The organism is Micromonospora sp. BQ11, assembly GCF_052068135.1.
Taxonomy (GTDB): Bacteria; Actinomycetota; Actinomycetes; order Mycobacteriales; family Micromonosporaceae; genus Micromonospora.
Map to the genome: position 1 here is coordinate 456,095 of NZ_JBQHDB010000002.1, position 55,657 is coordinate 511,751.

The following is a 55,657-nucleotide window of genomic DNA, read 5'->3' on the forward strand; positions in this document are numbered from 1 at the left end:
CGGCGGGACGCGGTGGAGTGCGAGGAGCACAACCTCCTCAACCCGGGCAAGGAGCAGCGGGTGCCGTACATCCAGCAGAAGCTGGCCGACGCCGACGGGCCGAAGGTCGCGGTCAGCGACTGGATGCGCGCGGTACCGGACCTGATCGCCCGTTGGGTGCCCGGCGACTACACCTCGCTCGGCACGGACGGCTTCGGCATGTCCGACACCCGGCACGCGCTGCGCCGGCACTTCCACGTCGACGCCGAGTCGGTGGTGGTCGCGACGCTGCGGCAGCTCGCCCTCCGCGGGACGGTACCGGCGAACGTGCCGGCCGAGGCGGCCAAGAAGTACGCGATCGACGACGTCAACGCGGCCCCGGTCGGCGAGACCGGCGGCGACAGCTAGGCGTACGCACGACAGCAGGGCCCGGCGCGGTGTCACCGCGCCGGGCCCTTGTCGATGAAGCGTCGGTCCGCGACGTCGTGGCCTCCCCGCTCCTCGGATGCCCCGGCGTCATGGATCGAGCGCGATCGTGCGCACGCGGGCCGGCGGCGACCCGGAATGCCTCTGGCGGGGACATCCGGGCCGCCGCCGTCGCGCGGGTGACGCCAGGACGGATCCGGTCAGCCGACGGCGGCCAGGTCGGTCAGCCGGGCGAGCGAGTCCTCCAGGTCGGCGCCGACCCGACGTAGACCGAGCCGGAGCAGTGCGGCCTTGACCGGCCCGGCCGGCCAGCGTACGACGATGAGCCGCACGATCGTCCCGCCCTCCTCCTCCTCGTCGGCGGTGAGCTGGACGTAGATCTCGGTGCGCGCCTCCGCCCGGGCACCGGCGCCCTTGGCGCGTTCCCGCCAGCCGATCAGGGTCGGCTCCTGGTAGGCGATCACCTCGGCCTCGTGCGCCGCGCCGCGTCCGGCCTGGACCAGTTGCCGCCGACCGAAGCCCTCACCCGAGAGCACCTCGGCCGCGCGGACCCCTGCCAGCCAGGCCGGCAGCTGCTCGGCCCGCTGCACGACATCCCAGACCACTTCCACCGGCGCCATCACGTGCGCACTGCGTTCCACGAGGATCATTTCCGTCTTTCCTCCGGTGAGGACATCCCACGATATCGGCACTCTATGCGTCAAATCGGACTTAGTTGGACGGGTTCGGAAAAGACACGCCGAAACGCATTGCGCTGGCGGCACCTCAGGGCCTATGGCGTTCGGCGGGAGCGGGCCCTAGAGTCCCGAGCACGTCTCACGTACGACGGGAGGGCCCATGCCGACCGGACCGCTGCCCCGCTTCCCCGCCGGGTTCCGCTGGGGTGTGTCGACCTCCGCGTACCAGATCGAGGGAGCCGCCACAGAGGACGGACGGGGGCCGTCCATCTGGGACACCTTCGCCCACTCGCCCGGGAGGGTCGCCGACGGCAGCACCGGCGACGTGGCGTGCGACCACTACCACCGGTACGCCGAGGACGTGGCGCTGATGGCCGGGCTGGGCGTCTCGGCGTACCGCTTCTCCATCGCGTGGCCCCGGGTCGTGCCGACCGGCGCGGGCGCGGTCAACCCCGCCGGGCTGGACTTCTACGACCGGCTGGTGGACGACCTCCTGGCCCACGACATCGAGCCGGTGGCCACCCTGTTCCACTGGGACCTGCCGCAGCCGCTGGAGGACGCCGGCGGCTGGCTGAACCGGGACACCGCCCACCGCTTCGCCGAGTACGCCGACGCGGTCGCCGCCCGGCTCGGCGACCGGGTGAAGCTCTGGATCACCCTCAACGAGCCGTTCGTCCACCTGAGCCTCGGGCACGGCATGGGCGTGCACGCACCCGGGAAGATGCTGCTCTTCGACGCCTTCCCGGTCGCGCACCACCAACTGCTCGGGCACGGCCTCGCCGTCGCCGCGCTGCGCGCCCGCACCGCGAGCCCCGTCGCCATCGCCAACAACTACTCGCCGGTGCGCGTGCTCGGCGACACCGACGCCGATCGCGCCGCCGGAGCCGCGTACGACGCGCTGCACAACCGGCTCTTCACCGACCCGCTGCTGGGCCGGGGCTACCCCGACGGGGCCGGGCTCGACACCGCCGTCGTGCGCGACGGGGACCTGGCGACCATCGCCGCGCCGCTGGACGTCCTGGGTGTCAACTACTACAACCCCACCGGCGTACGCGCACCCGAGGAGGGTTCGCCCCTGCCGTTCGAGATCGTGCCGCTGGAGGGCTACCCGCGTACCGCCTTCGACTGGCCGGTGGTCCCCGAGGGCCTGCGCGAACTGCTCGGCTGGCTGCACCGCACGTACGGCGCCGACCTGCCGCCGATCCAGGTCACCGAGAGCGGCTGCGCGTACGACGACGCGCCGGACGCCGACGGGCGGGTGCACGACCCGGAGCGCATCGCGTACCTCGACGGACACCTGCGCGCGGTACGGGCCGCCCTCGACGACGGGGTGGACGTGACCGGGTACTTCGTCTGGTCGCTGCTGGACAACTGGGAGTGGGCCGAGGGCTTCACCAAGCGGTTCGGGCTGGTGCACGTCGACTTCGACACGCAGGTCCGTACGCCCAAGTCGTCGTACGCCTGGCTCCGCGACCTGATCCGCGCACGGTGACCACCGTCGACCCGACGCCGGCGTCGCTGCCGGCGGCCCTCGCCGAACCCACCGTGGCCGTCTCGCGGCGCTGGGTCGCCCTGCTCGTCACCGCCAACCTCGGTGTCTGGATGGCGTTCTTCACACCGATCCAGGTGCTGCTGCCCCAGCAGTTGGGCGTAATCGCGCCGGACGACAAGGAGACCATGCTCGCGGTGGTCACCGGCCTCGGTGCGCTCGCCGCCGTCCTGGCCAACCCGCTCGCCGGAGCGCTGTCCGACCGCACCTGCCTGCGGGTGGCCGGCCACGAGTTCGGCCGGCGGCACGTGTGGACCGCCGGCGGCGCGGTGCTCGGGGCGCTGGCCCTGGTCCTGCTGTCGCAGCAGCGGACGGTCGCCGGCGTGGCGCTGGGCTGGGTCGCCGCGCAGGTCTGCTTCAACGCGATGCTGGCCAGCCTGACCGCCGCCGTGCCGGACCGGGTACCGGTGGCCCAGCGCGGCGGGGTCTCCGGCTGGGTGGGCATCCCGCAGGCCCTCGGCCTGGTGCTGGGGGTGGTGCTGGTCACCGCCGTGGTGACCGGCAACGCCGCCGGGTACGTCGCGATCGCGGTGGCGGTGCTGCTGCTCGCCCTGCCCTTCACCCTGCGCACCGCCGACGACCCGCTGCCCCGGGCACACCGGCCACCGCTGCGCGGCCTGGTCGCCTCGATGTGGGTGTCGCCGCGCCGGTACCCGGACTTCGGCTGGGCGTGGATCACCCGGTTCCTGGTGCAGCTCGGCAACGCCCTCGGCACCCTCTACCTGCTCTACTTCCTCACCGACGAGGTGCGGGTCGCCGACCCGGAGGGCGGGCTGCTGGTGCTGATCCTGCTCTACACCACCGGCCTGGCGGCGACGGCCGTGGTGGCCGGACGGCTGTCCGACCGCTCCGGGCGGCGGAAGGTCTTCGTGATCACCGCCGGCGGGATCATGGCGGTGGCGGCGCTGCTGCTCGCGGCCGCGCCGGTCTGGCCGGTCGCGGTGGTGGCGGCGCTGCTGCTCGGCGCCGGGTACGGCGTCTACCTGTCGGTGGACGCCGCGCTGATCACGCAGGTGCTGCCCCGCGCCGCCGACCGGGCCAAGGACCTCGGCGTGATCAACATCGCGAATTCCGCGCCGCAGGTGCTCGGCCCGGCGATCTCGGCGCCGATCGTGGTCCATCTGGGCGGCTATCCCGTGCTCTACGCGGTGACGGCGGCGGTCACGGTGCTGGGCAGCGTCCTGGTGCTGAAGATCCGCTCGGTTCCGTGACGACCGTCCGCGCCGGTTGACGTGTTAGGAAGGGGCCCTTTTACAACGCCACGCGATAACAAGGGGCCCTTCCTTACTCGGTGGCGGGCGGCCGTAGGCTGGGGGACGTGACGGTACGTGTACGCTTCGCCCCCTCCCCGACCGGTATGTTCCACGTCGGCGGCGCCCGCTCGGCGCTGCAGAACTGGATCTACGCCAAGCAGCAGGGCGGGGTGTTCGTGCTCCGCATCGAGGACACCGACGCGGCCCGCAACAAGCCGGAATGGACCGAGGGCATCCTGTCGGCGCTGGAGTGGATCGGCATCGCGCGGGACAGCTACGAGGGGCCCCACTTCCAGTCGTCGTACGCCGCCGAGCACCGCGCCGCCGCGCAGCGCCTGCACGAGGGCGGCCGGGCGTACTACTGCGACTGCACCCGGGAGGCCGTCCAGGCCCGCACCGGCTCGCAGTACCAGGGCTACGACGGCTTCTGCCGGGACCGGGGCCTGGAGGCCGGCGAGGGCCGGGCGCTGCGCTTCCGTACGCCGGACGAGGGCGAGACCGTGGTGGTCGACCTGATCCGCGGCGAGCCGACCTTCGAGAACAAGCTGATCGAGGACTTCGTCATCGCCCGCGGTGACGGCTCCGCGGTGTTCCTGCTGGCCAACGTGGTCGACGACATGACCATGGGCATCACCCACGTGATCCGGGCCGAGGAGCACCTGCCCAACACGCCGAAGCAGCAGCTGCTCTGGGACGCCCTCGGGGTGAAGCCGCCGGTCTGGGCGCACGTGCCCGTCGTCGTCAACGAGAAGCGGCAGAAGCTCTCGAAGCGGCGGGACAAGGTCGCGCTGGAGGCGTACCGGGACGAGGGCTACCTCGCCGACGCGATGCGCAACTACCTGATGCTGCTCGGCTGGGCGCCGTCGAACGACCGGGAGATCGTGCCCTGGTCGGTGATCGAGGACGAGTTCCGGCTGGACGAGGTCAACCCCTCCCCCGCGTTCTTCGACGAGAAGAAGCTGCGCGCGTTCAACGGCGAGTACATCCGGGCGCTGCCGGTGGCGGAGTTCGTCGACGCCTGCCGGCCCTGGCTGACCGGCACCGACACGATCCCGCCGCCGCCGTGGCAGCCTGAGGAGTTCGACGCGGACGCCTTCGCGGCGGTCGCCCCGCTGGCCCAGACCCGGATCGCGGTGCTCAGCGAGATCGTGCCGAACGTCGACTTCCTCTTCGTCGCGAGCCCGCTGATCGACGAGGCGGCCTGGACGAAGGCGATGAAGGAGGGCGCGGCCGACCTGCTCGACGCGGCGATCACCGCGTACGAGGCACTGGAGTCGTGGAACGCCGAGTCGCTGAAGTCGACGCTGGAGGCGGTCGGCGCGGAGCGCGGGCTCAAGCTCGGCAAGGCGCAGGCCCCGGTACGGGTCGCGGTGACCGGCCGCACGGTCGGCCTGCCCCTGTTCGAGTCGCTGGAGGTGCTGGGCCGCGAACGCACCCTGACCCGCCTCCGCGCCGCCCGCCTCCGCCTGACCTGACCCCACCCCGCCCGTCCCCCGTCCCCGCCGCCCCTCGGCTCCGCGATCTTGCACTTTCGGTCGCGCTTTGGTCGTGAACTGTCCGCATTGCGGCGACAGTAAGTGCAAGATCGCGGGAGCCCGGGGGGGTGTGGGTCAGGGGTGGGGGGACTGGCGGCGGCGGAGGACCAGCGCGCCGGCGAGTGCGGCGAGCACGAGTGCGCCGCCGAGGACCCAGAGCCAGCCCCGGCCGTCCGATCCGCTCTCCCGGGCCGCCGGCACGGCCGCCGTCGGGCTCGCGGTCGGCGGGACGCTGACGGTCGGCGACGGTCCGGTCGGCGACGGCGCGGCCGGTGACGGTGCGGTCGGTGACGGCGCGGCCGACGACGGGACACCTGGAGCAGCGCCGGTGGGCGACGGTGCGCCGCCCGGGGTGGCGGACTCGGCGGGCGTACCGGTGGTGAGGGTGAAGCGGACCTCGCCGGTGACGGGGTGACCGTCGCTGGACGCCACCTGGTAGCCGACGATGTACAGGCCGGCCTTCCCGGGCCGGAAGGGGACCGTCACCCGGCTGCCCGCGAAGCGGGCGTCACCACCGACCGCGGACACGTTGTCCGGACCGGTTACCGTGACCTTCGTCGACGCCGGATCGAGCGAGGCGAGGAACCGAAGTTCGATCCGGGCCGGCGCCGACGCCAGCCGGGCGCCGTCGCGCGGGTCGCTGCCGGTCAGCGAGTTGTGTGCGGCTGCCGGCGACGCCGGCACCAGCAACGACACACCGAGCGCCACGCCGAGTACGACTGGCCAGGTACGAGCCACACGTGGGACCCTGCCCCCCATGAACCCCTCCGTAAAGGTACGATCCGCCCGCTGATCAACGGCTGCTGCTCATTAGTCGGGCCCGGATCGCAGATAGTTCCAATAACTGTTCCATGAGCTGCAACCGATCGACGTTCCGCGGAGTCTTTGTGGTGAACACCCGACCTGCTGGTCCGGTCACCACCGTCGGCCGACCAACGCGTGACCTGCAGCGAAGCCATCCATCGAACGGGGCGAGGAGGCGGCGATGGTCCGACGGATGAGGCGGCTGGCAGCCGTACTGGCAGGTGGTCTTGCGGCGGGTCTGTTCTCGCTGGCTCTGGCCGACCCGGTGAAGGCGGCACCGAAGCCGGCGCCCGCGGGCGTGGACATCACGGGTGCGGGGCTGGACGCACCGCTGCGGCTGCGCGCCGACACCCACGCGGCACACGTGGCCGCGGTCATCGACCAGGTGAACTTCCTCGGCCGCACCGGCCGGGCCACCGGCCCGAAGGCGGCCGAGCTCGGTCCGAAGTACACGGTGGTCGTGCTGTCCGGGGACAAGCCGAAACAGACGTACGACCTCTATCCGCAGGCCGTCGGCGGCCCCCGGGTCTACCGGCCGGCGAAGCAACCGGACGCCCGCAGGACCAGCGCCGGATGGTTCCTGGGCCGGCTGACCATGTCCGAGACGCTGCGTACGGCGGGTGTTCCGCTGGAGCGGCAGTTCGACACGGTCAGCGGTGGCGTCGGCGGCGGTGAACGGGTCATCCCCGAGGATTCGCTGAACCCGGCCAAGGGCATCGACGAGGCGCTCGGCGAGCTGCAACGCCTGCTGCTGCTCAACGTGGCCGTGATGCTCACGATCACCTTCGGGTTGGCCGGGATCGCCCTGCTGATCCGCCGGCGCACCCGCTGACGGCTCAGACCTCCAGCACGACCTTGCCGCGGACGTGTCCCGCCTCGACCAGGCGGTGCGCGTCCGCGGCCTGCGCCAGGGGAAACGTGCGCTCCACGTGCACGGTGAGCCGGCCCGCGTCGACCAGTCCGGCGAGGACGGTGAGGTCCGCCGTGGAGGGCTTGACGAACAGGTAACTGCCGCCGAGTCGCGCGACGTGCTCCGGGTCGGCGGTGGAGATCAGTCGGGCCGGCCGGGCGAGCAGTTCCACCGACGCGGCGAGAGCCTCTCCCCCGAACAGGTCCAACGCCACGTCCACCCCGTCCGGCGCGAGCGCCCGGACCCGGCGCGCCAGGCCCTCCCCGTACGGGACGGGCTCGGCGCCCAGCGAGCGGACGAAGTCGTGGTGCGGCGGGCTCGCGGTGCCGATCACCCGGTCCGCTCCGAGTGCCCGGGCGATCTGCACGGCGAGGTGGCCGACGCCGCCGGACGCGCCGTGCACCAGCACGGTGTCACCCCCGCCGGTCCGGGCCAGCTGCAGCGCCTGGTACGCGGTGAGCCCGGCCAGCGGCAGACCGGCCGCCTCCGCCCAGGACGCCTGGACCGGCTTGTCCGCCAGCGTGCGCTCCGGCGCGGGCACGAACTCGGCGTACGTGCCGTGCTGGATGTGGTCGCGCCGGCAGTAGCCGACGACCTCGTCGCCGACGGCGAAGTTCATGACCGCCGGCCCGGCCGCGACCACCTCACCGGCCACGTCCCATCCGGGCACCAGCGGGAAGTGGGACGGGAAGGCACCCGCGAGGTGGCCCTCGCGGACCTTCCAGTCGACCGGGTTGACGCCGGCGGCGCGAACCCGTACCAGCACCGTGTCCGGGCCGACCGGCGGATTGGGCAGCTCCCGCAGGGTGAGCAGGGCCGCCGGGCCGTACTCGTCGATGGCGATCGCCTTCACGACGGTCACGCTAGCCCGTTGGACGGCCCCCGCGTTTCAGCACCAGCGGCGTGGCGGCCGATCCCGGCGCGCGGCCCGGTGACGGGGCCGGACCGGACCGTGACGGTGCGCGCCCGCCCAGCCGGACAGCTCGCTGATGCAGCTCGGGGGGGCGTCGAAGGCGGGTTCGACGGGCACGGTCGGCTCGCCCGCCCGGGGCCGGGGCACCGGGCAGCAGTCGTCGTCCGTGCGCTCCGGAAGGCGGCCCGCGGCCGGATCGGCCGGGTGCCCACCGGCCAGCCGCCGCTGGTGCTTGGCACCGGCCGGCTGGTCGTGGTGGCCCGGCCGGCAGGACTCGCCCTGGGCGCAGCCGTGCTCGGCCTCCCCGTGCGCCATCCCCGCTCTCCTCACGCTCGCCGTGCCCGCCGGGGTCGGTCCGACGTGCCCTGCCACCGTACTGGCCGGGACCGACGAGCTGTGCAGCGCTACCCAGGTCCGCAACGGTCGGACGCCCACCGCGGGCCCGGACCGTTCATTCCCGCTGGGCGTCGAGGTCCGCGCGGGTGAGCAGCGCGGTCAGCCGGATGTCGTGGGCAGCCAGGGCCTCGGTGCCGCCCTCGGACCGGTCGATGACGCAGAGCGCGTGGTCGATCCGGGCACCCAGCTCCCGCAGTTGACCGGTGGAGATGACGACCTGTCCGCCGGAGGTGACGACGTCCTCCACCACCAGCACCTGTCGGCCCGCCACCTCGGCGCCCTCGGCGAGCCGCGCCGTCCCGTACGCCTTGGCGGTCTTGCGGACGAAGGCGCAGGGCAGGCCGGTGTGCCGGCCCAGCGCGGTGACCACCGGGATCCCGCCCATCTCCAGCCCGGCCAGCACCTCGGTGCCCGGCGGGACGAGGGTCGCCATCCGTGCGGCGACCCGGTCCAGCAGGCGGGGATCGGCCTCGAAGCGGTACTTGTCGAAGTACTCGCCGGCCACCCGCCCCGACCGGAGCGTGAACGTGCCGGTCAGCCGGCAGGTGGCGTCGATCTCGCGGGCCAGGGAGGTCAGGTCTGCGTCCGTCACGAGTGATCATTGTGGCAGGCGGGCGGCGTACCTCGATCGGCGCATCCCCGGCGGGGTCCGGGATGCAGATGCAGGTCAGGCCATGTCAGGCTGTGGCGGTGAGCGCGCCGGGCGGTACCGAGCTGTCGGCCACGCTGCGCCGGATCGAGCGGGCGGCGGGGGCACTGGCCACCGCCAGCGTCGCCCGGATGGACGAGACGTTGCCCTGGTTCCGGTCGCTCCCGGCCGACCAGCGTGCCTGGGTCATGCTGGTCGCGCAGGCGGGTGCCCGCTCGCTGGTGCAGTGGCTGCGCTCCGGCGGCGGAACGGCCGACAGCACCCAGGAGGTCTCGGACGAGGTCTTCGCGACCGCACCGCAGGCTCTCGCCCGGTCGATCACCCTCCAGCAGACCGTCGCGCTGATCAAGGTCACCATCGACGTCGTCGAGGAGCAGGTCCCACGGCTGGCCGCGCCCGGCGAGGAACTGGCCCTGCGCGAGGCGGTGCTGCGGTTCTCCCGCGAGATCGCGTTCGCCGCCGCCCGGGTGTACGCCCGCGCCGCCGAGTCCCGCAGTTCGTGGGACGCGCGGTTGCAGGCGCTGCTGGTGGACGCGCTGCTGCGCGGCGACTCCGCCGACGTGCTGGCCAGCCGGGCCGCGGCCCTGGGCTGGGCGGACGATCCCCCGGTCGCGGTGGCGGTCGGCCGCTCACCGGGCGGGGAGGTCTCCGCCGTGCTGCACACCGTCTACCGGCTGGCCCGGCGGATCGGCGCCGAGGTGATCGGCGGGGTGCACGGGGACCGCCTGGTGGTCGTGCTCGGCGGCGCCGCCGACCCGGTCGCGGCGACCGGGAAGCTGCTGGCGGCGTTCGGTGACGGCCCGGTGGTGGTGGGTCCGGCCGTACCCAGCCTCGACGAGGCGACCGAGTCGGCGCGGGCGGCCCTCGCCGGATTCCGCGCCGCGCCCGCGTGGCCGACCGCGCCCCGACCGGTGCCCGCCGCCGACCTGCTCCCCGAGCGGGCGCTGGCCGGTGACGCGGAGGCCCGCCGCCGCCTGCGCCATGACGTGTACGCGACGCTGGTCCGCGCCGGCGGCGAACTGCTGGAGACGCTGGACGCCTTCTTCGCCGCCGGGGGCACCCTGGAGAGCGCGGCACGGGCGCTGTTCGTGCACCCCAACACGGTGCGGTACCGGTTGCGCCGGATCGCCGAGGTGACCGGGTTCTCTCCGCTCGCCGCGCGGGACGCGTACGCCCTCCAGGTGGCGCTGACCGTCGGCCGGCTCGACCCGGTGGTCCCGGTGGTCCCAACCCAGACAATGCCCCCACCGGTCAGGAAAACATCACAGACAGGTGACGACTCACACCGATCTTTGTAGGATTCCCACAAAGGTTCTAGTGCGGTTTGGTCGAGGGCCGCACAGCGCTACCCACAGGTATCCGGGAGAGTCATAGACGTGCTCGCCGTACTCTCCCCCGGCCAGGGTTCCCAGAAACCCGGCTTCCTGACACCCTGGCTCGACCTTCCCGGCGCCGAGGCCCGCCTGCGCTGGTGGTCCGCGCTCGCCGGGGTCGACCTGGTGCACCTCGGCACGGTCGCCGACGCCGACGAGATCAAGGACACCGCCCGCACCCAGCCGCTGCTGGTCGCGGCGGCGCTGCTCGCCGCCGAACACCTGCCGATGTACGACGTACCGCTCACCGCCGGCCACAGCGTCGGCGAGCTGGGTGCGGCGGCGCTCGCCGGGGTCCTGCCGGCCGAGGCGGCGATCACCCTGGCCGGCGTACGCGGCCGGGAGATGGCCGCCGCCTGCGCGCTGGAGCCGACCGGGATGGCCGCCGTGCTCGGCGGCGAGCCGGACGAGGTGCTCGCCGCGATCGAGACGCACGGGCTGTACCCGGCCAACCGCAACGGCGCCGGCCAGATCGTCGCCGCCGGCACCCTCGACGGGCTCGACAAGCTCGCCGCCGAGCCGCCGGCCCGGGCGCGGATCACCCGGCTGAAGGTGGCCGGCGCGTTCCACACCCCGTATATGGCTCCGGCCGAGGCGGCCCTGGCCGGGGTGGCCGCCGGGATCACCCCGACCGACCCCACCCGCATCCTGCTGTCGAACCTGGACGGGTCGGCGGTCAACCACGGCCGGGAGATGGTGCAGCGGCTGGTCCGTCAGGTCACCGCACCGGTCCGCTGGGACCTGTGCATGAAGACGCTGGCCGACCTCGGCGTGACCGGGGTGATCGAGCTGCCCCCGGCGGGCACGCTCGCCGGCCTGGTCAAGCGGGAGCTGAAGAGCACCGGGGTCCCGGAGATCGTCACCCTCAACACCCCGGACGACCTGCCCGCCGCCCGTGACCTGATCGCCCGGCACAACGGCCTGCGCGGCCACGAGCCGGTGATCCAGTTCCGGGTGGTCGTCTCCCCCGCCGCCGGCACCTTCGAGCCCGCCGCCGACCTCGCCGAGGGCGCCGACCTGCGTACCGGCCAGGTGATCGGGCACGTCGCCACCCGGCAGGGGCCGGTCGAGGTGACCGCGCACGACAGCGGGCTGCTCACCGAGTGGCTCGCCCACCACGACGACCCGGTCGCGCCGGGCCAGCCGCTCGCCCGCATCGGCGGTCAGGTGTGACCCCGACGACCGGACCGCGCGTCTCGCGGTCGCACACGGAAGGACAGCGCCGATGACCGGCAGCCGGATCGTCTCCCTGGGGCACTACCAGCCCTCCCGGGTGGTGACCAACGACGAGCTCGCCCAGTTGGTGGAGACCAACGACGAGTGGATCCGCGACCGGGTGGGCATCGCCACCCGCCGGATCGCCGACGGCGAGACGGTGGCCGACATGGCGGCGGCCGCCGCCGGCAAGGCGCTGGCGAACTCCGGCCTGTCCGCCGCCGACATCGACCTCGTCGTGGTGGCCACCTGCACGTCGGTGGACCGCAGCCCGAACGTGGCCTGCCGGGTCGCCGCGAAGCTCGGCATCACCGCGCCGGCCGCGTTCGACGTCAACACCGCGTGCTCCGGCTTCGCGTACGCACTGGGCACCGTCGACCATGCGATCCGGGCCGGCGCGGCGCGCAACGCCCTGGTCATCGGCGCGGAGAAGCTCTCCGAGTTCGTCGACTGGACCGACCGCTCGACGTGCATCATCTTCGGCGACGGCGCGGGCGCCGCGGTCGTCACCGCGACCGGCGACGGCGAGCCGGCCGGCGTCGGCCCGGTGGTGTGGGGCTCGGTGCCCGAGAAGGGTGACGCGGTCCGCATCGAGGGTTGGCGCCCGTACATCCAGCAGGAGGGCCAGGCGGTCTTCCGCTGGGCCACCACCGCGCTCGCCCCGCTGGCCCTGCAGGCCTGCGAGCGGGCCGGCGTGGCGCCGTCCGAGCTGGCCGCGTTCGTGCCGCACCAAGCCAACGCCCGCATCATCGACGGCATCGCCAAGCGGCTCGGCATCCCGGACGCGATCATCGCCAAGGACATCGTCGAGTCCGGCAACACCTCCGCGGCGAGCGTGCCGCTGGCCCTGTCCAAGCTGGTCGAGCGGCGGGAGGTGCCCTCGGGCGCCCCGGTGCTGCTCTTCGGCTTCGGCGGCGGCCTGACCTACGCCGGTCAGGTCGTCCGCTGTCCCTGAACCCGGCACGGTTCCCACCGTGCCGCACCGCCATCCGGCGGAAGAACAACCCCGATGAGAGGAACCAACCGTAATGACCCGTGACGAGATCACCGCCGGCCTCGCCGAGATCCTCGAAGAGGTTGCCGGGGTGAACCCGGACGACGTGGCCGAGGGGAAGTCCTTCACCGACGACCTGGACGTCGACTCGCTCTCCATGGTCGAGGTCGTGGTGGCCGCCGAGGAGAAGTTCGGCGTCAAGATCCCCGACAACGAGGTCCAGAACCTGAAGACCGTCGGGGACGCCGTCAGCTACATCGCGGCGCAGTCCTGACCATGGCTCGCACCGACGTCGTCGTCACCGGGCTCGGCGCGACCACCCCGCTGGGCGGGGACGTCGCGTCGACCTGGGACGCCATGCTCAACGGCCGCTCCGGGGTGAGTGCGCTCACCCAGGAGTGGGCCGAACAGCTGCCGGTCCGGATCGCCGCCCAGCTCGCGGTCGATCCGGCCGGCCTGCTGGACCGGGTGAAGCTGCGCCGGCTGGACCGTTCCGAGGCGATCGCGATCATCGCCGCACAGCAGGCCTGGGCGGACGCCGGCCTGGCCGACTCCGGACTGGACCCGGAGCGGCTCGGAGTCAGCGTCGGCTCGGGCATCGGCGGGGCTCTGACCCTGCTGGCCCAGGACGACATCCTGGAGGCGTCCGGGCCGCGGCGGGTCTCGCCGCACACCATTCCGATGCTCATGCCCAACGGTCCCGCCGCCTGGGTCGGGCTGGAACTGGGCGCCCAGGCGGGCGTCCACTCGGTGGCCAGTGCCTGCGCGACCGGCGCGGAGGCCATCGCGCTCGGCATGGACATGATCCGCGCCGGCCGGGCCGACGTGGTCGTGGCCGGTGGCACCGAGGCGGTCATCCACGCACTGCCGATCGCCGGCTTCTCGTCGATGCGGGCCATGTCGACCCGCAACGACGATCCGGAGCGGGCCTCCCGTCCCTGGGACAAGGGCCGCGACGGCTTCGTGCTGGGCGAGGGCGCCGGCATCCTGGTGCTGGAGCGGGCCGAGCACGCCGCCGCGCGCGGTGCCCGGGTGTACGCCCGGCTGGCCGGTGCCGGCCTCACCTCCGACGGCTACGACATCGTCCAGCCGCACCCGGAGGGCGCCGGCGCGATCCGGGCCATCGCCCGGGCCATCGCCGACGCGGACGTGGCGAAGTCCGACATCGTCCACGTCAACGCGCACGCCACGTCGACCCCGGTCGGCGACATCGCGGAGATCAAGGCGCTGCACCAGGCGCTCGGCGACCACCCGGTGCTGACCGCCACGAAGTCGATGTCCGGGCACCTGCTCGGCGCGGCCGGCGCGCTGGAGTCGATCGCCACCATCCTGGCGATCCGCGACGGCGTGGTGCCGCCGACGATCAACCTCGACGACCCGGACGACGGCCTCGACCTGGAGGTGGCCGCCAACAAGGCGCGCCACATGGACATCCCCGCCGCACTGAACAACTCGTTCGGCTTCGGCGGCCACAACGTGGCTCTCGTCTTCACGCGGGCCTGAGACCACTGCCTTGGAGGCGCTCGTGACCACCACCGCCGTCGGCGCGGAGACATCCACCGTCGACCACCGAGATCCGGAGCTGCGGCTCCGGGCCCTGTTCGACGCCGGCTCGCTGCGCCTGCTCGCTCCCCGGGACACGTCCGGGGTGATGTGGGCGCGGGGCGAGATCGAGGGCACGCCCGCGATCGCGTACGTCACCGACGCGACGAAGATGGGCGGCGCGATGGGCACCGAGGGGTGCCGGCACATCGTCGACGCGATCGACACCGCCGTCCGGGAGCGGGTGCCGGTGCTGGGTCTCTGGCACTCCGGCGGGGCCCGGCTGGCCGAGGGCGTGGTCGCGCTCGACGCGGTCGGTCAGGTCTTCGCCGCGATGGTCCGGGCCTCCGGCCGGGTGCCGCAGATCTCCGTGGTGCTCGGCCCGGCGGCCGGCGGCGCCGCGTACGGGCCGGCGCTGACCGACATCGTGATCATGAGCGGGGCCGGCCGGATCTTCGTCACCGGCCCCGAGGTCGTCCGCAGCGTCACCGGCGAGCAGGTCGACATGGAGCGCCTGGGCGGCCCCGAGCCGCACGGACGGCGCTCCGGCGTGGTGCACGTGACGTGCAAGGACGACGAGGCGGCGATGGTCGAGGCGCGCAAGCTCGCCGCGCTGCTCGGTCACCAGGGCCGGCTCTCCCCGGACGACGTGCCGGTGGGCGACGAGAACCACGACCTGGTTGCGAAGATGCCGGCCGAGACCAACCGGGCGTACGACGTGAAGCCGGTGGTCAAGGCCCTGCTCGACGCCCCCGGCGTGGAACTGCACGCCAAGTGGGCGCCGAACGTCGTCACCACGCTGGGCCGGTTCGCCGGTCGGACCGTCGGCGTCATCGCCAACAACCCGCTGCGCCTCGGCGGCTGTCTCGACGCGTCCAGCGCCGAGAAGGCCGCCCGGTTCGTGCGGATGTGCGACTCGCTCGGCGTTCCGCTGATCGTGCTGGTCGACGTGCCCGGCTACCTGCCCGGCCTGGGCCAGGAGTGGGACGGTGTGGTCCGGCGCGGCGCGAAGCTGCTGCACGCCTTCGCCGAGGCGGTGGTGCCGCGGGTGACGCTGGTGACCCGCAAGGCGTACGGCGGCGCGTACATCGCGATGAACTCGCGCTCCCTGGGCGCGACCGCCGTGTTCGCCTGGCCGAACGCGGAGGTCGCGGTGATGGGTGCCAGCGCAGCGGTGAACATCCTGCACCGCAAGAAGCTCGCCGCCGCACCGGCGGAGGAGCGCGAGACGCTGCGGGCGCACCTCATCGAGGAGCAGATCCGGGTGGCCGGCGGGGTCAACCGGGCGCTGGAGATCGGCGTGGTGGACGACGTGATCAAGCCGGCGGAGACCCGGCGCCGGATCGCCCAGGCCCTCGCCGCCGCACCGGCCGCCCGCGGCGCCCACGGCAACATCCCGCTGTAGCGGTGTAAGGAAGGGCCCCCTCTTAACGCCTCGTGCAGAGGAGGGGGCCCTTCTTAACGCCACTTGACGGTGACCTCCCCGGCCGGTTTGCTGTACCGGCTGTAGATCCACAACGGGGAGTGACACACCATGGCACGTCGTACCCGCGCCGCCCTGACGGCCGCGCTCGTCTGCACGCTGCTCGCCGGTTGTGGTGACGGTGGCGCATCGGGCGCGGCGGCGACGCCGACGCCGGCCGCCACCGGCGAGCCCTGGTACGACGAGATCACCGCCGCCGAGGGCGCCGGAGAGGCCGGCGGGGCCGGCACGCCCTGCCCGCTGCCGGTCACCTTCCCGGTGCCGAAGAGCTGGAAGCCCAAGCCGATCGAGGCGCCGGACGACGAGGTAGCCGCCGAGGTCTTCGAGGCACTCGCCCGCCGCGGCGGTACGACGGCGACGTGCGAGGTGGACGGGCGCCGCGCCGGCGGGGGCTTCCTGCGCGTGTGGATCGTCGACGCGCCGGCTGCCGAGCCCCGGGCGGCGTTGGAGGCGTTCGTCGCCGGGACCGAGGACACCGTGACCGACCGGCAGTTCCGCGAGGTGAAGGCCAACGGGGTCGACGCCGTCGAGGGGACCTGGGTGGAGACCAGCAAGCTGCTGGAGGAGGACGACCGCAACTGGGCGCTGGCGCTTCGGGCCGGCGACCGCACGCTGGTCCTCGCCACCGGTGAGGGCCTGCTGGCGGAGCGGACCGACGTGCTGCCCGCGTACCGGCTGGCGATGTCCGGGATGCGCCCCGCCGCCTGACCGTACGGCGGCAGGTTTGACCCTCCAGCCGCTGGAGGGTGCAGGCTGAACGGCGTGGACGACCGTACCGACCTGTTCACCATCGGGCAGCTCGCCCGCCGGACCGGCCTGACGGTCCGGACCATCCGCTTCTGGTCCGACCTGGACCTGCTGCCACCCACCACCCGCTCCGGCGGCGGCTACCGGCTCTACGACGCCGGTGCGGTCGCCCGCCTGGAACTGGTCCGGAGCCTGCGTGAGCTGGGCGTCGGGCTGGACGACGTCCGCCGGATCCTGGACCGGCAGAGCACCGTGGGTGACGTGGCGCGGGCGCACGTGCGCGCCCTGGACGCGGAGATCCGAACCCTCCGGCTGCGCCGGGCGGTGCTGCGGTCGGTCGCCCGACGTAGCGGCACGACCGAGGAGTTGAGAATCGTGAACGACCTGGCCCGCCTCTCCGCCCGCGAGCGGCAGCAGATCGTCGACGACTTCGTCGCGGAGGTGTTCGACGGGGTGGACGCCCACGCCGGCCTGGCACAGGCCATGCGGACGCTCCCCACCGACCTGCCCGACGATCCCACCGACGAGGAGGTGGACGCCTGGCTGGAACTGGCCGCCCTGGTCGGCGACCCCGACTTCCGCCGGCGCGTACGCGAGATGGCCGTGGCGGGGTCGGCCGACGTGCCACCGGAACCGCTGCCATCGGTGGAGCCGGCGCGCGCCGCACTGGCCGCCGGGGTCGCCCCCGACTCGGCGGAGGCCCGCGCGGTACTGGACGACATGGTCGACCCGGCCCTGTCCCCCGTGGAACGCCGGGCCCTCGCCGACCGGATCGCGACCTTCACCGACCGACGGGTGGAGCGGTACTGGCAGCTCGTCGGGGTGCTCAACCGGCAGCCCCCGTTCCCGTCCACCGTCCCGGCGGTGGAGTGGCTCGTCGCGGCGCTGCGCGCCGCGCGCTGACCTCCCGACGGGGTGGCGGTCTAGAGCCGGCAGGTCGTGGCGGGCAGGCCGGTCACCGCTACCGGGGACCGGCCGGTGGGGCGGAGCTTGCCGGCCAGCACCCCGGCGAGGCCGGTCATCGAGGCCCGGCTGGACGAGTACGTGGCCAGCAGCGTCGGCGACTTCGCCTCCGCCAGCACGTACGGGGTGTCCATGGCCACCGTCACGGCGGCGTCGGCGCGCAGGTCGGCGGCCTTGTCCCCGTACCCGACCAAGTGGACCACGGTGCCGCCACTCGGCACCACCCGGACCCCTGCCGCGGCGAGCGCCTCGCTCAGCGCCTTGCGGGTGTGGTCCCGGCCACCGGACGACGTGACGGTCACCGGCCCCGGGACCGCCGTGCCGCAGACGCCCCGCAGTACGGTCACCGCGGCGGCGGCCAGGTCCCCGGCCGCCTTCCGGTGGGCCGGCGCGTTGAGGGTCGACAGCTCCGGGGTGGGGCCGCCCGCCAGGCGGAACTTCATGGTCAGCACCCTGGTCGCCGCCTCGACCAGGCGGGGTCGCGGCAGCGAGCCGTCGCGAAGGGCGGCGAGCAGCCCGTCGTACGCCTGGCCGACGTGCGGTGGCATGAGGATCAGGTCGTTGCCGGCGGTCAGGGCGCGGACCGCCGCCTCGCCGGGCGACCAGCGCTTGGCCGGCGGCATGTTCATGCCGTCGGTGATCACCACGCCGGTGAAGCCGAGCTGTCCCCGGAGCACGTCGGTGAGGAGCTTGCGGGAGAAGGTGGCCGCCGTGCCCGGGTCGACCGAGCGGGCGTCGAGGTGGGCGGACATCACCGCCATGGCACCCGCGTCGATGCCAGCGGTGAACGGCGGCCACGCCCCGCGCTCCAGCACCGCGCGCGGCTGCCCGAGCACCGGCAGGTCCTTGTGGGAGTCGGCGGCGCTGTGCCCGTGTCCCGGGAAGTGCTTGACGGTGGCCGCGACGCCGGCGGCCTGGAGGCCCCGGACCGCGCCGGCGACCTGCGCGGCGGACCGCTTCGGGTCGGCACCGTACGACCGGGAGCCGATCACCGTGCTCCGGGTGGCCAGCACGTCGGCGACCGGGGCGAAGTCGAGGTTGATCCCCATCGCGGCCAGCTCGGTGCCGGCGGCGCGCCAGGCGGCCTCGGTCAACTCCGGCCGGCCGGCGGCGCCGGCGGCGAGGGCGCTGGGCAGCAGCGTGACGCCGTCGGTGATCCGGGTGACCACCCCGTGCTCCTGGTCGGTGCCGACGAGGAAGGGCGCCGCACCGGCGGGCAGCTTCCCGGCCGCCGCGCGCAGCCCGGTGGTCAGGGCGCGGACCTGCTCCGGGTTGTCGACGTTGGTCGTCTCCTGGTTGCCCTTGGTCGGGTCGTCGGCGCTGAAGCCGACCAGGATCAGGCCACCCAGCCGGTACTTGGCGATCATCTCGGCCGGCGTGTCGACACCGGCCAGCTTCTGGTTGCCGGCGGCGGAGCCGGGCGAGACCGTGGTGGCGGCGTCGCCGTAGGCGTACGGCATCAGCACCTGGCCGACCAGGTCCTCGTCGGCGAGGGTCGCGACCAGCGCGGCGGCGCGGGCGCCCGGGTCACCGGCCGGGACGCTCGCCGCGGGTGTCGGCGCGGCGGCCGTGGTGGTGGCGGTCGACGGGGTCGGACCGGGACGGTCCGCCGGACCGGAACAGCCGGAGGCCAGGAGCGCGGTCAGGGCGCCGAGCATGACGCCGGCCCGTCGCGGAGAAATCGACACGCGAGTCATCCCACCAGTTCGACGCTAATCGGGGCAACCCGACCCTACGCGGCCGGGCGGGACGACCGCCGCCCACGACCCGCCACGAGACGCCCCGAATGGAGGTCAACCGACCCGGGTGAGCAGGGTCACCGGGGCACCGTCGCCGGCGTACCGGTAGGGCTCCAGCTCCGCGTCCCAGGCCGTGCCGAGCGCCTTGTCCAGGGCGTGCGCCAGGGCCTCCGGGGCGCGCGCGGTCGCCATGATGCTGCGCAGCCGGTCCTCGCCGAGCTGGATGTCGCCGGCCGCGCCCACGGTGGCGCGGAACAGGCCACGACCGGGGACGTACATGAAGCGCTCACCGTCGGCGCCCGGGCTCGGCTCCTCGGTCACCTCGAAACGGATCATGGGCCACTGCCGGAGGGCAGCAGCCAGCTCGGCGCCCGTTCCCGGACGGCCGGTCCACCCGCACTCGGCCCGGCGGGCGCCGGGATCGACGGGTTGAGCCGTCCACTCGAGGTTGACCGGCGCGGCAAGGACGCGCGCGATCGCCCACTCGACGTGCGAGCACACGGCGAGCGGGGTCGAGTGGACGTATACGACGCCACGCGTTGGCACGGTGACCTCCCGGAGAGCGAGGTGCGTCTTCCCCTACGACCTCGTTCGCCCGAGCGGTTCTGGAACACATGATGACTGCTGTGACGGATGGTGCGCCAGGGAATCGGAAAATTCGCCACCGGAATAGCCGGACGGGTGACCGCCGTTGACCCCCCACGACGCGATGACCAGCCAGGCATCGAGGTCGTGTACAGTTCCATCGGCGGCCTGTGCCGCGCACATCTTCCGCGGGCTCACCTACCGGTGCCGTCCGCACAGCCCCCGGACGTTCCGCGTCCTCCCGTACGTCTGCAAGGAGTACCTCCGTGGCGAGCAACACCTCTAAGACCGCGCGCGCGTCAGTCCGGGCCGGCCAGGCTGGCCAGGGTGGCGCCCTCAGCGTGCTGGGCGAGTTCAAGTACGTGATTCCGCTCAACGGCGGCAAGCACGCCTACGTGCGGAACCTGACCAACGGCAAGACCGCGCACCTGCGCACCGACTCCGAGGCCTTCGTCGAGGAGATCCGGGTGCTGGCCGCGGCCGGTCACGCCGCCAAGATCCGGGCCGAGATCAACGCCCTCAACGCCACCCACCCGGGTGACGGCTGGGACGCCACCGAGAAGCGTCTCGTCGAGGCCGGCGTCTTCGAGGGCTGAACCCTCCCCCACGCGACATCCGAAACGCCCGCCGGGACCCGTCCCGGCGGGCGTTTTGCGTCCGCGCCCGCGCCGCCATGCTCGCGTTGCCGCCATGCTCGCGTTGCCGCCATGCTCGCGTTGCCGCCATGCTCGCGTTGCCGCCACCCTCGCGTTGCCGCCACCCTCGCGTTGCCGCCATGCTCGCGTTGCCGCCATGCTCGCGTTGCCGCCACCCTCGCGTTGCCGCCACCCTCGCGTTAAGAGGGGACCCTTCCTCTACCCCAGGCGTTAAGCGGGGGCCCTTCCTTTCATCTTCCCCTTCCTTTCACCTTCACCGCAGGAGGGTCACCTCGCCGGTGGTCAGGTCGTACAGGGCGCCGACGACGTCGACCCGGCCGGCCGCGACCGGCCCGGCCAGCAGGTCGTCGGCGCGCAGCGCGGCCACGGTCCGCAGCACGTGCCGCCGGATCGCCACCGGGTGGACCTCCGGGTCGTCGGGGCCCACCTCGACGACCGCCGGGCTGATCTCGTCGACCAGGTAGGCCAGGTCACCGCCGGGCCGTGGGCCGCCGCGCAGCGCGTCGACCGTCGCGGCGACCGCGCCGCAGCGCTCGTGGCCGAGCACCATCACCAGCGGTACCTCGAGCTGGCCCACCACGTACTCGATCGAACCCCGGACGGCCCGGTCCAGCACGTGCCCGCCGGTGCGGATGACGCAGATCGAGCCGAAGGTCTGGTCGAAGATCGCCTCCAGCGGCACCCGGCTGTCGATGCAGCCGAGCAGGACGGCGTACGGCTCCTGGTCGCCGGAGGCGGACGCCGCGGCGGCGGTCACGTCGTGCCCGTGGATGGGCTGCCCGCTGACGAACCGGCGGTTTCCGGCCAGGAGGTCGGCCAGCGCGGCCCGCGGCGTACGCATGCCTCTCAGCGTGACCGGTGCCGCCCCGTCGACGGGCCGGGTTGCGAATCTTCTCACCGGCACGGTTGGCGTGGTGTCATGACGGGTAGCCGGTGTTACCGCCGGGTATCCCCGGTGTTCGATTTCGCTCGGCCTGGGGGGAGGTGACGATGCCGGAGATCCGCGAGGTACGCCTTCCGGACGGCGTCCGCCTGCACGTCGAGGTGACCGGACCGGCGGACGCCGAGGTCACCGCCGTCCTGCTGCACGGCTGGACGCTGGACGGGCGGGCGTGGCACCGGCAGCTCGCGCGGCTGCGGGAGCAGTTCGCCGGTGCGGTGCGGGTGGTCACGTACGACGCGCGTGGCCACGGCCGGTCCAGCTGCATGGCACTGCCCACGGCGACGGTGGCCCAGCTCGGGGACGACCTGGCCGCGGTGCTCGACGCGGTGGCCGCCGACGGGCCGGTGGTGCTGGTGGGGCACTCGATGGGCGGCATGACGATCATGGAGTACGCCCACCGCCACCCCGAACACTTCGCCACCCGTACGGCCGGGCTGGTCTTCGTGTCCACGACCGCCGAGGGCCACACGCACACCGTCTACGGCCTGTCGCCCCGGATCGCGCGGTTGATCCGGCTGGCCGAGACCACCGGCGCCGGGGTCCTGGCCCGGTGCGGCGCGTGGCGTCCGCCCCGGCCGCTGCTGCGGGCGCTGCGCCCGAGCATCCGGTGGATGCTCTTCGGCGACCGCTGCGACCCGACCGACATCCGTCTGGTCACCTCCGCGGTGGCCCGCGCGTCGCTCCGCTCGATCGGCGGATTCCGGGCCTCGATCGGGACCCAGCACCGGCTGGAGACCCTGGCCCGGCTGGCCCACCTGCCGGCGGCGGCGCTGGTGGGCGACCGGGACCGGCTGACCCCGCCGCCGTGCGCCGAGTCGATCGCCGCCGCGCTGCCGGCGACCGAGCTGACGGTCTGCCCGGGCGCCGGGCACATGCTGATGATGGAGCGCCCCGACGAGGTGAACGAGGCGGTGACGGGCGTGCTGCGCCGGGTGCTGGACCGGCCGGCGGCGAACCGGGCCGCGTCCGGCTCCCCGGCGGTGGCCGCGGCGGCGGCCATGACCGCGGCGGGCACGGGGTCCGACGCCCCGCCGACCGGGGACCCGGCGTCGGCGGGGACCGCCGGGCAGTAGCGACCGGCACGTCCGCGCACCTCAGGCACGGCTCGTTGCGGCGGGGCCGTACCCTCGTGCGGTTGGTGTGGCGCGCGGCGGTGGTCGTGGCGGGCCGCCGCACACCGGCGTCAGGAGGAGCGAGCGTTGACCGACCAGACCGCGCTGGAGCAGGAGATCGCCGCCGAGCAGCGGCACCTCGACCGCGTGTACGCGCGGCTGGCGGAGCTACGTCGGTCGGCGGTCCGCGCCGAGCGGGAGGGGTACCGCCTGGCCCGGGTGGGGAACTTCGGCGCCCTGGTGGAGCGGGACGCGATGGTGTTCCACGCCGCACAGCGGCGGCACGTGCTGGACGCCGAGTACGAGGGTCTGGTCTTCGGCCGGCTCGACCTGCGTGACCGTCAGGTGCTGCACGTCGGGCGGCTGGGCATCCGGGACGAGGATGCGGCGACGCTGGTGGTCGACTGGCGGGCTCCGGCCGCCGCCGCCTTCTACCAGGCCACTCCGGCCGAGCCGCTGGGCGTGGTCCGGCGGCGCATGATCCAGTCGTCCGGCGAGCGGGTCACCCGCATCGAGGACGATTTGCTCGACCCGGAGGCCGCGCCGGCCGAGATGACGGTGGTCGGCGACGGTGCGCTGCTGGCGACCCTGTCGAAGGCGACCGGGCGCGGCATGCGCGACATCGTCGCGACGATCCAGCGGGAGCAGGACGAGGCGATCCGCTCCCCCGGCTCCGGTGTGACGATCGTCTCCGGCGGCCCCGGCACCGGCAAGACCGCGGTGGCCCTGCACCGCGCCGCGTACCTGCTCTACTCCGAGCGCAGCCGGTACGCCGGCGGCGGCATCCTGGTGGTCGGTCCGTCGACGGTCTTCGTGGAGTACATCGCCTCGGTGCTGCCGTCGCTGGGCGAGGACACCGCCACCCTGCACTCGCTCGGCACGCTGTTTCCGGGGATGCGGGCCACCCGCACCGACCCGCCGGAGGTGGCGGCGGTGAAGGGCTCGCTGCGGATGCGGCGGGTCCTGGAGCGGGCGGCCCGGGACGCGGTGCCGGACGGCCCGGCCGAGTTGCGGCTGCTGTACCGGGGTGAACTGCTCCGGCTGGACCGGCGGGAGCTGGACGGGATCCGGGAGCGGGTGCTGCACCGGGGTGCCCGTCGCAACGAGGTGCGCCGGGCCGGCTTCGACGGCGTGTTCGCGGCGCTGTGGGCGCAGGCCCGCCGGTTGGCCATCGGCCGGCTGCCCGAGCAGCGCGCCTTCGAGGGCGAGATCGCCGAGCGGCCCGAGTTCCGGGAGTTCCTGAAGGCGTGGTGGCCGCGCCTGCACCCTCGCCACGTGCTCGGCTGGCTGGCCCACCCGGACCGGCTGCGCCGGTACGCCGGTGGGATCCTCTCCGGTCGGGAGATCCGGTTGCTGGGCGACGCGTACCGGTCGCTGGGCACCGAGGGTCTGACGATCGCGGACATCGCCCTGCTGGACGAGCTGGACGAGCTGCTCGGCAAGCCGATGAAGCCGGCCCGCGCGAAGCGGGACCCGTTCCAGCTCGCCGGCGGGGTGCGCGAGCTGAGCACCTTCGCCGACCGGCAGCGGGCCGCCCGCGAGGCGGCCCGGCAACGGCCGGAGGACTACCGCGAGTACGCGCACGTCGTGGTCGACGAGTCGCAGGACGTGTCGCCGATGCAGTGGCGGATGATCGGCCGCCGGGGGCGGCTGGCGTCGTGGACGGTGGTCGGTGACCCGGCGCAGACCGCCTGGACCGGGGACCCGCAGGAGCTGGCCCGGGCGCGGGACCAGGCGCTGGGCCGGCGGCGCCGGCACCAGTTCACCCTCACCACCAACTACCGGAACTCGGCGGAGATCTTCGCGGTCGCGGCGGCGGAGATCCGCCGGCTCTACCCCGACCTGCCGCTGCCGACCGCGGTGCGGTCGACCGGGGTGGAACCGGTGCAGCTGGTGGTGCCGGCCTCGGAGCTGGAGACCACCGTCGTCGAGGCGGCCACCGCCCTGCTCGCGGAGGTGGAGGGCACCGTCGGTGTGATCACGCCGGTGCCGCGCCGCGACCAGGTCGCGGGCTGGCTGGGCGGCCTGGGAGTCCCGCGGCTTCAGGTGGTGACCAGCCTGGAGGCCAAGGGCATGGAGTACGACGGGGTCGTGCTGGTCGCGCCGGGCGAGATCCGGGCCGATCCGGGCTCGGGTGTACGGACCCTCTACGTCGCCCTGTCGCGGGCCACCCAGCGGCTGACCACCGTCGAACCGACGGGCTGACCCCGGACGTCCACCAGACCGACTTCAGTTGCACACATTGCGATGTGAGCATAGATTTGACGTGGGTCCGGACTGCGACGGAGGTTTCCGCGTGGGCGCAGGGCACGACCACCACCACGGTTCGGTCGCTAACGCCGCACACCGCCACCGAGGGCGGCTCTGGGCCGCTTTCGCGCTGCTCTTCGCGCTGATGGCGGTCGAGGCCGTGACGGCCCTCCGTACCGGCTCGCTGGCCCTGCTCAGCGACGCCGGGCACATGTTCACCGACGTGCTCGGCATCGGCATGGCCCTGGCCGCGATCACCGCCACCCGGCGGAGCACCTCCGACCCGCAGCGCACCTTCGGGCTGTACCGGCTGGAGGTGCTGGCCGCCCTGGCCAACGCCGTGCTGCTCTCCGGCGTGGCGGTCTACGTGGTGGTCGAGGCGGTACGCCGGTTCGGTGACCCTCCGGAGGTCTCCACCGGCCCGATGCTGGTGGTGGCCGTGCTCGGCCTGCTGGCGAACCTCGTCGCCTTCGGCCTGCTGCGCCCCGGCGCCAAGGAGAACATCAACCTCCAGGGGGCGTACCTGGAGGTCCTCGGCGACCTGCTGGGCTCGCTCGGGGTGATCGGGGCGGCCCTGCTGATCTCCGTCACCGACTGGTGGTGGGCCGATCCCCTGGTCGCGGTCGCGATCGGTGTGTTCATCCTGCCCCGCACGTGGCGGCTGGGGCGGTCCGCGCTGCGGATCCTGGTCCAGGCGGCCCCGGAGCACCTCCAGGTGACCGCCGTGCACGACCGACTGGCCGCCGTGCCCGGCGTCGCGGAGGTGCACGACCTCCACGTCTGGACTCTCACCTCGGGCATGGACGTGGCCTCGGCGCACCTCACCATGGCCCCGGACGCCGAGGTCGGCGCCGTGCTGACGGCGGCCCGGACGGCGCTGCGGGAGGACTTCCGCATCGACCACGCCACGTTGCAGATCGAGCCCGGCGCGACTCCCGGGACCTGCGGGACAGTCGAGTGGTGTTGAGCATCTCCTTAAATCAGAGTGTGTAAAGTGTGCTTATGCCGGTTTTGTCGGTAAGGGCGTGTGCACCATGCGTCACCACCGCTGCACGCGTCCCACCAGCACCGGTAGGCTCTGATCCGGCCTCCGCCAGGCGGCACCCACCGGTGCCGGCGGTGGCCGCCGCCTAATCGCCTGCCACGGCGAACCGGGGAACCATGTTCCTGGGGTGCATCCGCGTCAGCGGTAGGGATCTTCCGTCCCGAACCCGTCAGCTAACCCGGTCGGCGGCTGACGGAAGGACATCTGCATGCCCACACCCGTACGACGACGCGCCGCCCGGACGGCGGCCCTGATCGCCGCGACGCTCGCCGTCGCCCTCGGCGGCACACCGGTCCCCGCCGGCGCCGCCGCTGTCCCGACCACCGCTCTCGCCGCCCCCGGGCAGGACGAGGAGGGCGGCACCCCCGCTCTGCGAGCTCAGCTCGAAGCGGCCAGCAAGGGTTACCTCGACGCCAAACGGGCCCTGGACACCTCGGTCAAGCGGCAACAGCAGCTCGCCGTCGAGGTGAAGAGGACCGAGACCGAGTTGGCCGAGCGGAGCCGGCAGGTCGGGGAGATCGCCGGTCTCGCCTACCGCACCGGTCGCCTCGGCTCCGCTTCCGCCCTGCTGAACAGCAGCTCACCGGAGGGCTTCATGGACCGCGCCGCCGCGCTGGACCAGGTCGCCGCCAACGAGGACCGGGCGCTGCGCCAGCTCCAGGAGGCCCGCGACAAGGCCGCCCAGGCCAAGTTGGCCGTGGAGGTCGAGATCCGCGAGCAGACCAAGCAGACGACGGTGATGGCCAAGCGCAAGCAGCAGGCGGAGAAGGCCCTCACGGTGGCGAACGAGCGGGCGTCCGACCCACCGAGCAGCAGTGGCAGCGGCAGCGGCAGCCGCACCGCCAGCACGAGGGCAAAGCCGGCGCCGCGCAACTCCGACGGCTCCTGGCCGTCCGAGTCGTGCAGCGTGAACGACCCGACCCCGGCGAACGGCTGCATCACGCCACGCACCCTGCACGCGCTCAACCAGGCCAAGGCGGCCGGCTTCACCCGGTACGTCTCCTGTTACCGGCCCGGCGGGTCGGGTGAGCACCCGAAGGGCCGCGCCTGTGACTTCGCCGCGCAGAAAAGCGGCTTCGGCGGTGACGCCACCGGCGGGGACCGGACGTACGGCAACAACCTGGCGGCGTTCTTCGTCGACAACTCCGACCGGCTCGCCGTGCTCTACGTGATCTGGTACCGCCAGATCTGGCTGCCCAGCAGCGGGTGGAAGTCGTACAGCGGCGCCAACGGCGACCCGTCCAGCGACCACACCAACCACGTGCACCTGTCGGTCTACTGACCGGCACCCTCGGCCCCCGGTGGACGCCTCACGGCGGCTCACCGGGGGCCGTCGCGTACGTCGGCCGACGTACGCAGGGTGTCGTCGCCGGGCCCACGACGGGCCACCGCGGGACCGGCAGCATCTCCTGACATGACCCGACTCGCACCGCCGGCCCGCAAGGCCCTGCTCACGCTGCACGTGGTCAGCTCGGTCGGCTGGCTCGGCGCCGACCTGGTGCTGCTCACCCTCGGCGTCGCCGTGCTGCGCGGCGCCGACCCGGACACCGTCTACCCGGTCGCCGCGCTGGTCGCCACGCTGCTCTTCGCGCCGCTCGGCGTGCTCGTGTGGGTGATCGGTGTAACCAGCGCGCTGCTCACACCGTGGGGACTGCTGCGACACCGCTGGGTGGCGGTGAAGCTGGTGCTCACCACCGTCCTCGCCACGCTGGTGCTGCTGCTCCTCACGCCGAGACTGCGGCACGCCGGCGCGGTCGGTGCCGCCCTGCCGCACGCCGAACGGATCGACCTGGTCGTCGCCCCGGCGGTGTCCAGCACGCTGATGCTGGTGGCGACGGTGCTCTCGACGTACAAACCATGGGGTCGCCTGCGGCGCGCGGACCGCACCGGTGGGCGGCGGCCGGGGGCCGCGGCGCCGGCCGGCCGCTGACGACGGTCGTGGGCACCCGACGGGCCGGTCAGGTCGACGACGGGCCCGGGTCGAGGGCGGCGCCCAGCCGGCTGGCCAGGGCCAGGTGCGCGGCGCGCGCCTGCGCGAAGGCGTAGCCGAACAACGGCGCCGGAGCGGTGAGGACGATCTCCACGTCGATCCGCAGCACGCCGTCCGGCTCGGCCCGCAGCCGCGTGTGGTTGCGTACCGTCGTCGCGGGCCGCTGCCGGGCCACCGTGACCACCTCGTCCGGGTCGGCGACCAGGAGGTCGGCGCGGTAGGTGAGCGGGAGACGCAGGGGCCCGACGGCGAGCCGGTCGGTGATCGCGTAGCTGGCCAGGGCACCCGGCCGGGTCCGGACCTTGCGGACCCGGACGATCAGCGGATGCAGGTCGGCCTGTCGTCGCGGGTCGGCCAGCAGCGCCACGGCCTCGGCCGGCGTGCAGCGGGCCTGGACGGTGTAGGTGAAGGAATCACGCCTCGGCACGCCGTCTCCCACCGTCGTCTCGTCGCCCGATCCTCGCCCACGACGGCAGCGCTGGCAACGCTCCGCCCGCCACCCGCCGGACCACCGACGTTCGCCGGCCGTTCTGGCTACGGTCAGCTCGTGGGGAATCACGGAAGGCATCCAGGCTGCGGAGGGCGGGACCGATGAGCGGGTACGAGCGATGAGCGGGCACGAGCGATGAGCGGGCACGTGATGGTCTTCGCGCCGACACCCCGGCTGACGGTGACCGTCGACCAGCCCAGCGACAACCCGGAGCTGCACCTGCACCCCGGCGGGCAGGGCGTGTGGCAGGCCCGCATGATCATCTCACTCGGCGTGGACGTGGTCCTCTGCACCGCCCTCGGTGGCGAGATCGGTCAGGTGCTGGAGCCCCTGCTGGTCAGCGAGGGCGCCGACCTCAAGGTGGTGGTCCGCGAGACGGGCAGCGGCGGATACGTGCACGACCGCCGCGACGGCTCGCGGCGGGAGGTGGTGGACGTGCCCGGTCAGCCGTTGAGCCGGCACGAGCTGGACGAGCTCTACAACCTCGCGCTCGGCGAGGGTCTGCGCGCCCCGGTCAGCGTGCTCAGCGGACCGAACGAGCCGGGGCTGGTCCCCGCCGAGCTGTACCAGCGTTTCGCCGCCGACCTCGGCGCCAACGGCGGCCGGGTGGTGGTCGACCTGTCCGGCGAGCACCTGACCGCAGTCCTGGACAGCGGGGTCTTCTTCCTCAAGGTCAGCCACGAGGAGCTGATCGCCGACGGTCGGGCCGCCGGGGAGGACGAGGAGGAACTCGTCCGTGCGATCTACGACCTGCACGACACCGGTGCCCAGAACGTCGTGGTGAGCCGGGCCGACAAGCCCGCCCTGGCCCTGGTCGACGGTGAGGTCTTCGAGGTGCAGATGCCCCGGTTGCAGGCCGCCGACCCGCGCGGCGCGGGCGACTCGATGACCGCCGGGGTCGCCGCCGTCGTGGCCCGGGGCGGCGACGTCCGCACCGCGATCCGGACCGGCGCGGCGGCCGGGGCGTTGAACGTGACGCGGCACGGCCTCGGCACCGGGCGGCTCGACTCGATCACCGGACTCGTCGACCGGGTGCGTCTGACCCCGGCGGGCAGCCGGCCCCAGGAGCGGACCACGCCGGAGGAGCTGGCCGATCGGGCGGCCGACCGATGAGCCTCCGGGTGCTGGTCACCAACGACGACGGGATCGCCGCGCCGGGCATCCAGGCCCTCGCCCGCGCCGCCGTCGACCGGGGCCTGGACGTGGTGGTCGCCGCACCGCTGGAGGAGGCGAGCGGCACCAGCGCCGCGATGACCGCCGTCGAGCGCGACGGGCACGTGGTGGTCCGCGAGCACCCGCTGCCCGAGTTGGAGGGCGTGCCCGCGTACGGGGTGGGAGGCTCCCCCGGTTTCATCGCGCTCATCGCGGTGCACGGCGCGTTCGGACCGCCGCCGACGGTGGTCCTTTCCGGCATCAACCGCGGCGCGAACGCCGGCCGCGCGGTGCTGCACTCCGGCACCGTCGGCGCCGCGTTCACCGCCGCGGCGAACGGCTGCCGCGCATTGGCCGTCTCCCTGGACGTGCTCACCGCCGGCGAGGCCACGGCGGTCAGTGGTGGTGCCGCGGTGGCCGCCGCCGCCCGCGTACGCGACGCCGAACGGCACTGGTCCACCGCCGCCCGGGTCGCCCTGGACCTGCTGCCCCGGCTGACCGCCGGACCGGCCGGGAGCGTGCTGAACGTGAACTCCCCCGACCTTCCGCACGGGCGCCTGCGCGGCGTGCGTCGGGGCACCCTGGCCAGCTTCGGTCAGGTGCAGATGACGGTGGCCGAGGCCGGGCACGGCTTCGTGCGGACCTCGTTGGAGGAGCCGGGCGAGGCGGCCCAGGCCGGCACCGACGTGGCGCTGCTCGCCGCCGGGTACGCCTCGGTGACGGCGATCCGGGCGGTCGTCGAGGTCTCGGACGTCGACCTGACCGGCCTCGACTGACCGGCCGGGGTTGATCGACCTGGACCGCCCGGCCCCGCCGGCTCTGTCTGCTCCGCCGCGGCCTCAGGCGCCGGGTAGGACCTCGGGTGTCGGGGTGGCGGCGTAGTAGGGCTCGGGAGCCCCGAAGAGGCCCAGCAGGCCGGTCACCCAGAGCTGCCGGTGCACGAACCGGCTCGGCTCGGTGACGACGAGCTTGACGCCACTCACCTCAGCGGTCTGGAAACCGGCGACCATCGCGCTGATGCCGACGGAGTCGATGAAGGTGACGAGTCGCATGTTGAGCTCGATGCGGGTCGGACGGCCCTTCGCCAGTACCTCGGCGATCGCCTCGCGCACCTCGTACGCGGTGTCCACGTCGACCTCGCCACGCGGAGCGATCTCCATGACACCACCGGGCAGAACCGACTTCACCATCGACAGGCTCACGCGAGCACCTCCACTCGCCCGTCCCCCGGGCGCCTCATCAGTACGCGGGCCGCGACCGAGAGTATTCCTTCGACGGCCTCGGTCGCCACCCCTCGGGATGAGCAATTCTGCTGTTCGGGGGCAGAAAATCGCCCTTATCCGGACTTTTCATCTCATATTTACCTCATGCTCGTCCCTGCGGGACGGCGTCGCCGGACCAGGGTAACGGTCCTCCGCCAGGAACGCCCGCCATCACCACCCCGGGCGTGACCCACCCCATCGCACCCGCGCCGCCGCACCCGGCCGGCCCGGCGTGGTTCGTCCGGCGGGTTGCCCGCGGTGCCTACCATCGGCCGGAGGACGGCGACTGCGACGGAGAGGACGATCGATGATCAGGAGACTTGCCGCGCTGGCCGGGGTCGGCGCGCTGCTCGCCCTCGTACTGGCCTGTGGTTTCGGCGGCGGTGGCGACGGCGACGAGGACGACGACGAGGACTTCGCCCGGGGCGTGCCCGCGGTGGTCGTGCTCCGCTGACCCGCACCGGTTTGCGCCGAGAGCCCGCTGGGCATCAGCGGGACAGGCGAAGCGCAACGCCGGAGACGCCGGAGTCCGAAGTGGCCGCGGGGCTTCGGCACCCCGAGGAGGTAACCCCGATGTTCGGAAACAACCTGCTGGACCGCCGCAGCAAGCCCGAGCGGATCGCGGACCAGGCATGGCAGCACCTGCTCTCGGCGGTCGGCTCGGCGGGTGAGAGCGTGCGGGACACCGCCCGCTCGGCCCGTCGTGGTGGCTCCGGCCTGGCGGATGAGGCCGGTGACCTGGTCGGCTCCGCGGCCGACGAGGCGCGGCGTCGGGCCACACTGGCCTTCGACGCGCTGGCCGGCCGCCGGCCGGCGCTGCCGTGGACCCTGCTGATCGGCGCCGCCCTGGTCGGTGCCGCCGTCGGCTGGGCGGCGGGCACTGCCGCCCGGGCCGCCGGCAGCCGCGACGACCGCGCCGTCGACGACATCGAGTTCGTCGACGTCGACCGCCCCAACTCCCCCGTCAACCTGGACGGCTGAGCGAACGCGACACACGGGCCCCGGACGACCCCTCAGGTCGTCCGGGGCCCGTGCCGTGTCCACGCGCTCGGACGCTCACCCGTGCCGGGTGAGGAGAGGTCACCCGCACCGGCGGCAGGATCAGGAGGCGTGCGGCGCGTCCGGCGTCGGCATCGAGGAGGGAGTCACCGATGGCCATCGCGACGATCAGCCGTGTGGACCAGGAGATCCAGTCCACCGTCCTCGACGAGCTGACCTGGGAGCCCCGGGTCCGGCCGCACGAGATCGGCGTGACCGTCTCCGAGGGCGTGGTCAGCCTGACCGGCTGGGTGGACAGCTACGCGAAGAAGTGGGCCGCCGAGCGGGCGGCGCACCGCGTCGGCCGGGTCCGCGCGGTCGCCAACGACCTGACCGTACGGCTCGACGGCGGCGCCGAGCGCGCCGACCCGGACATCGCCGCCGCTGCCGCGCACGCGCTGGAGTGGGACGCCTTCGTGCCCGTCGGACAGGTCGACGTCACCGTCGCGCAGGGCTTCGTGACGCTGCACGGCGAGGTGGAGTGGGAGTACCAGCGCCAGGCCGCCGAACGCGCGGTCGGCCGGCTCACCGGCGTACGCGGGGTCGGCAACGGGATCAGCGTCCGCCCCGACATCCGGGCCGACGCGCACACCCTGACCGACCGCATCGTCGACGCTCTCGCCCGGAACCGGGCGACCGAGGCGGAACGGATCGACGTCCGGGTGCACGGGGACACGGTGGTGCTCAGCGGACTCGTGCACTCGATGCCGGAACGGGCCGAGGTGGAGCGGACGGTCTGGTCCGCGCCCGGTGTCCGGGAGGTGCAGAACCGCGTCGCCGTCGCCCCGGTGCTCGGCACGGGCGGGCGGTGAGGCGATGACCACCCCGCTTCAGGTCACCGCCCGACTCCGGGCCCCGGTGACCGAGGTCGACCACGTACGCGGGCCGGTGGACGCGCCGGTGACGATCGTCCAGTACGGCGACTTCCAGTGCCGGTTCTGCGGTGCCGCGTACCCGAACCTCGCGGAGCTGCTGCGGCAGCGGGCGGAGACGGTCCGGCTGGTCTACCGGCATTTCCCGATCGCCAACGTCCACCCGTACGCGGAGAGCGCCGCCGAGGCGACCGAGGCCGCGGACCGGCGCGGACGGTTCTGGGAGATGCACGACTGGCTGTTCGAGCACCAGGACCAGCTCGACCCGGTGCACCTGTCGCTCGGCATCGAGCAGCTCGGACTGCCCGCCGACGAGATCCGTGCCGAGATCGGGCGGCAGGAGTACGGCGACCGGGTGCGCCGCGACTTCGTCGGTGGCATCCGCAGCGGCGTCGATGCCACGCCGACCCTGTTCGTCAACGACGTCCGCCACGACGGCGGCCACGATCTCCCGGAGCTGCTGACCGCGGTCGACGCGAACGCCAACCCGTGACCCCGATCGACGATGTCACCGTGGGGCCCCGACCGGACCGGGGTGACAGTTTCACGTGCGCCTCAGGTCCTGTTAGGAGCGCAGATTCAGGGAGCGTGCGACCTCCGCCATGATTCCGGTGAGCTGCGCGGCCTGCTCCGCGGTCAGCCGGTCGAAGAGGTGCTCGCGCAGCACCGCCCGGTACCCCGGCGCCACCTCGGCGTACTTGCGTGATCCCGCCTCCGTCAGCGACGCGATGGTATAGCGGGCGTCTGCCGGATTGGGCTCGCGGACCAGCCAGCCCTCCTTCTCCAGCCGCGCCGCGATGCGGGACAGGTGCGAGGGGGTGACCCGAGACAGTTCGGCGAGCGAGCTCATGGTGTTCGTGCGGTCCCTGTGCTCCGTCAGGCACCAGAGGATCAGGAACTCGGAGAGGCTCACACCGTCCCGCTTGAGCCGGGTGTCCAGGGCAGCGGGTAGCCACAGGACCACGCTCAGCAGCGACTCCCACAGGTCCGCCTCAGCCGGTCCGAGTTCCCGATCCGCTGCCACGTGCGTGACCATAGCAGCACGTTGCTTTCCGCGGAAAGTGATCTCCCTAACGCTTGCCGCGGAAAGTAATTCGAGAGACGCTTGCCGCGGAAAGTAATCGATTCGGAGGAGAGTTGCCATGCGTGCTGTGCGCTACCACGACTACGGTCCGGCTGACGTGCTCGTCATCGAGGACGTCCCCGAGCCGCACGCCGGACCGGGAGAACTCCGCATCCGGGTCGCTGCGGCGAGCGTCAACCCGGTCGACTGGAAGCTTCGCTCCGGCGCGGCCCGGGCCGCCGGCTTCTCGGTCGACTTCCCGGCCATCACGGGCCGGGACGCCGCCGGGGTTGTCGACGAAATCGGTGCGGGTGTCACCGGCGTCACCGTGGGTGATCGCGTTTTCGGCCTCGGCGGGATCTTCGGGGCGACCGCGGAGTATGCGGTGCTGACCGCTTGGGCTCCCGTACCCGACGGGTGGACGCTGGAACAGGCCGCCGCAGCGGGGCTGGCCGTCGACACCGCAGGCCGAGGGCTCAACGCGCTCGGCGAGCTGTCCGGCCGAACCCTCCTGATCGAAGGCGCCGCCGGCGGAGTGGGCAGTGCCGCGGTGGCGTTGGCCGTGGCTCGCGGCGCTACCGTCATCGGCACGGCAAGCGAGGGCAAACACGGCTACCTGCGCGGTCTGGGTGCACTGCCCGTCACGTACGGCGAAGGGCTGGCCAGTCGCGTCCGCGAGCTCGCGCCCGGCGGGGTGGACGCCGTGCTCGACGCGGCGGGTTCCGGATCGCTTGCCGATCTCGTCGCCATCGCCGGCAGCGCGGACCGCGTCGTGACGATCGCCGACGCGACCGGCGCGGAGCAGCTCGGCGTGCGGCACCTGTACGCGGAGAACAACTCCGAGGTGCTCGCCGAGGGGGCGGCGCTCGGGGCTCGTGGCGGCTACACCCCGTACCTCGCGGCGACCTTCCCGATCGACAAGATCGCCGACGCGCACCGCGAAGCTGAACGCGGCCACACACAGGGAAAGATCGTCGTCACTCTCTAAGCCTCGATCCACCGACGCGGTTCGTGATCGCGCGGCGGTGACAGCCCCGCGGGTGGGGCGCCATATTCACCGAATTGGCGGACAGGGCTCAGATCAGGTGGAGGTCGCGGGCCCGACGGACGGCGTCCCGGCGACGTGTCGCGTCGAGCTTGCGGTAGATGTTGCGGACGTGGGTCTTCACCGTGTTGACCGACAGGGACAGCTCGGCGGCGATCTCCACGTTGGACAGGATGCTCTGCAGGTACCGCAGAATGGTCAGCTCCCGCTCCGTCAGCGGCTCGTCCAGCTCCGCCGGACCCGGCCCCGGTGGAGAGCCGTCGGGCGGCTCGTCGACGCCACGCACCAGGTCGCTGACCGTCGGCCAGTGCGCGGTGCCGGCGTCGAGGTGCGCGGCGAGCAGGTCCCGTACGCCCGGCTCGGCACGGGTGAACGCTCGGCGGTAGCCCTCCGGCGCGGCAAGATCCAAGGCCCGCTCCAGGATCCGCCCCGCCCGCCGGTCGTCGGCCGCGCGTCGAGCCAGCACCGCGTCCAGTACGGCGGCGTCCAGACGGACCGGCAGCGGCCAGTCCGCCGCCTCCGGTGCCTGCCAGTCCGGCAGCGTCCGGTCGGCTGCCCGGGGGTCGCCGGCGCGCAACTCGACCCGGGCCAGCGCGACCGCCAGGGACTCGGCCGGGGCGGCGCCGTCGCGTACCCGGTCGGTGAGCAGGTTGCGGGCGGTGTCCAGGTCGCCCCGCCCGCCGCGCAGGTCCGCCTCGGCGGCGAGCAGCCAGTGCGTCAACTCCCCCGCCCCGGGCCGGTCGGCGAGTCGTTCGCGGGCCTCGACCAGCGTCCGGTGCCCGCCGGCGAGGTCACCGGCGTCGCGCAGCAGGTACGCCCGGCACAGCGCCGCCACCGCGCCCGCCGGCGGCTCGCCGGTCGCCGGGGCGGCCAGCGCCAGGTTCGCCTCGGCCTCCTCCGGCTGGTCCCGGTGCAGCGCCACCACCGCCAGCGCCAGGTACGCGTAGCCGCAGTCCAGACGGCACGCCCAGCCGTGACAGGGCGGCAGGGCCAGCGCCTCCCGGGCGAGGTCCTCGGCGGCCCGCAACTCGCCCCGCACCGCGTGCAGCAGTGCCGCCCGGCTCGCGCCGACGAGTTCGGTCCGGAGCCGGCCCGCCTCCCGTGCGGTGGACACCGCCCGGGCGAAGGCGGCAGCGGCCGCCCGCAGGTCCCCGTCGGCCAGGTCGGCCAGTCCGAGCGCGGTGTCGGTGACCGCCCGCACGTCGGCGTCGGTGACGGCGTCACCGCCCCGAGGTTCGGCCGGCAGGGGTGTGGGCGGACGAGCGGCGCGCAACCGGTCGGCCGCGGCGCGGACCTCGGCCGGGTCACCGGTGAGCCGGGCCAGGGCCAGCTCCACGGCGGCGGCCAGCGACCGGAACCGGTCCCGGCGGGGCGCCGGTAGCGACCGGGCGGCCTCCACCGCCGCCCGCAGGTGACCCGCCGCCGCGTCACCGTCCCCGGCGTGGGCCCGCTCGGCGGCGCAGGCCAGGGCGAGCTCCGGATCGTGCCGCACCGCGTCGGCCGGCGGGGGTGCGGGCGCCGGCCCGGGCGGCCCGTCCCCGTCGTAGGGCGCCAGCTCCGGCCAGCGGGCGACGAACAGGTCGGTGGCCCGGGTCCAGTCCCCGGCGTGCAGCGCGTGCCGCAGGGCGTCGGCGGGACGGCCGTTGCCGGCGTACCAGCCCGTCGCCCGCAGGTGCAGCTCGCGCAGGTCGTCGGCCGGCAACCGGCCCAGCTCGGCGTGCAGCAGGTCGGCCAGCAGCGGGTGGCAGCGGTACCAGGGCGGGCGGCTGTCGTCCCGGCGCAGCAGGCCACCGTCACTGGCCAGGCCGGCCAGGGTCTCCTCGGTGTCGGCGCGTCCGGTCAGCGCATCGGCGAGGCCGGCGCAGACCGTGTCGGCCACGGCGGTACGCCGCAGCACGTCCCGGGTCTCGGAGTCCAGGCCCGCCAGCACCTCCTCGTTCAGGTAGCCGGCCACGTCGGGCTGGTCACCGCCGAACTGCTCGACCCAGCGGGCCGGGTCGGACCGGCCGCGCAACGCCAACGCGGCGAACCGGAGCGCGGCCGGCCAACCCCCGGTGCGTTCCCGCAGCCGGCGCACCCCGGCCACCGGAAGCACCACCCCGTGGGCGGTCAGCAGGTCGGCGATCTCGTCGCCGCTGAACGCCAGGTCGTCCGGGCCGACCTCGGTGAGCTCGCCGGCCAGCCGCAGCCGGTGCACCGCCAGCGGCAGCCCGGCCCGCGCGCCGACCAGCAGCCGCAGCCGCCCCTCGGCGTGTCGGAGCAGGAACTCCAGCCCGGTCAGCGCCGCCGGGTCGGTGACCCGGTGCAGGTCGTCGAGGACCAGCAGGACCGGTTGTTCCCGGGCGGCGAGGGCCACGGCCAACAGCTCCAACTGGTCCGGACGCGGGGACCGGTCGGGCAGCGGCGGCTCGGACGGGCCGTCGGCCTCGCGGGTGGCCGCGCGCAGCGCCGCCGCGAGGTAGGTCCAGAGCCGGTCGGAGTCGTCGCCGGCCTCCACGGCGACCCACCCGACACCCGGGCCCCGGACCGCGTCCGCGTCGGCTAGGTCCGCACCGGCGCCCGCCGCGCCGAAGTCCCCCGGTGGAGCCCCCACACCGATGTCGCGCGCCCCTTCGGCGGCGCCGGTCACCGGGCCGCGGCCGATCGGATGCCGGCCGGCCCCCGCGACGGCGTGCCACCACGAGGCCAGCAGTGTCGTCTTGCCCCAGCCGGCGGGCGCGGAGACCAGGGTGACCGGCCCGGCGGTCCCCTCGTCCAGTGCCCGCAGCAACCGGGGCCGGAGAACCACCGGTTCCGGCAGCGGTGGTGGCGCCATCCGGGACGCCAGCAGTGGCGTCCCGGCCGTGGTCGCGCCGACCCCTGTTCTCCCACGGTCCTCCGGCACTCGGCCCCACCCCCCACGGACTTGTGCCGCTCCCCCAGGTCCTGCGGCCGGCGGTTACCCCGCCCGGCCCGGTTCACCCCTTCCGGGGGAACCGGCTTCACCCCGCCCCGACCAACCCTGAAGAGGTTTGCGGGAAGGCACAGAGCGAGGAACCGGACAACGGCACCGGGGCGACCGATGGGGAGGAACGATGGGACGGATCGCACGGATGACCGGCGTCGCCGTCGCATCGGCGGCCGGTGCGGTGGCGGCGCGGGCGCTGCGCGTACGCCGGCGGGAAAGCTGGCCCCGCGCGGCCGGGGCGGACCCGCGGCCCGGACGTTGGCAGGTGGTCACGGTCGACCGGGCGCCCGGCGAGGTGCTGCCCGACGGGCGGTGGGCGGAGCCGCTGCGCCGGCTGGGCAACGCCGTGCAGGTGGAGGTCCGGCCGGCGCCGGGGTGCCGGGGCACCGAGCTGGCCGCCCGGCCACGCGCCGGCGCGACGCCCGCCGGACTCGCCGCCCACACCGCCGGCGACGACCCCGGGCGACCGATCCGGGCGGCGCTGCGACAGGCCAAGCAGCTCGCCGAGACCGGCGAGGTGCTGCGCGCGGACCGCCCGGCCATGGACCGCGCGGGGCCGCGAGGATGAGGGCGCTGTGCTGGGTGGGTGCCGGCGAGCTGGAGGTACGCGAGGTGCCCGACCCCGAGCTGCGCAACGGCCACGACGCCGTCGTGCGGGTACGGCGCAGCGCTACCTGCGGGGGTGACCTGCCGCTGCTCGCCGGGCGGGTGCCGTTCCTCGCCGTCGGGGACGTGCTCGGGCACGAGTTCCTCGGCGAGGTGGTCGAGGTGGGTCCGGAGGTCCGCCGGCACCGGGTGGGCGACCGGGTGGTGGTGTGCGCCGGGGTGGCCTGCGGCGCCTGCTGGTACTGCCGACGCGACCTCCCCGCCTGCTGCGACAACGGCAGCGCGGACCCGACGGTCGCCGAGGAGTCCTGGGGCCACCCGATCGGCGGGGCGTTCGGACAGCCGCGGGCGATGGGCGGGTTCGCCGGCAGCCACGCCGAGTACGTCCGCGTCCCGTACGCCGACGTCGGCGCCTTCACCGTCCCGGAGGGGATCGAGGACGACCGGGCGCTGTTCGCCTCGGACGCCGCCCCGGCCGGCTGGATGGGCGCGGACCTCGGCGGCGTACGCCCCGGGGACGTGGTGGCGGTGTGGGGGGCCGGCGCGGTCGGGCAGCTCACCGCGCGGGCCGCCGCCCTGCTCGGCGCGGAACGGGTGATCGTCGTCGACCGGCACCCCGACCGGCTGCGGATGGTCCAGCGGCACGCCGGCGCGGAGACGATCGACTACTCGCTCGCCGACGTCCCCGCCGAACTGCGGGAACGCACCGGCGGTCGGGGCCCGGACGTGTGTGTGGAGGCGGTCGGCGCGGGTTGGGACGGCGACACGCCCCGGTCCCTGGCGGACCGCTTCACCGGCCGGCCCGAACGACCCGACGCGGTACGCGAGGCGGTGCACGCCTGCCGCAAGGGCGGGTCGGTGTTCGTGCTCGGCGAGTTCACCGGCTTCGTGGACGCCTTCCCGCTCGGCGCGGTCACCGCCAAGGGGATCACCGTGCGGGGCGCGCGGCAGCACGGGCAGCGCTACATCCCCATGCTGCTGGAGCGGATGGCCCGCGGCGAGCTGCGCACCGAGCACCTGGCCACCCACGAACTGCCGCTGGAGCAGGGGCCGGAGGGGTACGCGCTGTTCCGCGACCGGGCCGACGGCTGCGTCCGTACCGTCCTCGTGCCGTAGCCGGGACGAGAAGGTGGGGAGGCCCTTCCGGGGACGGGGTGACAGACTCGGCGGATGCGTGACGACCGCCCGTACGATCTCGTCCTGTTCGGCGCGACCGGTTTCACCGGGGCGCTCACCGCCGAGTACCTGGCCCGCGCCGCGCCACCCGGACTGCGCTGGGCGCTCGCCGGACGCAACCCGGAGAAGCTCGCGAAGGTCCGCGGGCGGCTCGCCGGGATCGACCCGGAGCTGGCCGGCCTGCCCCTGCTCACCGCCGACGTGACCGACGCGGAGTCGCTGCGGGCGGTGGCGGAGAGCGCCCGCGTCGTCGCCACCACCGTCGGGCCGTACGTGCACCACGGCGAGCCGCTCGTCGCGGCGTGCGCCCGGGCCGGCACCGACTACCTGGACATCACCGGCGAGCCGGAGTTCGTCGACACGATGTACCTGCGGCACCACGCGGAGGCGGTGCGGACCGGGGCGCGGCTGGTGCACACGTGCGGCTTCGACTCGGTCCCGCACGACCTCGGCGTCTGGTACACCCTCAAGCACCTGCCCACCGACGGACCGGTCACCGTCGACGGGTACGTCCGGGCCGGCGGGAAGTTCTCCGCCGGGACGTACCACTCGGCGCTGACGGCGTTCTCGCGTACGGCCGAGACGAGCCGGGCCGCCCGGGAACGCCGGGCGGTCGAACCCCGGCCGGAGGGTCGCCGGGTACGCGCGGTACCGGGCCGGGTCGGCCGGTCGACGGACATCGGCAGGTGGGCGGTGCCGCTGCCCACCATCGACCCGCAGGTGGTCCGCCGCTCGGCCGCCGCCCGCCCGGAGTACGGCCCGGACTTCCGCTACCGCCACTTCGCCGCGGTGAAGCGGCTGCCGACGATCCTGTTGGCCGGCGCGGGGTTGGCCGGCGTGGTCGGACTGGTGAAGCTGCCCCCGACCCGGCGCTGGCTGCTGGGCCGGCTCGCCTCCGGGCAGGGACCGACACCGGAGCAGCGCGCGAAGTCCTGGTTCCGGGTGCGGTTCGTGGGCACCGCCGGTGACCGGCGGGTGGTGACCGAGGTGGCCGGCGGCGACCCCGGGTACGACGAGACGGCGAAGATGCTCGCCGAGTCGGCGCTGTGCCTGGCGTTGGACGACCTGCCGGCCACGTCGGGCCAGGTGACCCCCGTGACGGCGATGGGCGACGCGCTGCTGGACCGCCTGGTGAAGGCAGGCATCACCTTCCGGGTGGTCCAGGAGTAAGGAAGGGCCCCTTCTTAACGTCTGCGGTAGAGGAAGGGCCCCCGCCTAACACCGCGAGGGTTGACCCTCGACCAGCTTGAGGGGACAGGATCAGCCGTCGTGGAGAGCGACCTGCGCAGCATCGGCGAGTTGGCCCGGGCCAGCGGCCTGACGGTCAGCGCGCTGCGGTTCTACGACTCGGCGGGCGTGCTGTCGCCGGCCCTGGTCGATCCGGTGACCGGCTACCGCTGGTACACCGACGACCAGGTGCGGCCGGCGCGGCTGGTCGCCGGGCTGCGCCGGGTCGGCATGCCGGTCGCCGGGATCGCCGCCGCGCTGCGGGCCGATCCGGCCACCGCGCACCGCCTGCTGGACGCGCACCTGCGCCGGCTGGAGGACGGTCTCGCCGACGCCCGTCGCGAGCTCTCCCGGGTCCGTACCCTCATCGATCCCGAGGAGCCCACCGTGAGCACCCGCATCGTCGTGTCCCGCACCGACCTGGCCGTCGCCGTGGACGCCGTCCGCTTCGCCGTCGGCACCGACCCTGACCTGCCGGTACTCACCGGCGTGCTGCTCGACGTCGCCTCCGACGGTGTCCGGCTGGTCGCCACCGACCGGCACCGGCTCGCGGTGGCCCACGCTCCCGGCCTCCTCGATGGTCCGGCCGTGGCGGTCCTCGTCCCGGTCGGGCTCGTCGACGAGGCGCGGGCCCTGCTCGGCGGGGCTGCCGAGGGCACTCCGGAGGCGCACCTGACCGTGACCGCCGGCACCGTCGAGGTCGCCGTGGCCGGGCGTACGGTGTCCGCCGCCGTGCTGCCGTACGACTTCCCGGACTGGCGCCGCCTGACGCGGACCGCACCGGCCGACGGGCCGGCGCACCGGGTGACCGTCGACGTGGCGGCGCTGCGCGCGGCGTTGACCGGCGCGGACGCCCCCGTGGTCCGCCGACGGTACGAGGGCGTGAACCTGGCCGTCACGGTGCTCGGTCCAAACGGGCGGGGCGGGGTGCGGCTGCTGGGCGAGGACGAGGTGACCGGTCCGGAGGACGGATTCCGGGTCGGGGTCAACGGCGCGTACCTGCTCCAGGCCCTCGACGCGGCCGGCGACCGCCAACTGGTGCTGGAGCTGGACGGGCCGATCAGCCCGCTGGCCGTTCGCCGCCCCGGCGACGACCGGTCCTTCTCGATACTGATGCCGATCCGGCTCTGACACCGGGCCGGGGCGCGGAGAGCCGCGACGGTAGCATCGGGAGGTTCACCTGACGTCCGGACGGAGGCGTACGGAGCAGCATGCTCGACATTGAGTTGATCCGGAAGGATCGCGACGCGGTGGCGTCCGCACTGGCCAAGCGACTGGACCCGGCGGAGGTGACCCGCGCGCTGGACGACATCCAGCAGCTCGACCAGCAGCGGCGCAGCCTGATCAGTGAGATCGACGGCGACCGCCAGCGCCGCAAAGCCGAGGCCCGGGCGTACGCGGAGGCCAAGCGGGCCGGCCGGGAGCCCGAGGTGGTCGCCCCCGAGGCGGGCCGCAAGCAGCTCGCCGAGCTGGAGGCCGAGCTGGCCGAGGTGCAGGGCCGGCTGCGGGACCGGATGAGCGAGTTGCCCAACCTGCCCGCCGACGACGTGCTGCCCGGCGGCAAGGAGGCCAACCGGGTCGTCAAGACCTTCGGTTCGCCGCCTGAGATCGAGAAGCTCCGCGACCACGTCGAGCTGAGCCGGATGCTCGGCCTGGTCGACCACGAGCGGGGCGTCAAGCTCGGCGGCTCCGGTTTCTGGATGTACACCGGCATGGGCGCCCGGATGGAGTGGGCGCTGGTCAACTGGCTCATCGACCAGAACGTCAAGGCCGGGTACGAGTTCCTGCTCCCGCCGCACCTGCTGCTGGACACCGCCGGGTTCGCCGCCGGGCAGTTCCCCAAGTTCTACGACGACGTCTACCACCTGGACCGGCAGTCCGCCCCGCGGGGGCAGTTCCTGCTGCCGACGTCGGAGACGGCGATCCTCGGCGCGTACCAGGACGAGATCCTGGAGACGGCGAAGCTGCCGATGAAGGCCTTCGCGTACACGCCGTGCTACCGCCGGGAGGCGGCCGGCTCGCACTCCGACGAGCGCGGCACGGTCCGGGGTCACCAGTTCAACAAGGTGGAGATCTTCCAGTTCACGCTGCCCGAGCAGGCCGACGCCGCGCTGGAGGAGATGGTCACCCACGCGGAGAGCCTGGTGGAGGGCCTGGGCCTGCACTACCAGCGCACCCTGCTGGCGGCCGGCGACTCCAGCGCCGCGATGCGCAAGACCCTCGACATCGAGGTCTGGATGCCGAGCACCGGCAAGTACAAGGAGGTCTCGTCGGTCTCCTGGGGCGGTGACTACCAGGCCCGCCGGGCGGCCATCCGCTACCGCGAGCCGGGCGGCAAGCAGACCCGCTTCGTGCACACGCTCAACGGCTCGGCGCTGGCCACCAGCCGGCTCTTCCCGGCCATTTTGGAGCAGTTCCAGCAGCCCGACGGCTCGGTGGTGGTGCCCGAGGTCCTCCGCGACCGCCTCGGCACCGACCTCCTCACCCCGCGCTGACCCCACCCCCTACCCCAGCCCGGCAATTTCACGGAAAGAGTGGCTATCCGAGGTCGGATAGCCACTCTTTCCGTGAAACTGCGCCCAGAAGGGGTGGGGGTGGGGGTGTCAGGGGGCGAGGGCTTTCAGGCGACGGGTGAGGTCCTCGCCGTCGAGGAAGCCCTGGTGCACGACCTTTCCGGTGCGGTCGATGATGACGAAGGTGCTCTGCTCGACGATCTCGAAGCGCCGCCACAGCGCGCCGGCCCGGTCGTCGAGCTGCGGGACGCCGGCCAGCTCGAACTCGGTCACGAAGTCCTTCATCGCGCGCTGCTCGCCGAGGCCGGCGACACCGATGACGGGCACGGTGTCCCGGTACGCCGGCGCCACCTCGGCGACGGTCCACGCCTGCGAGGCGCAGGTGGCGCACCACGGCGCCCAGAACCACAGCACCACCGGCCTGCCGGCCAGCGCGGCGGTGTCGAAGGGCGCGCCGTCGAGGGTCTTCGCGGTGAACCGCAGGGTCTCCGGCACGGCGACCGGCACCGTCGCCGCCGAGGGTGGACCGTGGGTCGGTACGCCGGTCGCCGTCGCCGGGATCGCCGGGGTGGCGGCGGCGACCGGCTCGGCCTGGTCGGCCTTCCCGCAGGACGCGACGCCCAGCAGCGCGGCGACGAGCACCACCGCCGTGCCGACCCGCCGGATGCGGGACGCACGGTCACGCCGATCTCCCGGTCGTCCGGTGCCCACCGCTAAGCGGAGCATCCGCGTCTCCCTTCTCCTAGGTCGCGCTACTCGACCTTGGACAGTCGCAACGCGAGTTCCGGGCAGACCTTGACCGCCTTCAGGGCGCCCTCCCGCAGCCAGGTCGGCACGGGGGTGGGCGGGAAGGCGGGGTAGCCGTTGGAGTCCAGTCGGATGAAGTCCGGTACGACGTGCGCGCAGAGGCCGTGCCCGTCACAGCGGGACCAGTCCAGGGTCAGCTTCTGCGGGTTCTCGTCCGGCGCGCCGGGCAGGCCCATCACGCCCCGGACCCGCCGGCCGCATCCGTCGCCGGTGGTGTGCAGGCGCAGGTCCTCCTCGAAGACCTCCATCGCCGAGAGCGCGAAGCGCGCCGTACCGTCGGGGTGGCTGCACGCCCCCCGGCCCTTGACGTCGCCGGCGGCGGCCCGGACGACCTCCACCGGCGCGCTGCCGGAGACCGCCAGGTCGACGGCGCGGGCCAGGTCCGGCAGGCCCATCCGGCACGGGCCGCACTGGCCGGCGGACTCTCCGGCCAGGTAACGCACCACCTGCGCGGTCTCGCCCAGCGGGCAGGTGTCCGTGCCGAGCGGGATGATGATGCCGGCACCGAGGGTGCCGCCGACGGCGGCGAGGCCCGCGCGGGAGATCTCGGCCCGGTCCGCCGCTTCCTGGGTGATCCACTTGCCGTGGTAGCCGCCGACCAGGACGCCCGCCGAGTCGGGCGCCTCGCACAGGTCGAGGATCTCCCGCAGCGGGGTGCCCGCGGCGCACTCCACGACCGCCGGCCGCTTGGCCGCGCCGGTCACGGTGAGCAGGACGGTGCCGGGCTCGTCGTCGGTGCCGAGCGCCGCGTACTCGTACGGTCCGAGCCGGGCGGCCACCGCGAGCTGGGCGTACGTCTCGGCGTTGGACAGCAGGGTGGGCAGTCCACCGACGCCGGAGTCGCTGGAGCGCTTCTTCGTGCCGGGCGGGATGTGCGGCAGGCCGTTGATCCCGTTGACCAGCGCGCCGCCCTCACCGGAGATGAACCGGTGCGGCACGGTCACGATGGTGGTCTCCACCGGCATCCGGCGTTCCTGGAGCGCCTCGGTCAGCGAGTCGCGGCCCACCCCGTCGTCGGCCACCCCGATCACGATCTCCTCGGCGTCCAGCGCGTACGCGGCCAGGGCGGCCCCGTCGAGGATCAGGTGCGGCGCCCGGGTGAGCAGCACCTTGTCCTTCCAACTGGCCGGCTCCCCCTCGCTGGCGTTGACGACCACGACGGCACCGAGGTCCTGCCGCTCGCAGGACTCCAGCACGGCGCGCAGCTTCTTCGCGAACGGGAAACCGGCTCCGCCCTTGCCCTTGAGCTGGACCCCCTCGGCGAGTCGGAGCAGGTTGGCCGGCTCGATCGGCCCGATCGGGCCGTGCACCTCCTCGTGGGCGAGCAGGTCGAGGCGGCCGAACTCGGCGAAGCCGGCGGTGAGCCGGGGCTCGCCGATGCAGGCGACCGGGGGCACTGTCGTCCGCATCACTTCGCCTCACCCCGCAGTCCGGCCCAGTAGGCGCCGTCGACGTCGGCGGCGGTGGCGCGGCGACGCCGGGCGGACCGGCTCTCCCCGGCGGCCCGGCGGGCGCGGCGGGAGGCGAGGTCGACCAGGGTAGGGGTGTCGTCGACGGGCGGCAGGTCCTCGGCGACGTACTGGGCCGGCGGCCGCCAGTAGTCCGGCTCCACCTCGGGCAGGTCGTCCTCGACGCTGTGCCGTCCACTCCCGCTGCGCGGGGCGGCCGAGATCGGGCCGGCGGAGATCGGACCCGCCGAGATCGGACCGGCCGAGATGGGCGAGGTCGCCTCCCAGCGGCGGGGGCTGTCCCACGGCTCCTCGGGCTCCTCGAGCCCGGCGGAGGGCGAGACCGGGTAGCGGCTCCGGTCGTCGGCGCGCGACCGGAGGCCGGAGCCGACCATCTCGTCGTCGTCACGGTAGCGCCGCCCGCTCGGGGCCGGCTCCTCCTCGACCCGGCGGGACACGCGCTCCTCGGACCGCCGGGCGGCCACCGGCTCGCGCTCCGCGTCGCGGCGGCGCGACGACCGCGGCTCGGCCGGCTCCTCCGCCCGCCGTCGGGCGGACCGGGCGGGCGGCGCCTCGACGTCGTCCCGGCGCCGGTCGGATCGGGCCGCCACGGGCTCCAGTTCCTCGTCCCGGCGGCGGCGCGCGGGGCGGGCCGGCTCACGCAGGGAGCCGGGCTCGGGTACCACCGGCACGGTGAACCGTTCCGGGTCGCGGCGCCGGCCGCCGGGCGCGGTCCAGGTGCCGGCGGCGGTGGTGTCGGCCCACGTGGGCGTACGCTCCGCGCCCTTCTTCTCCTTCTCACGCTTGGTGAGGCCCTTGAGCAGCGTCCGGCTGGTGGTCTCGTCGGCGGGCCGGGCGGCCATGGCCTTGTTCATCGCGGCGGCCTGCTGCTGCTCCCGGCTGCGCCGGCCCAGGCTCACCGAGAGCCGGACGAGCAGCGCCAGCACCACGAGCAGGACGCAGGCGAGGTAGCTGGCGATCACCCAGGGCGCTGCCGGTCGCCCGGCGTTGAGGCCGTGGAAGATTCCGAACGGCCAGGAGAGGTACGCGGCGGAGTGCAGGGTCCGCCAGAGCCACTTGGGGCCGACCCCCGCGAAGCGGGCGCGGATGATGCCGGTCCAGAACACGCTCACCATCAGCAGGGCCGCCACCGTACCGAGGCCGACGTAGAGGCCCCGGCCCCCGACGAACGGCACGACCGCGTCGGTGGCGGAGGCCCGCCCGCTGGCGATCTTCGTCAGAACGTGGAAGAACAGCCCGGCGACGCCGAGGATGCCGGTTGCCCGGTGCGCCGACTGCAACAGCACCCGGTGCCGGATCAACAGCACCAGCCGGTCGGTGGCGAGCAGCCCCATCATCACGGTGAGGCTCAGCGACACCAGGGTGATCACCCCGGCGAAGAACTCGGTGAAGAAGAATCCGTACGCGTACGCCGTCGAACCCACGCCGGTGAGCATGGTGACCGCCCACGCCGCGGCGAGGGCGGAAACACCGAACAGGACCGCCGCCGCCCGGGACCGCGTACGGACCCCCCGGCTGCTGGTGGTGGTCCGGACCGTCGTGGCCTTCTGGTTCTGCTGTGCCCGGGCCATCTGCTCCTCGATCGTCTCGCGGCGGCGCGCCACCGGCCGACCCTGCTCCCCCTCCTGTACGGAGCGGCGCGGCCGACGGATCACCGGAGCGAAGAATTTCTCGTCGACCCGTCGAACCGTGCGGCCGTCGGGCGCGTGTAGGGGCCGATGCGTCGCGCCGCGCGGACGGTCGGTAGTGACGCCCGTCCATTCGTTGACAGTCGCTGTAACTCGCTTGTAATCTTTCGGAAAATTTCAGTCCGGGCTGCAAGACCCCGGCAACTGGAAGCCCTCCCCTGGCGCCACCACCCCTTTCCATCACCCCCGTCTGGAGTCACAGATGCATCGACGTCGATGTCTCTCCGTGGTCACCGCCCTCGGCGTGATCGCGAGCCTGCTCCTGCCGACCGCCGTGACGGCACCCCCGGCCGCCGCGGCTCCCGCCGGCACCAAGAAGGTCATCGCCAACCTGTTCGAGTGGAACTGGAGCTCGGTGGCGAGCGAGTGCCAGAGCACCCTGGGCCCGAAGGGCTACGGCTACGTCCAGGTCTCCCCGCCGCAGGAGCACGTCAAGCGCTCCGAGTGGTGGGTGGCGTACCAGCCGGTCAGCTACCGGATCGAGTCCCGCAGGGGCACCCGGGCGCAGTTCAAGTCCATGGTCGACACCTGCCACGCCGCCGGCGTGAAGGTCGTCGTGGACGCCGTCATCAACCACATGTCCGGCCAGGACAACGGCGGCACCGGCTGGGCCGGCTCGTCGTACGGGCACTACAACTACCCGGGCATCTACTCCTCGGCCGACTTCCACTACTGCGGACGCCCCGGCAACGAGATCACCAACTACGGCGACCGGTGGGAGGTGCAGAACTGCGAGCTGGTCAACCTCTCCGACCTGAAGACCGAGTCGGACTACGTCCGGACGAGGATCGCCGGGTACATGAACGACCTGCTCTCGCTCGGCGTGGACGGCTTCCGGCTGGACGCCAGCAAGCACATGCCGGCCGGGGACATCGCCGCCATCAAGGGCAAGCTCTCCCGCTCGGCGTACATCGTGCAGGAGGTCATCTACGGCGCCGGTGAGCCGATCACCCCGAACGAGTACACCGGCAACGGCGACGTGCACGAGTTCCGGTACGGCAAGGACCTGGCCCGGGTGTTCCGCTCGGAGAAGCTCGCCTACCTGCGCAACTTCGGCGAGGGCTGGGGCCACCTGCCCAGCTCGGTCTCGTCGGTCTTCGTGGACAACCACGACACCCAGCGCGACGCCGCCGGTGTCCTGACCTACCGCGACCGGGGCATCTACGCCCTGGCCAACGCCTTCATGCTGGCCTGGCCGTACGGCTCGCCGACGGTCATGTCCAGCTACACCTTCAGCGGGCGCGACCAGGGCCCGCCGCAGGACGGCAGCGGCAAGGTCCTCAACACCACCTGCTACTCCGGCTGGGAGTGCGAGCACCGCTGGCCCGTCATCGCCAACATGGTCGGCTTCCGCAACGCCACCGAGGGCGCCGGCGTCGTCAACTGGTACGACAACGGCAACAACCACATCGCCTTCGGCCGTAGCGGCAAGGGCTTCGTCACCATCAACGACGAGGACTACGCGATCAACGGCCGTACCTACTACGCCGGGCTCCCGGCGGGCCGGTACTGCGACGTCATCCACGGCACCTACTCGGCCGGCTCGTGCAGCGGCCCGGTGATCACCGTGGACGGCAACGGCTGGTTCGCCGCGAACATCCCCGCCCACGACGCGGTCGCCATCCACATCGGCGCCCGCCTCAGCTGAGGTGGAAGGAAGGGCCCCTTGTTATCGCTATATGCATAACAAGGGGCCCTTCCTAACGTCCGGCCGTACAGTGGTTTGGTGGCTTTTGACCGAATCAGTCCGTCGCGTCGGCTCCGCTGGATCGGGGCGGCGGTAGGCGTACCCCTGCTGTTGCTGGCCGCCGGCGCGACCGGCTGGGCCCTGACCCCGGAGCCGGCGCCCCCGACGGTGACCCGGCCGGCGGCGCAGCCGCCGGCCCCACCCACGGCGGCCGCGACCCCGGCCCCCAAGGAGAGCGTGCCGGCCGCCGCGCCCGCGCCCGCCGGCCTGCCGGTGGTCGACTACGGCCCGGCACCCACCGGCTTCCCGGCCGACCCCCACACCATGGACACCACCCCGCTGACCGAGGGGGCGCACCCGACCCGCCGGATCGCCGCGTACACCGCGCCCGGCGGCCGGCCATTGGCGTTCCTCGACCCCACCATCAGCGGCGTCGACGTGACCATGCCGGTCGCCCGGCGCCAGGCCGGCTGGACGGCGGTGCTCCTCCCCTCGGCGAACCGCACCCTCGCGTGGCTGCCGCCGGGCGGCTTCACGACCGTCGCGCTGCGCGACCAGATCGTCGTCGAGCGCAAGCCGCACCGCCTGACCTGGTACCGGGCCGGCCGAGCCGTTCGCTCGTGGGAGGTCAGCCTCGGGCAGCAGGGCCAGGAGACCCCGCTGGGCCGCACGTTCATCCTCGGCCGAACCCCGCCGCCCGAGGCGGTGTACGGCGGCGTCGACATCTTCGCCCTCGGCGCCGTGCCGGACGACCCGGACGCGGTCCCCGCCGGCCTGCGCGGCGCGCACATCGGCCTGCACAGCTGGCACCACGACGGCGAACTGGGCGAGAACACCACCAACGGCTGCATCCGGCTGACCAGGAGCGGTCAGCGGGAACTGCTCGCCGAGCTGCGTCCCGGCACCAGCGTGGTCGTGGTGGACGAACTGCCCGCCCCGCCGCCGACCGCCTGACGGTTTCGGCCACGCGGAACGGGTAACCGCCCCGAGCCCGTCGCACCGGCGGTGCCGCCGCACGCCGAGCGGAAGGGGACGCCGCATGGCCCTCGCGCCCGACACCGTGGTCCTGATCCACGGGCTGTGGATGACATCACGCAGTTGGGAGCGGTGGGCCGACCGGTACGCCGCCCGGGGCCTGCGCGTGGTGGCCTCCCCCTGGCCGGGCTTGGAGGGTGAGGTCGAACAGCTCCGGGCGGACCCCACCCCGATCGCGGAGCAGAGCATCGGGGAGATCGCCGACCACTACGACCGGCTGATCCGGGGCCTGCCGAAACCACCGCTGATCATGGGCCACTCGTTCGGCGGGCTGATCGCGCAGATCCTGGTCGACCGGGGCCTCGGCGCGGCGGCCGTGGGGGTCCATCCGGCGGCGCCCAAGGGCGTTCTCAAGCTGCCGCTGAGCACCCTGCGGTCGGGTTTCTCGATCCTGCGCAACCCGTCGAACCGGCACCGGGCCGTGCCGTTCACCGCCGACGACTTCCACTACGCCTTCGGCAACACGCTCGACCGGCGCGAGTCCGACCGGGCCTGGGAACGGTACGCGGTGCCCGGCTCCGGCCGGGTGCTGTTCGAAGGCGCCTTCGCCAACCTCGACCCCCACTCGCCGGCGCGGGTCGACACCGGTCGCCACGACCGGGCCCCGCTGCTGCTCCTGGCCGGCAGCGCCGACCACGTGGTGCCTCCGTCGGTGGTGCGCGGCACCGCGGCGCTGTACCAGAGGTCGCGGGCGCTGACCGCGTACCACGAGTTCGCCGGGCGGTCGCACTTCACGGTCGGGCAGCCGGGGTGGGAGAAGGTCGCCGACTACGCGCTCGACTGGGCGGTACGGGCGGCGGCCCTGCCCCGCGAGGTGACCATCGCCCGCGAAGCCCCACGCCGGTGACGTGCAGGGCTACAAGCGTTACCGGGCTTGGACGATCCAACTGTCGAGGCGGTAGACGAGCGTGCAGTAATCGTCGGCCTGATCGACGACCGGTTCGTACAGGACCCCGTCGGCGCCGAGCTTCATGGCGAGTTCCTGTCCGAAACTCGCCGACAGACCGATGATCGGGGCACCTGTGTCACCGCGAATCGGTATGTCGAGGCCGTACGAGAGCCCGGAATCGAGGACCCGGACGTAGATCCGGCATCGGTCTCCGCCCAGGAGCATGAACCCGGTGAACGTGTAGACGTCGTCAACCGATGCACGGATCGGCCCGCGCTGCATGAGCTGGAACAGCCGAAGCAGTTCCTGAACGGGAGCGACGGCCGTACGTGCGCGGGCGATCGCGGTCTCCGGCAGAGCGACAACCGTGTTGCCATGGCAGTCCGTCGAGACAGTGGCTCCCGGCGAGACATGGCCGGATTCCCGGGCTGGCACGGTACGCACGTGAGCGAGCACCGCCTCGACGTCATGCAGGGTCCAGTCGCGGTAGAGCTCTGGCAGGGACACCTCGACAGCTACCCCAGACACCATCGCCGGGCCGTACGACAGGGCAACCCGAGACCGTTGTGCATCCGCTCGGACGACCCCTCGAAGCCGTGGGGATGCGGCGGAATCCGGACCTGGAGGGTCCAACAGCAGCGGCAACATCACACTCAGGAGGAGCCCGTGGGCAAGGTCCCAGTCCTCCGGGTCCGTCGACATGTTCCCGTCCTCAGCCGCCGGTGATCACTCCGATGTACGCACCATCCGGGGGGTCGATGCTGACATACGTGCCGTTCAGGTCACGACCACTCCACACGACGCTCCAGCCAGCGAGATATCCACCCCTGGCATGGCGGCACCTTCCAGGGGTATGACCGGAACATGAGGGCGAGTTTCCGGCTTGGCCGGATCGCGGGTGTTCCGGTCGGGGTCAACTGGAGCGTCCTGGTCATCTTCCTGCTGATCGCCTGGGGGCTGTCGGCCAACCAGTTCCCCCGGTCGTACCCGGACCGGCCGGTCGTCGCGTACGTCCTGGCGGGTCTCGCCGCGGCGGTCGTCTTCTTCCTCGGCCTGCTCGCCCACGAGGTCTCCCACGCGATCGTGGCGAAGCGCAACGGCCTCAAGGTCGGCGGCATCACGCTCTGGCTCTTCGGCGGTGTCGCCGAACTGAAGGGGGAGGCGCCCAACCCGGGCGCGGAGCTGCGCATCGCCGGGGTCGGGCCGCTGGTCAGCCTGATCATCGGGGTCTTCTTCGGCGGCATCGCGGTGGCGCTGGCGCTGACCGGGTACGAGGGGCTGCTGCTCGGGGTGCTGGCCTGGCTGGCCGGGATCAACGTGCTGCTGGCCATCTTCAACGTGCTTCCCGCCGCGCCGCTGGACGGCGGTCGGCTGCTGCGCGCGGCGGTGTGGAAGGCAACCGGCGACCGTACGAAGGCGTCGGTGGTGGCCGCCCGCGCCGGCCGGATCCTCGGTGTGGTGCTGATCGGCCTGGGATTCTGGCAGTTCTTCGTCGGCGCCGGCTTCGGCGGGCTGTGGCTGGCCCTCATCGGGTGGTTCCTCATCGGCGCGGCCAGCATGGAGGAGCGGCAGGCGCGGACGGGCGACGCGCTGCGCGGTGTCCGGGTCGCCGACGTGATGACCCCGCAACCGCAGACCGCCTCCGGCGAGATGACGGTCGCCGACTTCGTGGACAACTACCTGTTCGCGTACCGGCACTCGGCCCTGCCGCTGACCGAGGACGGTCGGCCGGTCGGACTGGTCACCCTGGACCGGGTCCGCGGCGTGGCAACGGACCGGCGGGCCGGCACCACGCTGGCCGAGGTGTCCTGCCGCTCCGACGAGTTGGTGCTCGCCTCCCCCGACGAGCAGCTCAACGACCTGCTCCCCCGGCTGTCCGAGTGCGCCGACGGACGGGCGCTGGTCGTCTCCGAGGATCGGCTGGTCGGCATCGTCTCACCCAGCGACATCAGCCGGGCCGTCCAGCGCGGCAGCCTCCGCGAACAGCTCGCCGCCGGCCGACCGGGCGCCTGACGTCGCCGGGGTCCGCCCGGCCCGCGGCTCAGGAACGCGGGGTACGTACCGGTCCAGCAGGTCGGTGCGGAACGTCCCGGCCGGGTCCAGCCGCGCCGCCAGGGCACGGAAGTCGGCGTACCGCGGGTAGGTGGCGGCGACGGCGGCCGGTGGGACGTCGAAGACCTTGCCCCAGTGCGGGCGGGGCGCGAACGGTGCCAGCCGTTCCTCCACGGCCGCCACCACCGGCCCTACCCGCGCCGCGTCGGCGATCCAGGTGAAGTGCACCGCGAGGCTGTCGCGGCCGTGGCTCGGGCTCAGCCAGAGCCGGTCGGCGGCGACCGTACGCAGCTCACAGACCTGGAGCACCGGCGCGATCAGGTGCGCCACCGGGTCCAGCGCGGCCAGCACGTCGGCTGCCGCCGTCCGGGGCACGAGGTACTCCGACTGCAACTCGTCGCCGCTGCTCGGGGTGAAACCGAGCCGGAAGTGCGGCAGCCGCTCGTGCCAGGGCCCGGCCGCACCGAGCTGCGGGGTGCAGTGCTCGGCGGAGAGGCCGGCGACCGGATGGCGGGGCCGGTCGGCCGCCGTCGTACCGAGCCAGTCCGCCGCCGGGGGCGGCTCCTCCGCCCGCTGCTTGATCCACACCTCGCGCAGCGTCGGCGTCCGCCAGTCGGTGAAGACACTGACGCTGTACGCCGACCCGAGCGCCGCGTCCAGCGCCTCCCGGGACAGCCCGAGGCGGACGTACTGGCGCAGCGCGAAGGTGGGCATCACGTCCAGGGTCACCCGGGTGACCACGCCCAGCGCGCCGAGCGACACCACCGCGCCGGACAGGGTGTCCGGATCGCGTCCCCGGTCGATCGTCAGCAGGTCCCCCTCGGCGGTGACCAGCTCCAGGCCGGCGACGGCGGCGGCGAGACTCCCGAGGCGTTCCCCCGAGCCGTGGGTGCCGGTGGCGACCGCCCCGGCGACCGAGATGTGCGGCAGCGACGCGAGGTTGGCCAGCGCGTACCCCCGCTCGTGCAGGTGGGTCGCGAGGTCCCCGTACCGCGTCGCGGCCGGCACGGTCACGGTCGCGGCGTCCGGGGCCAGCTCGATCGCGCCCGGCAGCGCGGCGAGCGACACCAGGTCCCCGGTCGTGTCGCCGAGGCGGTTGAAGGAGTGCCCGGTGCCCACCACCCGCAGCCGGTCGCTGCCGGCCACCAGCCGGCGCAACTCGTCCAGCGACGCCGGCTCGTGGAACCGCCGGGCGGCGTAGTGGACGTTGCCCGCCCAGTTGCGGCGCGGTGTCATGAGGTCCCCCGTCCGTCGTGCCGCCTCCCCGGCGGGTGCGCGTCGGTGCCGTGCGCGCCCGACGGTACGCCCCGACGGTTACCGCCACCGAAGGCGGGGAACCCTGTGCCGATGAGCACCTACCGCGATCCCGCCCTGCGGGGCGACGTCTTCCCCTCCGAGGAGGAGATCGATCCGACCGGTACGGGGGTGGAACCGGTGAGCGCCCCGCCGTTCGCGCCCCGGGCCGCGGGCACCACGCCGGGCCCCCGGCCGACGCCCGCGCCGCCCCCGGCGCCGACGCCGGTGCCGCACCCGGGTCCCCCGCCGCGGGGTCCCGAGGGCCGGTCGATCGTCACCCACCACCTGGACGGCTCCGTGGAGGTGGTCACCGATCTGGACGGCGACGGTGTCGCCGACGTGGTGCAGTTCGATCTCAACGGCGACGGAATCCCCGACGTCACGTACGTCGACAGCGACCGCGACGGCCGACTCGACACGATCCTCCGCGACCCGGGAGCGGCCGGTTCACCGAGGGCCAGACGTTAAGAGGGGACCCTTCCTCTACCCGAGGCGTTAACGGGGGGCCCTTCCTTACACCTGGGGCAGGACGTCGGCGGCGACGAGGTCGAGGTGGTCCAGGTCGGCCAGGTCGAGCACCTGGAGGTAGAGGCGGCTGCTGCCGGTCTCCGCGTACGCGCCGATCCGGTCGACGACCTCGGCGGGAGTACCGGCGAGGCCGTTGGCGCGCAGCTCGTCCGGGTCCCGGCCGATGGCGGCGGCCCGACGGGCCACCTCCGCGTCGTCCCGCCCGCAGCAGAGCACCAGCGCGTTGGACCACACCAGGTCGGCCGGGTCCCGGCCGATCTCGGCGCAGGCGGCGCGGACCCGGTCGAACTGGGCGACGGAGTCGGCGACCGAGGCGAACGGCAGGTTGAACTCGTCGGCGTACCGGGCCGCGAGGCGGGGCGTGCGCCGGGGGCCCATACCGCCGAGCAGGATCGGCGGGCGCGGGTCCTGCACCGGCTTGGGCAGGGCCGGGGAGTCGCTGACCTGGTGGTAGCGCCCGGCGAAGTCGAACGTCTTGCCCACCGGCGTCGCCCACAGGCCGGTGATGACGGCCAGCTGCTCCTCCAGCCGGTCGAACCGCTCGCCCAACGCCGGGAAGGGGATCCCGTACGCGGTGTGTTCCTCGGCGTACCAGCCGGTGCCGATGCCCAGCTCGACGCGACCGCCGCTCATCTGGTCGACCTGCGCCACGGTGATGGCCAGCGGGCCGGGCAGGCGGAAGGTCGCGGCGGTCATCAGGGTGCCCAGCCGGATGTCCCGGGTGTCCCGGGCCAGGCCGGCGAGGGTGGTCCACGCGTCGGTGGGACCGGGGTCGCCGCTGACCGAGCCCATCTTCAGGTAGTGGTCGGAGCGGAAGAACGCCCCGTAACCCGTCTCCTCGGCGCGGCGTGCCACGGCGAGCAGGTCGTCGTAGGTGGCACCCTGCTGGGGTTCGGTGAAGATCCGCAGTTCCATGCCCCGAGCATAGGGAGCCCACCGGGGGCCCGGGTGGGCAGCGCGCGCCGTCTAGGGTGGTCGGCGTGTCCGCACCCGCCGTGTCCGCGCGGGGGCTCGGCGTCTCCTTCGGCACGGTGTCCGTGCTCTCCGACGTCGACCTCGACCTCGCGCGCGGGTCCGCACTCTGTCT

54 protein-coding genes, 1 pseudogene and 1 riboswitch (2 of these 56 cut by a window edge) are annotated in these 55,657 nt (G+C 73.7%); of the genes and pseudogenes, 37 read left to right on the forward strand and 18 right to left on the reverse strand.

Features of this window, described 5'->3' with window-relative positions:
• Positions 1 to 387, forward strand: partial view of a pyruvate dehydrogenase (acetyl-transferring), homodimeric type gene (gene aceE, locus ACTMSW_RS06100; RefSeq protein WP_441179451.1) — the 3' end only. Its footprint begins 2,358 nt before the window's first position; the window shows 387 of its 2,745 coding nt (coding positions 2,359-2,745); its start codon lies off the left edge, out of view; the stop codon is at positions 385 to 387.
• Positions 388 to 605: 218 nt separating this feature from the next.
• On the opposite strand, the gene ACTMSW_RS06105 is transcribed toward aceE, so the two are convergent.
• Positions 606 to 1,055 carry an SRPBCC family protein gene (locus ACTMSW_RS06105; protein WP_441179452.1) on the reverse strand — a complete coding sequence of 150 codons (450 nt, stop codon included), beginning with the start codon at positions 1,053 to 1,055 and terminating at the stop codon, positions 606 to 608.
• Between the two features lie 187 nt (positions 1,056 to 1,242).
• Here ACTMSW_RS06105 and ACTMSW_RS06110 point away from each other — a divergent pair, with 187 nt between their 5' ends.
• The 3 genes from ACTMSW_RS06110 (at position 1,243) to gltX (ending at position 5,359) form a co-directional block, all read left to right on the forward strand.
• Complete coding sequence (locus tag ACTMSW_RS06110; protein ID WP_441179453.1) at positions 1,243 to 2,574, forward strand: GH1 family beta-glucosidase; 1,332 nt, start codon at positions 1,243 to 1,245, stop codon at positions 2,572 to 2,574.
• On the forward strand, positions 2,571 to 3,842 hold the full coding sequence (locus ACTMSW_RS06115) for an MFS transporter (RefSeq protein WP_441179454.1): 1,272 nt from the start codon (positions 2,571 to 2,573) through the stop codon (positions 3,840 to 3,842). Before ACTMSW_RS06110 ends, ACTMSW_RS06115 begins: the two co-directional genes overlap by 4 nt.
• 107 nt (positions 3,843 to 3,949) lie before the next feature.
• Complete coding sequence (gltX, locus tag ACTMSW_RS06120) at positions 3,950 to 5,359, forward strand: glutamate--tRNA ligase (protein ID WP_441179455.1); 1,410 nt, start codon at positions 3,950 to 3,952, stop codon at positions 5,357 to 5,359.
• 135 nt (positions 5,360 to 5,494) lie between these two features.
• On the opposite strand, the gene ACTMSW_RS06125 is transcribed toward gltX, so the two are convergent.
• The gene (locus ACTMSW_RS06125; RefSeq protein ID WP_441179456.1) at positions 5,495 to 6,157 is read right to left on the reverse strand and encodes a copper resistance protein CopC; all 663 of its coding nucleotides are present in this window, start codon (positions 6,155 to 6,157) and stop codon (positions 5,495 to 5,497) included.
• A 247-nt stretch (positions 6,158 to 6,404) separates the two neighbouring features.
• Between ACTMSW_RS06125 and ACTMSW_RS06130 the strand changes: the two genes are divergently transcribed.
• A complete protein-coding gene (locus ACTMSW_RS06130) occupies positions 6,405 to 7,055 on the forward strand; it encodes a hypothetical protein (protein ID WP_441179457.1) in 651 nt (216 codons plus the stop codon).
• Positions 7,056 to 7,059: 4 nt separating this feature from the next.
• Here the strand turns inward: ACTMSW_RS06130 and ACTMSW_RS06135 are convergent, their stop codons facing one another.
• The 3 genes from ACTMSW_RS06135 to ACTMSW_RS06145 form a co-directional block, all read right to left on the reverse strand.
• Positions 7,060 to 7,986, reverse strand: coding sequence for an NADP-dependent oxidoreductase (locus ACTMSW_RS06135; protein ID WP_441179458.1), 927 nt, complete (start codon positions 7,984 to 7,986; stop codon positions 7,060 to 7,062).
• A gap of 36 nt (positions 7,987 to 8,022) precedes the next feature.
• Entirely contained in the window at positions 8,023 to 8,361 is a 339-nt protein-coding gene (locus tag ACTMSW_RS06140; protein ID WP_441179459.1) for a hypothetical protein, read from the reverse strand.
• Between the two features lie 136 nt (positions 8,362 to 8,497).
• Positions 8,498 to 9,034 carry an orotate phosphoribosyltransferase gene (locus tag ACTMSW_RS06145; RefSeq protein ID WP_441179460.1) on the reverse strand — a complete coding sequence of 179 codons (537 nt, stop codon included), beginning with the start codon at positions 9,032 to 9,034 and terminating at the stop codon, positions 8,498 to 8,500.
• Here ACTMSW_RS06145 and ACTMSW_RS06150 point away from each other — a divergent pair.
• The 8 genes from ACTMSW_RS06150 (at position 9,022) to ACTMSW_RS06185 (ending at position 17,348) form a co-directional block, all read left to right on the forward strand.
• Positions 9,022 to 10,389 carry a PucR family transcriptional regulator gene (locus tag ACTMSW_RS06150; RefSeq protein ID WP_441179679.1) on the forward strand — a complete coding sequence of 456 codons (1,368 nt, stop codon included), beginning with the start codon at positions 9,022 to 9,024 and terminating at the stop codon, positions 10,387 to 10,389. The genes ACTMSW_RS06145 and ACTMSW_RS06150 overlap by 13 nt on opposite strands.
• 78 nt (positions 10,390 to 10,467) lie before the next feature.
• On the forward strand, positions 10,468 to 11,637 hold the full coding sequence (locus ACTMSW_RS06155; protein ID WP_441179461.1) for an acyltransferase domain-containing protein: 1,170 nt from the start codon (positions 10,468 to 10,470) through the stop codon (positions 11,635 to 11,637).
• Positions 11,638 to 11,689: 52 nt separating this feature from the next.
• Positions 11,690 to 12,634 (forward strand): beta-ketoacyl-ACP synthase III, encoded by a 945-nt coding sequence (locus ACTMSW_RS06160; protein ID WP_441179462.1) that lies wholly within the window; start codon positions 11,690 to 11,692, stop codon positions 12,632 to 12,634.
• A gap of 73 nt (positions 12,635 to 12,707) precedes the next feature.
• Positions 12,708 to 12,947, forward strand: coding sequence for an acyl carrier protein (locus ACTMSW_RS06165; RefSeq protein ID WP_088972559.1), 240 nt, complete (start codon positions 12,708 to 12,710; stop codon positions 12,945 to 12,947).
• A 2-nt stretch (positions 12,948 to 12,949) separates the two neighbouring features.
• Complete coding sequence (fabF, locus tag ACTMSW_RS06170) at positions 12,950 to 14,176, forward strand: beta-ketoacyl-ACP synthase II (protein WP_441179463.1); 1,227 nt, start codon at positions 12,950 to 12,952, stop codon at positions 14,174 to 14,176.
• A 22-nt stretch (positions 14,177 to 14,198) separates the two neighbouring features.
• Entirely contained in the window at positions 14,199 to 15,620 is a 1,422-nt protein-coding gene (locus tag ACTMSW_RS06175; RefSeq protein ID WP_441179464.1) for an acyl-CoA carboxylase subunit beta, read from the forward strand.
• 129 nt (positions 15,621 to 15,749) lie between these two features.
• Positions 15,750 to 16,406 carry a lipoprotein gene (locus ACTMSW_RS06180; protein ID WP_441179465.1) on the forward strand — a complete coding sequence of 219 codons (657 nt, stop codon included), beginning with the start codon at positions 15,750 to 15,752 and terminating at the stop codon, positions 16,404 to 16,406.
• 54 nt (positions 16,407 to 16,460) lie between these two features.
• A complete protein-coding gene (locus ACTMSW_RS06185) occupies positions 16,461 to 17,348 on the forward strand; it encodes a helix-turn-helix domain-containing protein (RefSeq protein WP_441179466.1) in 888 nt (295 codons plus the stop codon).
• A 20-nt stretch (positions 17,349 to 17,368) separates the two neighbouring features.
• On the opposite strand, the gene ACTMSW_RS06190 is transcribed toward ACTMSW_RS06185, so the two are convergent.
• Together ACTMSW_RS06190 and ACTMSW_RS06195 are read right to left on the reverse strand one after the other, a co-directional pair.
• Positions 17,369 to 19,105 (reverse strand): glycoside hydrolase family 3 protein, encoded by a 1,737-nt coding sequence (locus ACTMSW_RS06190; protein WP_441179467.1) that lies wholly within the window; start codon positions 19,103 to 19,105, stop codon positions 17,369 to 17,371.
• A 96-nt stretch (positions 19,106 to 19,201) separates the two neighbouring features.
• Positions 19,202 to 19,693: a DUF3145 domain-containing protein gene (locus ACTMSW_RS06195; RefSeq protein WP_396712592.1), complete on the reverse strand. Its 492-nt coding sequence runs from the start codon at positions 19,691 to 19,693 to the stop codon at positions 19,202 to 19,204.
• Positions 19,694 to 19,998: 305 nt separating this feature from the next.
• Here ACTMSW_RS06195 and ACTMSW_RS06200 point away from each other — a divergent pair, with 305 nt between their 5' ends.
• Positions 19,999 to 20,328, forward strand: coding sequence for a hypothetical protein (locus ACTMSW_RS06200; protein ID WP_357034143.1), 330 nt, complete (start codon positions 19,999 to 20,001; stop codon positions 20,326 to 20,328).
• A gap of 313 nt (positions 20,329 to 20,641) precedes the next feature.
• Here ACTMSW_RS06200 and ACTMSW_RS06205 read toward each other — a convergent pair whose 3' ends face one another.
• Positions 20,642 to 21,229: a carbonic anhydrase gene (locus ACTMSW_RS06205; protein ID WP_441179468.1), complete on the reverse strand. Its 588-nt coding sequence runs from the start codon at positions 21,227 to 21,229 to the stop codon at positions 20,642 to 20,644.
• Between the two features lie 149 nt (positions 21,230 to 21,378).
• Here ACTMSW_RS06205 and ACTMSW_RS06210 point away from each other — a divergent pair, with 149 nt between their 5' ends.
• The 5 genes from ACTMSW_RS06210 to ACTMSW_RS06230 all read left to right on the forward strand — a co-directional run bounded on the left by ACTMSW_RS06210 (position 21,379) and on the right by ACTMSW_RS06230 (position 27,668).
• Positions 21,379 to 22,404 carry an alpha/beta fold hydrolase gene (locus tag ACTMSW_RS06210; protein ID WP_441179469.1) on the forward strand — a complete coding sequence of 342 codons (1,026 nt, stop codon included), beginning with the start codon at positions 21,379 to 21,381 and terminating at the stop codon, positions 22,402 to 22,404.
• 126 nt (positions 22,405 to 22,530) lie between these two features.
• Positions 22,531 to 24,648 carry a HelD family protein gene (locus ACTMSW_RS06215; protein ID WP_441179470.1) on the forward strand — a complete coding sequence of 706 codons (2,118 nt, stop codon included), beginning with the start codon at positions 22,531 to 22,533 and terminating at the stop codon, positions 24,646 to 24,648.
• A 91-nt stretch (positions 24,649 to 24,739) separates the two neighbouring features.
• Complete coding sequence (locus tag ACTMSW_RS06220; RefSeq protein ID WP_441179471.1) at positions 24,740 to 25,660, forward strand: cation diffusion facilitator family transporter; 921 nt, start codon at positions 24,740 to 24,742, stop codon at positions 25,658 to 25,660.
• 150 nt (positions 25,661 to 25,810) lie between these two features.
• Positions 25,811 to 25,942, forward strand: a riboswitch (cyclic di-AMP (ydaO/yuaA leader).
• A gap of 4 nt (positions 25,943 to 25,946) precedes the next feature.
• Positions 25,947 to 27,020, forward strand: a complete 1,074-nt coding sequence (locus tag ACTMSW_RS06225) for a coiled-coil domain-containing protein (RefSeq protein ID WP_441179472.1) — start codon at positions 25,947 to 25,949, stop codon at positions 27,018 to 27,020.
• A gap of 132 nt (positions 27,021 to 27,152) precedes the next feature.
• On the forward strand, positions 27,153 to 27,668 hold the full coding sequence (locus ACTMSW_RS06230; protein ID WP_441179473.1) for a DUF2269 domain-containing protein: 516 nt from the start codon (positions 27,153 to 27,155) through the stop codon (positions 27,666 to 27,668).
• A gap of 28 nt (positions 27,669 to 27,696) precedes the next feature.
• On the opposite strand, the gene ACTMSW_RS06235 is transcribed toward ACTMSW_RS06230, so the two are convergent.
• Positions 27,697 to 28,155, reverse strand: coding sequence for an SRPBCC family protein (locus tag ACTMSW_RS06235; protein ID WP_441179474.1), 459 nt, complete (start codon positions 28,153 to 28,155; stop codon positions 27,697 to 27,699).
• 198 nt (positions 28,156 to 28,353) lie between these two features.
• Here ACTMSW_RS06235 and ACTMSW_RS06240 point away from each other — a divergent pair, with 198 nt between their 5' ends.
• Both ACTMSW_RS06240 and surE read left to right on the forward strand, forming a co-directional pair.
• Positions 28,354 to 29,331: a 1-phosphofructokinase family hexose kinase gene (locus ACTMSW_RS06240; protein WP_441179476.1), complete on the forward strand. Its 978-nt coding sequence runs from the start codon at positions 28,354 to 28,356 to the stop codon at positions 29,329 to 29,331.
• Entirely contained in the window at positions 29,328 to 30,146 is an 819-nt protein-coding gene (surE, locus tag ACTMSW_RS06245; RefSeq protein ID WP_441179477.1) for a 5'/3'-nucleotidase SurE, read from the forward strand. The genes ACTMSW_RS06240 and surE overlap by 4 nt, the downstream gene beginning before the upstream one ends.
• 63 nt (positions 30,147 to 30,209) lie before the next feature.
• Here surE and ACTMSW_RS06250 read toward each other — a convergent pair whose 3' ends face one another.
• Complete coding sequence (locus tag ACTMSW_RS06250) at positions 30,210 to 30,530, reverse strand: STAS domain-containing protein (protein ID WP_441179680.1); 321 nt, start codon at positions 30,528 to 30,530, stop codon at positions 30,210 to 30,212.
• Positions 30,531 to 30,939: 409 nt separating this feature from the next.
• Between ACTMSW_RS06250 and ACTMSW_RS06255 the strand changes: the two genes are divergently transcribed.
• From ACTMSW_RS06255 to ACTMSW_RS06270, 4 genes are all read left to right on the forward strand, one after another.
• Positions 30,940 to 31,086 (forward strand): hypothetical protein, encoded by a 147-nt coding sequence (locus ACTMSW_RS06255; protein WP_441179478.1) that lies wholly within the window; start codon positions 30,940 to 30,942, stop codon positions 31,084 to 31,086.
• A gap of 119 nt (positions 31,087 to 31,205) precedes the next feature.
• A complete protein-coding gene (locus ACTMSW_RS06260) occupies positions 31,206 to 31,613 on the forward strand; it encodes a hypothetical protein (protein WP_441179479.1) in 408 nt (135 codons plus the stop codon).
• Positions 31,614 to 31,783: 170 nt separating this feature from the next.
• Positions 31,784 to 32,482 carry a BON domain-containing protein gene (locus tag ACTMSW_RS06265; RefSeq protein ID WP_441179480.1) on the forward strand — a complete coding sequence of 233 codons (699 nt, stop codon included), beginning with the start codon at positions 31,784 to 31,786 and terminating at the stop codon, positions 32,480 to 32,482.
• A gap of 4 nt (positions 32,483 to 32,486) precedes the next feature.
• Positions 32,487 to 33,035, forward strand: a complete 549-nt coding sequence (locus ACTMSW_RS06270; RefSeq protein ID WP_441179481.1) for a DsbA family protein — start codon at positions 32,487 to 32,489, stop codon at positions 33,033 to 33,035.
• Positions 33,036 to 33,107: 72 nt separating this feature from the next.
• Here the strand turns inward: ACTMSW_RS06270 and ACTMSW_RS06275 are convergent, their stop codons facing one another.
• Positions 33,108 to 33,566 (reverse strand): MarR family winged helix-turn-helix transcriptional regulator, encoded by a 459-nt coding sequence (locus ACTMSW_RS06275; protein WP_441179482.1) that lies wholly within the window; start codon positions 33,564 to 33,566, stop codon positions 33,108 to 33,110.
• A 118-nt stretch (positions 33,567 to 33,684) separates the two neighbouring features.
• Here ACTMSW_RS06275 and ACTMSW_RS06280 point away from each other — a divergent pair, with 118 nt between their 5' ends.
• Positions 33,685 to 34,593 carry an NADP-dependent oxidoreductase gene (locus ACTMSW_RS06280; protein WP_441179483.1) on the forward strand — a complete coding sequence of 303 codons (909 nt, stop codon included), beginning with the start codon at positions 33,685 to 33,687 and terminating at the stop codon, positions 34,591 to 34,593.
• An 88-nt stretch (positions 34,594 to 34,681) separates the two neighbouring features.
• Here ACTMSW_RS06280 and ACTMSW_RS06285 read toward each other — a convergent pair.
• Positions 34,682 to 37,635 (reverse strand): annotated as a pseudogene (locus ACTMSW_RS06285) (LuxR C-terminal-related transcriptional regulator).
• An 89-nt stretch (positions 37,636 to 37,724) separates the two neighbouring features.
• On the opposite strand from ACTMSW_RS06285, the gene ACTMSW_RS06290 reads away from it, so the two are divergent.
• From ACTMSW_RS06290 to serS, 5 genes are all read left to right on the forward strand, one after another.
• On the forward strand, positions 37,725 to 38,165 hold the full coding sequence (locus ACTMSW_RS06290; protein ID WP_441179484.1) for a hypothetical protein: 441 nt from the start codon (positions 37,725 to 37,727) through the stop codon (positions 38,163 to 38,165).
• Positions 38,162 to 39,319, forward strand: coding sequence for a zinc-dependent alcohol dehydrogenase (locus ACTMSW_RS06295; protein ID WP_441179485.1), 1,158 nt, complete (start codon positions 38,162 to 38,164; stop codon positions 39,317 to 39,319). Before ACTMSW_RS06290 ends, ACTMSW_RS06295 begins: the two co-directional genes overlap by 4 nt.
• Before the next feature lie 54 nt (positions 39,320 to 39,373).
• A complete protein-coding gene (locus ACTMSW_RS06300) occupies positions 39,374 to 40,549 on the forward strand; it encodes a saccharopine dehydrogenase family protein (protein WP_441179486.1) in 1,176 nt (391 codons plus the stop codon).
• 111 nt (positions 40,550 to 40,660) lie between these two features.
• A complete protein-coding gene (locus tag ACTMSW_RS06305) occupies positions 40,661 to 41,737 on the forward strand; it encodes a MerR family transcriptional regulator (protein ID WP_441179681.1) in 1,077 nt (358 codons plus the stop codon).
• An 80-nt stretch (positions 41,738 to 41,817) separates the two neighbouring features.
• The gene (gene serS, locus ACTMSW_RS06310) at positions 41,818 to 43,101 is read left to right on the forward strand and encodes a serine--tRNA ligase (RefSeq protein WP_441179487.1); all 1,284 of its coding nucleotides are present in this window, start codon (positions 41,818 to 41,820) and stop codon (positions 43,099 to 43,101) included.
• A 108-nt stretch (positions 43,102 to 43,209) separates the two neighbouring features.
• Here serS and ACTMSW_RS06315 read toward each other — a convergent pair whose 3' ends face one another.
• From ACTMSW_RS06315 to ACTMSW_RS06325, 3 genes are read right to left on the reverse strand one after another with little or no spacing between them, the layout of a single operon-like run.
• Entirely contained in the window at positions 43,210 to 43,845 is a 636-nt protein-coding gene (locus tag ACTMSW_RS06315; RefSeq protein WP_441179488.1) for a redoxin domain-containing protein, read from the reverse strand.
• A gap of 26 nt (positions 43,846 to 43,871) precedes the next feature.
• Entirely contained in the window at positions 43,872 to 45,338 is a 1,467-nt protein-coding gene (locus ACTMSW_RS06320; RefSeq protein WP_441179489.1) for an NADH-ubiquinone oxidoreductase-F iron-sulfur binding region domain-containing protein, read from the reverse strand.
• On the reverse strand, positions 45,335 to 46,999 hold the full coding sequence (locus ACTMSW_RS06325; RefSeq protein WP_441179490.1) for a hypothetical protein: 1,665 nt from the start codon (positions 46,997 to 46,999) through the stop codon (positions 45,335 to 45,337). The genes ACTMSW_RS06320 and ACTMSW_RS06325 overlap by 4 nt, the downstream gene beginning before the upstream one ends.
• 286 nt (positions 47,000 to 47,285) lie before the next feature.
• On the opposite strand from ACTMSW_RS06325, the gene ACTMSW_RS06330 reads away from it, so the two are divergent.
• The 3 genes from ACTMSW_RS06330 (at position 47,286) to ACTMSW_RS06340 (ending at position 50,652) form a co-directional block, all read left to right on the forward strand.
• Positions 47,286 to 48,731 carry an alpha-amylase gene (locus tag ACTMSW_RS06330; protein WP_441179491.1) on the forward strand — a complete coding sequence of 482 codons (1,446 nt, stop codon included), beginning with the start codon at positions 47,286 to 47,288 and terminating at the stop codon, positions 48,729 to 48,731.
• Between the two features lie 78 nt (positions 48,732 to 48,809).
• Positions 48,810 to 49,724, forward strand: coding sequence for a L,D-transpeptidase (locus ACTMSW_RS06335; RefSeq protein ID WP_441179493.1), 915 nt, complete (start codon positions 48,810 to 48,812; stop codon positions 49,722 to 49,724).
• A gap of 85 nt (positions 49,725 to 49,809) precedes the next feature.
• Positions 49,810 to 50,652: an alpha/beta hydrolase gene (locus ACTMSW_RS06340; protein ID WP_441179494.1), complete on the forward strand. Its 843-nt coding sequence runs from the start codon at positions 49,810 to 49,812 to the stop codon at positions 50,650 to 50,652.
• 18 nt (positions 50,653 to 50,670) lie between these two features.
• Here ACTMSW_RS06340 and ACTMSW_RS06345 read toward each other — a convergent pair whose 3' ends face one another.
• Positions 50,671 to 51,201, reverse strand: coding sequence for a hypothetical protein (locus ACTMSW_RS06345; protein ID WP_441179495.1), 531 nt, complete (start codon positions 51,199 to 51,201; stop codon positions 50,671 to 50,673).
• A 357-nt stretch (positions 51,202 to 51,558) separates the two neighbouring features.
• Here ACTMSW_RS06345 and ACTMSW_RS06350 point away from each other — a divergent pair, with 357 nt between their 5' ends.
• Entirely contained in the window at positions 51,559 to 52,707 is a 1,149-nt protein-coding gene (locus ACTMSW_RS06350) for a site-2 protease family protein (RefSeq protein ID WP_441179496.1), read from the forward strand.
• Here the strand turns inward: ACTMSW_RS06350 and ACTMSW_RS06355 are convergent.
• A complete protein-coding gene (locus ACTMSW_RS06355; protein WP_441179497.1) occupies positions 52,630 to 53,982 on the reverse strand; it encodes an FAD-binding protein in 1,353 nt (450 codons plus the stop codon). The genes ACTMSW_RS06350 and ACTMSW_RS06355 overlap by 78 nt on opposite strands.
• 111 nt (positions 53,983 to 54,093) lie before the next feature.
• Here ACTMSW_RS06355 and ACTMSW_RS06360 point away from each other — a divergent pair, with 111 nt between their 5' ends.
• Entirely contained in the window at positions 54,094 to 54,510 is a 417-nt protein-coding gene (locus ACTMSW_RS06360; RefSeq protein ID WP_441179498.1) for a hypothetical protein, read from the forward strand.
• Between the two features lie 45 nt (positions 54,511 to 54,555).
• Here ACTMSW_RS06360 and ACTMSW_RS06365 read toward each other — a convergent pair whose 3' ends face one another.
• Complete coding sequence (locus ACTMSW_RS06365; protein WP_441179499.1) at positions 54,556 to 55,485, reverse strand: LLM class F420-dependent oxidoreductase; 930 nt, start codon at positions 55,483 to 55,485, stop codon at positions 54,556 to 54,558.
• Positions 55,486 to 55,550: 65 nt separating this feature from the next.
• Between ACTMSW_RS06365 and ACTMSW_RS06370 the strand changes: the two genes are divergently transcribed.
• Positions 55,551 to 55,657 carry the start of an ABC transporter ATP-binding protein gene (locus ACTMSW_RS06370; RefSeq protein WP_441179500.1) on the forward strand. 529 nt of this gene lie beyond the right edge of the window, so 107 of the gene's 636 nt are visible here — the first part of the coding sequence; it begins with the start codon at positions 55,551 to 55,553; the stop codon falls past the right edge of the window.

Coding starts and splice junctions, on each gene's coding strand:
- ACTMSW_RS06105 (WP_441179452.1), bottom strand. CDS start 1,055: ATGATCCTCGTGGAACGCAGTGCGCACGTGATGGCGCCGGTGGAAGTG.
- ACTMSW_RS06110 (WP_441179453.1), top strand. CDS start 1,243: ATGCCGACCGGACCGCTGCCCCGCTTCCCCGCCGGGTTCCGCTGGGGT.
- ACTMSW_RS06130 (WP_441179457.1), top strand. CDS start 6,405: ATGGTCCGACGGATGAGGCGGCTGGCAGCCGTACTGGCAGGTGGTCTT.
- ACTMSW_RS06140 (WP_441179459.1), bottom strand. CDS start 8,361: ATGGCGCACGGGGAGGCCGAGCACGGCTGCGCCCAGGGCGAGTCCTGC.
- ACTMSW_RS06160 (WP_441179462.1), top strand. CDS start 11,690: ATGACCGGCAGCCGGATCGTCTCCCTGGGGCACTACCAGCCCTCCCGG.
- ACTMSW_RS06165 (WP_088972559.1), top strand. CDS start 12,708: ATGACCCGTGACGAGATCACCGCCGGCCTCGCCGAGATCCTCGAAGAG.
- fabF (WP_441179463.1), top strand. CDS start 12,950: ATGGCTCGCACCGACGTCGTCGTCACCGGGCTCGGCGCGACCACCCCG.
- ACTMSW_RS06180 (WP_441179465.1), top strand. CDS start 15,750: ATGGCACGTCGTACCCGCGCCGCCCTGACGGCCGCGCTCGTCTGCACG.
- ACTMSW_RS06190 (WP_441179467.1), bottom strand. CDS start 19,105: ATGACTCGCGTGTCGATTTCTCCGCGACGGGCCGGCGTCATGCTCGGC.
- ACTMSW_RS06205 (WP_441179468.1), bottom strand. CDS start 21,229: ATGCGTACGCCGCGGGCCGCGCTGGCCGACCTCCTGGCCGGAAACCGC.
- ACTMSW_RS06210 (WP_441179469.1), top strand. CDS start 21,379: ATGCCGGAGATCCGCGAGGTACGCCTTCCGGACGGCGTCCGCCTGCAC.
- ACTMSW_RS06225 (WP_441179472.1), top strand. CDS start 25,947: ATGCCCACACCCGTACGACGACGCGCCGCCCGGACGGCGGCCCTGATC.
- ACTMSW_RS06230 (WP_441179473.1), top strand. CDS start 27,153: ATGACCCGACTCGCACCGCCGGCCCGCAAGGCCCTGCTCACGCTGCAC.
- ACTMSW_RS06240 (WP_441179476.1), top strand. CDS start 28,354: ATGAGCGGGCACGTGATGGTCTTCGCGCCGACACCCCGGCTGACGGTG.
- surE (WP_441179477.1), top strand. CDS start 29,328: ATGAGCCTCCGGGTGCTGGTCACCAACGACGACGGGATCGCCGCGCCG.
- ACTMSW_RS06250 (WP_441179680.1), bottom strand. CDS start 30,530: ATGGAGATCGCTCCGCGTGGCGAGGTCGACGTGGACACCGCGTACGAG.
- ACTMSW_RS06255 (WP_441179478.1), top strand. CDS start 30,940: ATGATCAGGAGACTTGCCGCGCTGGCCGGGGTCGGCGCGCTGCTCGCC.
- ACTMSW_RS06260 (WP_441179479.1), top strand. CDS start 31,206: ATGTTCGGAAACAACCTGCTGGACCGCCGCAGCAAGCCCGAGCGGATC.
- ACTMSW_RS06265 (WP_441179480.1), top strand. CDS start 31,784: ATGGCCATCGCGACGATCAGCCGTGTGGACCAGGAGATCCAGTCCACC.
- ACTMSW_RS06270 (WP_441179481.1), top strand. CDS start 32,487: ATGACCACCCCGCTTCAGGTCACCGCCCGACTCCGGGCCCCGGTGACC.
- ACTMSW_RS06280 (WP_441179483.1), top strand. CDS start 33,685: ATGCGTGCTGTGCGCTACCACGACTACGGTCCGGCTGACGTGCTCGTC.
- ACTMSW_RS06290 (WP_441179484.1), top strand. CDS start 37,725: ATGGGACGGATCGCACGGATGACCGGCGTCGCCGTCGCATCGGCGGCC.
- ACTMSW_RS06295 (WP_441179485.1), top strand. CDS start 38,162: ATGAGGGCGCTGTGCTGGGTGGGTGCCGGCGAGCTGGAGGTACGCGAG.
- ACTMSW_RS06300 (WP_441179486.1), top strand. CDS start 39,374: ATGCGTGACGACCGCCCGTACGATCTCGTCCTGTTCGGCGCGACCGGT.
- serS (WP_441179487.1), top strand. CDS start 41,818: ATGCTCGACATTGAGTTGATCCGGAAGGATCGCGACGCGGTGGCGTCC.
- ACTMSW_RS06315 (WP_441179488.1), bottom strand. CDS start 43,845: ATGCTCCGCTTAGCGGTGGGCACCGGACGACCGGGAGATCGGCGTGAC.
- ACTMSW_RS06330 (WP_441179491.1), top strand. CDS start 47,286: ATGCATCGACGTCGATGTCTCTCCGTGGTCACCGCCCTCGGCGTGATC.
- ACTMSW_RS06340 (WP_441179494.1), top strand. CDS start 49,810: ATGGCCCTCGCGCCCGACACCGTGGTCCTGATCCACGGGCTGTGGATG.
- ACTMSW_RS06350 (WP_441179496.1), top strand. CDS start 51,559: ATGAGGGCGAGTTTCCGGCTTGGCCGGATCGCGGGTGTTCCGGTCGGG.
- ACTMSW_RS06355 (WP_441179497.1), bottom strand. CDS start 53,982: ATGACACCGCGCCGCAACTGGGCGGGCAACGTCCACTACGCCGCCCGG.
- ACTMSW_RS06360 (WP_441179498.1), top strand. CDS start 54,094: ATGAGCACCTACCGCGATCCCGCCCTGCGGGGCGACGTCTTCCCCTCC.
- ACTMSW_RS06365 (WP_441179499.1), bottom strand. CDS start 55,485: ATGGAACTGCGGATCTTCACCGAACCCCAGCAGGGTGCCACCTACGAC.